The following is a 56,858-nucleotide window of genomic DNA, read 5'->3' as shown; positions in this document are numbered from 1 at the left end:
GTAAAACCGTGTCCGCTGCATCATGATGCCCGGCCTGTTCCAGCCATCGCGGTGACTCAGGAATGAAAAAACGAATCGCCAGGACGAACACCGCCGGCACCGCCAACACCAGAAAGATGTCGCGCCAGCCAATCACCGGCAACAGGAAGTACGACAGCACCCCGGCCGCGACGAAACCGAGCGGCCAAAAGCCGTCCATCAATGCGATGTAACGCCCACGACGCTTGGCCGGAATCAGCTCCGACAGCATCGACTGCGCAATTGGAAACTCCATGCCCATGCCGATCCCCAAGAGGATTCGGAACAGCGTCAGCATTTCGACATTCTGCGCCGTGGAACACAGGTAGCTGGCGATGCCCCACAACACAATGCTCCACTGAAACACCGGTTTGCGCCCGAAGCGGTCGGCCAGCATGCCGGACAGCGAGGCACCCACCACCATGCCGAAGAAACTCGAACTGGCCAGCAACCCGGCCTGCGCCGTGCTCAGGCCGAACTCGGTTTTGATCGAGCCGAGCAGGAAGGTCATCATCGCCAGGTCCATGGAGTCGAAGAAAAACGCCAAGGCAATGATGATGAAAATGATGCGGTGATAACCACTGATGGGCAGCCGTTCCAGTCGTTCCGCCGCGCTGAAGCTTCGTGTTTCCATGCCACCTTCCCCCAATCCGAAAGTCCCCGGATCGAGTGTGCGCGATAGTGACTGGGGGTTATTGCTGGATACGACCTGCCCACAGCTCTGAACGACGCCTGAAGCCCAGAATCCCGAACATCGCCCCCCAATGGCTCTAAAGCGCCATTTCCAGCTCGGTTTCCTTGGCGAAATGATGGATTTCACGTTGCCCCGTGGCCGTGATTTGCAAGGCTCGCGAATCGCTGGGCAGGCTCAACCAGCCGGACTGCATGAACAGTTGCAACAAGGCCGCCCCCAAGGAACCACCCATGTGCGGGCGTCTTTCGCTCCAGTCCGGGCACGCGCAGGCGACTCTGCCGTTGCGGTGGGCCAGCGCCTGGATGAACACACCGCGTGCTGCCAATTGCGTGGAACCCTTGTGAGTGATCATGACCCGCTGATCGAGCTGCTCGATCCAGCCGGCATCCAGCAGACGCTGGTAAAGATCGGCGGCCAGGGTACCGCCCAGATGGTCGTCACAAAGCCTGGCCCGTAGCAGTGACGAAGGCGCCGCCTGAGGTTTGGCGATAGGACTCGTACGTTTGAACACCTCTGGAATATCCCGAGGCGCGCTGGCCAGGGTAGCACTGGCCAGGGCTTCTATCGCGGCGCCGACTTCGGGCGCGGCAAGCCGGAAAAACCGTTTGCGCCCACGGGTTTCGACTTTCAACAGACCGCCGGTGGACAAGCGCCCCAGATGCGCACTGGCCGAAGACGGCGACAGGCCCGCCAGCAACGCCAGCTCCTCAGTGTGCCGTGCCGTGCCGTCCATCAAGGCCCACATCATTGCGCTGCGCTTTGGGTCAGCCAGCAACGTGGCAATCTGGCTGATGCAAGGTGCATGTTCCATGTATTCACTCCCTGTTGAATCGTTTCGTCTACTGCTCAGAGACATCTTGACCAGTAATGTGTCCTCGGCCAAGACGCGAAAACCGCCATAAGCCGGGCAAAGCCACCCGCTCACCCAGGCCATTGCTTCGCGGGTGCAGCGAAGGTCCGGTGATGACCGTAGGGTCTGACCGACTCGAACGTGGACTCGCCATTGCGAGATCGACGGCGCGTACATGAGGCGGGCGCTAGTATAAGCGGGTTAACCGCCGGTTCCTGCCCTCGGGAATCCATTGGTGGTGATAGTTCCTGACAGAAATTTCGCTATTTGCCTGCGACTAATGATCGACACCCGATATCGTCGGAAATTGACTGCTTATCCGAGCGCATCGGCTGGCAAGCATTTCCCGCAAAAGGTTCACCGGCTTACTCAATTGTGCGCGATGGGCGCACAGTAAATTCAGCGGTGCGCGCTCACAGAGCAATTCAGGCATCAGCACTTTCAAGCGACCGGCGAGCACATCGGTGGCGACATCGAGCCAGGACTTATACGCAATCCCCGTTCCCGCCACGGCCCACAGCCGCACCACATCGGCATCGTCACTGAAGCGATCGCTGCTGACGGTCAGGCTCACCTCGCGTTTGCCGTCGTGAAAACTCCAGTGATCGTGGACCCGGCTACCGAGCATAAACAGCAGGCAATTGTGCTGCGCCAATTGCTCCAGCTGCCGTGGTTCGCCATGTCGGGCCAGATAACTCGGCGCAGCACACAGCACGCGGCGGTTCTGCGGTGCGATGGGTAAGGCCACCAGGCTCGAGTCTTCCGGCTCGCCGTAACGCAAGGCGATGTCCACCGGTTGGCGGAACAGGTCGGCGATGCGGTCGCCCAGCAGCAACCGTACGGTGAGTTTCGGATGCTCGCGCTGAAACTCGTCGAGCCATGGCAACAGCAGGTTGCGCCCGAAATCCGAAGGCGCCGACAGCTGCAAAATCCCACTGACCTGATCCTGCCCACTGGCCAGCAAACGGCGGCCCTCATCGAGATTGCTCAAGGCGGCCCGGGCGTACTCCAGAAAGCCCTCGCCTTCGGCCGTCAGGCGCAGGCTACGGGTAGAGCGGGTGAGCAAGCGTGCGCCAAGTTGTTGTTCGATGCGCTTCAACGCCGCGCTGGCCACCGCCGCCGACATATCCATCCCCCGTGCCGCCGCCGACAGACTGCCCAGGTCCGCCGCCCGAACGAACAACTGCAAGTCATCGAAACGCAACATCTTCAGCCCCGATTATCAAAAAAATGTTGAAAGAGACTGCTCTTTTAGCGGGTTTTATCTTGCAGAGAAATAACCAATCATCTGTGCCATCGAAATCATCTCTCTCCCAGGATCCCACTATGAAAGCCATTGCCTACTTCGCCTCCCTGCCGATCAGCGACGAAAAATCCCTGCAAGATATCGAACTGCCAGAACCGGTCGCCGGCCCGCGCGACCTGTTGGTGGAGGTCAAAGCCATTTCGGTCAACCCGGTGGACACCAAGATTCGCCAGAACGTGCAGCCTGAAGGTGGCGCGGCCAAAGTGCTGGGCTGGGACGTGGCGGGAGTGGTCAAGGCTGTTGGCAGCGAAGTGACCTTGTTCAAGGCCGGCGACAAGGTGTTCTACGCCGGCTCCATCGTCCGTGCCGGCGGCAACAGCGAGCTTCATGTGGTGGATGAGCGCATCGTCGGCCATATGCCCAAGACCCTTGGTTTCGCCGAAGCCGCCGCCCTGCCGCTGACCGCCATCACCGCGTGGGAACTGTTGTTCGAACGCCTGCAAATACGCGAAGGCAAAACCGATGAGGGTCAGAGCCTGCTGATCGTCGGTGCCGCCGGGGGCGTTGGTTCAATCCTCACGCAATTGGCCAGCCAGCTCACCGGGTTGAAAGTCATCGGCACCGCGTCCCGTGCCCAAACCCAGAGTTGGGTGCGTGACATGGGCGCCGATCAGGTGATCGATCACAGTCAGCCGCTGAGTGAAGCACTCAAACGTGCAGGGTTCGAGCATGTGACCCACGTTGCCAGCCTGACCCAGACTGACCAACACCTGGATCAATTGGTGGAGGCATTGGCGCCGCAAGGCAAACTGGCACTGATCGATGATCCGAAGGCGCTGGACGTGACCAAGCTCAAACGCAAGAGCCTGTCGCTGCACTGGGAGTTCATGTACACCCGCTCGCTGTTCGAAACCGCCGACATGATCGAGCAACACAAACTGCTCAACCGCGTCGCCGGGCTGATCGATGCCGGCACACTGAAAACCACGGTCGGTGAGCACTTCGGAACCATCAACGCCGCCAACCTGCGTCGCGCCCATGAACGGCTGGAAAGCGGCAAGTCCAAGGGCAAGATTGTGCTTGAAGGGTTCTGACCCGAAGATCAAAAGATCGCTGCGCCAGCGATCTTTTGCCGTCAGTCAGAGAGTTGATCGTTGTCACAATTGCGATCGTATTCAGGTCTACAATCGAAAACTCTGCGAACAATCTTTTACGTGATGTCTTTTGCGAGACGTCTTTCACAAGAGGAACTCAGCAATGAAGATCCTGATAAAAGAATTGGCAACATCCCGCTGGCAGGTTCGCCTGGATCAACACGCTGTGACGTTCCGCAGTGAAGCCGAAGCCCTGGCCTTCACTAAAACCCTTGAAGCGCGCTTGCTCGCGCCCCATCAGATTCCCGGCCGTCAGCAGCGCACTGCTGGCTGAGTCCGTCCTCAGGCCTGGGCTTGTTCCAACGCCCGGGCATTCTGCAAACGCCGGGTGAGCATCGCCACGCTCACCACCACAATTGCGCACAGGCTGATGACCATGGCCATCGGCATGGCACTGCCATCGTGCAAAACACCCACCAGCGCCGCGGCCCCGGCGGCGACGCTGAATTGCAGGCAACCGAGCATCGCCGAGGCACTGCCCGCCCGTGCGCCCTGGCCGCTCATCGCGCAGGCCGAGGCGTTGGGCACGATACAACCCAGGCTGGCGATGCAGACAAAAAGCGGAATCAGCAACGGCCACAAGTGCGCAGGGTGCAGCGAGCTGACCGCCAACAGGGCCAGGCCGCCCGCCAGGTAGAGCCAGACAGTGCGCGCCAGCAAGAAGGCCGGACCGCGTCTCGCCAGCAACCGGGCATTGACCTGGGCCACCAGGATGAACCCCGCCGCGTTGATCCCGAACAGCCAGCCGAAATGCTCGGCCGGCACACCATAGAGTTTGATGAAGACGAACGGCGAGCCCGCGATGTAGGCAAACATCCCGGCGATGGCGACACCACCGGTCAGGGCATGACCGAGGAATATCGGGTCCGCCAGCAACCGACCGTACTGGCGTAGCGCGCCCGACAACGGTTGGCGCGGCACATGGGCCGGTAGACTTTCCGGTAGCCCGAGAGCCACCGCCAACCCGGCCAGCGCACTGAAACCGGTCAGCACAAGAAAGATCGACTGCCAACCCGTCGTGTTGACCAACAACCCGCCCAGCATCGGCGCAAGAATCGGCGCCAGGCCCATCACCAGCATCAACTGCGAAAAGACCTTCGCCGAACCCACCGCATCGCATTTATCGCTGACCACTGCCCGGGCGATCACCATGCCCGCGCAACCACCCAGCGCCTGGACAAAGCGGGCACCGATCAGCCACTCAAGACTCGGCGCGTAAGCACAGGCCAATGAGGCCACGGTGAATAAACCGACACCGGTCAGCAAGGGAAGCCGTCGCCCAAAGCGATCCGCCACCGGGCCGTACGCCAGTTGGCCGATGGACAGCCCCAGGAAATAGGCTGCCAGGGTCAGTTGAACGTGTTTTTCGTCGGTGCCGAAAGCGAGCGCCATCGCCGGGAAGGCCGGCAGGTAGAAATCGATCGCCAGCGGACCGAAAGCGCTCAAGGCGCCGAGAATCAGGATTGTGCGCAGGTTCATCAGGCGTCCAGGTTGGGCAGACAGGTTAGCCATGGATCGGCAGGCTGACAGTCTAGCCGGGCGTGGACGCCTTGAACATTCCGATAGGTCGCTAACTATTAAAAATAGCTCAGGCCTGTTTTACCCCGTAACCCTCTTCAGTGATGGCGGCGATTACCTGATCGGCTGTCAGCACACTTTCTACGCCGACTTCTTTTGCCGCCAGATCGATGCGTACGCTGGCTGCCGGATCCTTGGCTTGCAGCGCCTCAGTGATAGCCTTGACGCAGTGACCGCAGGACATGCCTTCAACGTTGAACACTTGCATGGGACGTCTCCTTTAATGAAGCCCTTACATGAGGGTTGCGCGCAGTCTCGAGCTTGCCACCATGGCAAGGTCAAGTTCTGAATCAAGCTGCCGGGCTGGCAATCGGCGTCGCGCTCGGCCAAGCTGCGTCCATCTATGACTCGACATCAGGAGATTCAGCCATGCGCTGGTCAGCTCTCAGCCTGTTTGGCTTCCTCAGCCTCTTTGCCGCGACACCTTCGGTTCAAGCCGCCGGGGAGGACTACGGCGTGCTGATCATTTCCCGCGAGCGTCTGGAAGTGTCGACTTCCTGCGAGATCGGTGTGTACATCCAGGATCAGTTGGCCGGGCGGCTGTTCCAGGAACAGAGCACCTCGTTCAACCTGCCGCCGGGCAATGTGTCCCTGCGCCTCAAACTGCTGCCGGGTCAGGCGCCGGGCTGCAACCCGGGCATGCTCGCGCCGGGGTCGCAGGACATCAAACTCAAGGCTGGGGATGTGTTGAAGTTCCGGATTGCGATGACGCAGGAAGGGATGTACCTCAAGCCTGCGGCTTTGGAATACTGAGTCGGCTGCGATCTTTTGATCTGAGACATGGCACTTGACCTTGCCAGCATGGCAAGGTTGATCCTGTAGGCAATTTCTACAGGGAGCGTGACCGATGTCCGAATCCACCACTTTCGATCTGCCGATTGCCGGCATGACCTGCGCCAGTTGCGCCGGGCGTGTCGAGCGTGCCTTGAGCAAAGTCATCGGCGCCACGGCCGTCAGCGTCAACCTGGCCACCGAACAGGCCCGGGTGCAAGCGCCCAGTGACAGCCTGCCGGCCTTGATGGACGCCGTGCAGCAGGCTGGTTACAGCGTGCCGCAGCAGACCCTTGAATTGAGTATCGACGGCATGACCTGTGCGTCTTGCGTAGGCCGCGTCGAACGGGCGCTGACCAAGGTGCCGGGGGTGAAAAGTGTCAGCGTCAACCTGGCCAACGAACGGGCGCACCTTGAGCTGCTCGGCCAGGTCGATCCGCAGACCTTGATCGGCGCCGTGACCAAGGCCGGTTATTCCGCCCGCGTCTGGGAAGTCGAACACCCGCAAACCGATAATCAGCAACAACGCCTGCAGCGCGAACGCTGGGCCTTGCTGGCGGCCATCGCCCTCGCCTTGCCGCTGGTGCTGCCGATGCTGCTGCAACCTTTCGGTGTGCACTGGATGCTCCCGGCGTGGGTGCAGTTCGCGCTGGCAACGCCGGTGCAATTCGTCTTCGGCGCCCGCTTCTATGTCGCTGCGTGGAAAGCCGTGCGCGCCGGTGCCGGCAACATGGATTTGCTGGTGGCTCTGGGCACCAGCGCCGGCTACGGCTTGAGCGTTTACGAGTGGGCCACCGCTGCCGGTCGCATGCCACACCTGTATTTCGAAGCCTCGGCGGTGGTGATTGCCTTGGTGTTGCTGGGCAAATACCTGGAAAGCCGCGCCAAGCGCCAGACCGCCAGCGCCATCCGCGCCCTCGAAGCCTTGCGTCCGGAGCGAGCCATTCAAGTGATCGACGGCCGCGAGCAGGAGGTTGCGATCAGCGCTTTGCGCCTCAACGATCTGGTTCTGGTCAAACCCGGCGAGCGCTTCCCGGTGGATGGCGAAGTGGTGGAAGGCCAGAGCCACGCCGATGAAGCATTGATCAGCGGCGAAAGCCTGCCGGTGCCCAAAGCTCCGGGCGACAAGGTCACCGGCGGTGCGATCAACGGTGAAGGTCGGCTGCTGGTGCGGACCATGGCGCTCGGCGCAGAAACCGTGCTGGCGCGGATCATCCGCCTGGTCGAAGACGCGCAGGCGGCGAAAGCGCCGATCCAGAAACTGGTGGATAAAGTCAGCCAGGTGTTCGTGCCCGTGGTGCTGCTGATTGCACTGGCGACCCTGGTTGGTTGGTGGCTGTATGGCGCGCCGCTGGAAACTGCATTGATCAACGCCGTCGCGGTGTTGGTGATCGCCTGTCCTTGCGCGCTCGGGTTGGCCACTCCGACCGCAATCATGGCAGGCACCGGTGTGGCGGCGCACCACGGAATTCTGATCAAGGACGCCGAAGCCCTGGAGCGCGCCCACGAAGTCAGCGCCGTGGTGTTCGACAAGACCGGCACACTGACCTCGGGCACGCCGCGCATCGCACATTTGAGTGCCATCGAGGGTGACGAAGCCGCCTTGCTGCAAATGGCCGGCGCGCTGCAACGCGGCAGTGAGCACCCGCTGGCCAAGGCGGTGCTGGATGCCTGCGCCGAACGCGGCTTGACCGTGGCCGATGTCAGCGACAGTCAATCGCTGACCGGGCGCGGCATTGCCGGCAGCCTCGCTGGTCGGCGATTGGCCCTGGGCAATCGGCGTTTGCTGGAAGAAAGTGGCTTGAATGCCGGACCATTGGCTGACTCCGCAAGCGCTTGGGAAACCGAAGGCCGGACGCTGTCCTGGTTGATCGAGCAAAGCCCCGAACCTCGGGTGCTGGGCCTGTTCGCCTTCGGTGACACGCTCAAGCCCGGCGCCCTGCAAGCGGTGCAACGCCTAAGCGCCCGCAATATCAGCAGCCACCTGCTGACCGGCGATAACCGCGGCAGCGCCAAAGTCGTCGCCCAAGCGCTGGGCATCAAGGATGTTCACGCCGAAGTACTGCCGGCGGACAAAGCCGCCACCGTCGCCGCGCTGAAAAAAACCGGCGTGGTGGCGATGGTCGGCGACGGCATCAACGACGCCCCGGCCCTGGCTGCTGCTGACATCGGCATTGCCATGGGCGGCGGCACCGATGTCGCCATGCACGCTGCCGGTATCACTCTGATGCGCGGTGACCCACGGCTGGTGCCGGCGGCGCTGGAGATCAGCCGCAAGACCTACGCGAAAATTCGCCAGAACCTGTTCTGGGCCTTCGTCTATAACCTGATCGGCCTGCCACTGGCGGCATTCGGCTTCCTCAACCCGGTGCTGGCCGGCGCGGCCATGGCGCTGTCGAGCGTCAGCGTGGTCAGCAATGCGTTACTGTTGAAAACCTGGAAGCCCAAAGACCTGGAGGACAACCGATGAACATTGGCCAAGCGGCCCGCCAGAGTGGCCTGAGCGCGAAGATGATCCGCTATTACGAATCCATCGGCCTGCTCAAGGCGGCCCATCGCACCGACAGTGGCTACCGGGTCTATGGCGACGACGACCTGCACACCCTGGCGTTCATCAAGCGCTCTCGGGACTTGGGTTTTTCACTGGAAGAAGTCGGCAAACTACTGACCCTCTGGCAGGATCGCCAGCGCGCCAGTGCCGATGTGAAGGCCTTGGCCCGTCAGCACATCGATGAGCTGAACCAGAAAATTCGCGAACTTGGTCAGTTGCGCGACACCCTGCAAGACCTCGTAGAACACTGCCACGGCGACCACCGCCCGGACTGCCCGATTCTCAAGGAGCTGGCCTCGGGTTGCTGCGTCGAACCCGCTCATTCTTGAGCGCCAACCCCTTCACCACCAGCAACAGGGTGAGGGGAATGCCGTGGAACAACAACACCACCGCGCCGGGTGTCCACCAGGAATAGAACGGCGCGGCGATCAACATGCCGACGCCGAACCCGGTCATTTGCAGCAGCGTCAGAAAACTGAAAATCGGCAGGCGCAGGCTGTCCGGTTCACGTTGCAGGCGCGACATCAGGCCAACCTCCGAGAACCCGTCGCCTATCCCGGCGGGCAACGAAAACAGCAGCAAACCGTACAGGGTCTGCTGCTGAAACGTCAGGATGAAACCGCAGGACATCAGCAACACGCCAAAGAAAAATCGCCGCTCAAGGTGCGCGTTGTCCGTGCCTTTCAGGCGACTGGCGATTCGCGCACCGATGAACTTGCCGCAGGCCCACACCGCCAGCATCAGGCCCAGGGTGGTGCTGGCCGACTCGGGTGTGAGCAGTTTTGAAATGATTGGAAGACCGACGTTGTGCGCGGCGCTGCCCAAGGTGTCGGCCATGGCGACGGCCAACATCGCCGCCAGTACCGGCGCCGTGCGCAAACCCTGGCGCAAGGCCTGCCATTCGCCCTGTTTGTGAAGAGGTTCATCACAGCTGGGGGCCGGTCCGCAAAACCGCAGTGGCACAATCAGCAGCGCTGCCAGCAGGTACGTGACCACGTTCAATGCAAATACTGTTTCAAAGCCAAATCCCGCCACCAACAACCCAGCCACCAGACTCCCGCTGACCATCGCCGCAGACGACGCTGAGGTTATCCAGGCGTTGGTCTTGAGTAATTGCGCCTCTTCGATCAGGTGCGGCAATTGGCTGTTGAGGCCGATGGCGAACATCGAATTACCAAACCCCAGGCCGAACGCGATCAGCGGCAATAGCAACGCTTGTTGGCTGACCGGCAGCACCAGCAGCAGACCCAGCAAACCGGCACGCAGCAGATCGAAGGCAATCAGCGGCAGGCGCCCGGCCCAGCGGCGATAGAACCGGGTACCGATCAGGCTGGCCAGGATACCCCCGGCGACACGGCTGGCGAGGAAGATGCCGACGCTCATGGCGCTATTGCTGAGCAGGTAGACGTAGGTAGCCAGGGCGACCATGTTGAGGAAAGCGCCGAAGTCCGAAATCAGCCGGGCGGCGATGATCAACTGAGCATTGCGGATGGAGTTCACATTCAGTCCTTGAGTGTGCGGGGTATTGCTGGTGTAAAAAACCCGGCCAAAGCCGGGTTTTGGGTCAACCGATCACTGCATCCACGGCGGAGGCGGTTCTTCGGCTTTGCTCGGTGGCGCATCGTCCGCCGCCCGAATCGCTTGGCGACGCTCTTCATCGAGACGGGCCGCCTCGATCTCGCGCATGATCCCGCCGACGTCCGCCAGTTCTTCCGGCTCGTCGAACTCGCCGGTCAACACGCTGGCCGGGTGCAAGGTACCGGCTTCGTACAATGCCCACATTTCCTTGGCGTACTTGGTGCGTTTCAACTCCGGTGCAAAACGACCGAAGTACGACGCCATGTTGCCCACGTCCCGCTCCAGCATGCTGAACGCGTGGTTGTTACCCGCCGCATCCACTGCTTGCGGGAGGTCGATGATGACCGGGCCGGTCGGCGTCAGCAGCACGTTGAACTCGGACAGGTCACCGTGCACCAGACCGGTACACAACATCAGCACGATTTGCGAAATCAGATAGGCGTGATATTCGCGTGCCTGATCCGGCTCCAGCACCACATCGTTCAGACGCGGCGCGGCATCGCCGTACTCGTCGGCCACCAGCTCCATCAGCAGCACGCCTTCGAGGAAGTCGTACGGCTTGGGCACCCGCACCCCGGCACTGGCCAGGCGGAACAGCGCCGCCACTTCGGCGTTCTGCCAGGCGTCTTCGGTTTCCTTGCGGCCAAACTTGGAGCCCTTGGCCATTGCGCGAGCCTGCCGGCTGTTGCGCACCTTGCGACCTTCCTGATACTCGGCCGCCTGACGAAAACTGCGTTTGTTCGCCTCCTTGTAGACCTTGGCACAACGCAGCTCGTTGCCGCAGCGCACCACATAAACAGCTGCTTCTTTACCACTCATGAGTGGGCGCAGCACCTCGTCGACCAGACCGTCCTCGATCAGGGGTTCAATGCGTTTTGGAGTCTTCATCAGCTTTTATTGTGGGTCCTTTATTACCAAACACGCGAAAGTCATTCGTTATACGGCAATCCTCTCATTCGGGGGAGGGGTTGCCGACCTATGAACGTTCCCATGAACATCAAGAAGCACACAATGTGCCGGATTAATCAGGCAAAACTCATCGACCGCCCCGGATCATAGCTGAGCGAGAACCACTTGTTGACGACGGAGTGCCAAGGTATTTGCGACAGAATCTAACCTCGATCCCTGGCGTTCGCAGGAATTTTCTCAAAAGACCTCAATTTCCCCGCGCTTCAGCCGAAGTCATTAGAGAAAAGGAATTGTCTGACAATCGCCTCAACAACAATCAAGAAGGCGCGCTCAAGGATCGGGGCGTATCAAACGTTTTCGGCTGCCAATAATCCGCGAGTCATCAGTACTGCGTGGGCCTACAAGAAAAACTGGAGCGCGGATGAACATCAAACAGAAGTTGACCTGGGCGTTTGCAATCATCGCCTGCTTGCCCGTGGTGCTGGTCGCCACCCTCGTCGTGCTGAACTTGCGCAGTGATGCCAAGGACAATTTTGTCGACGGCAGTGGCCGCGAGATTCGTCAGGTCAGCAATGCCATGCAACTGTTCTTTGATGGCATCAGCCAGAACGTTGACTACCTGGCCACCCAACCGCTGATCAAGAACTCCGACGACAGCCTCAAGACCTACATGAGTGCCAACGCCGAGAGCATTCCCCAAGGCGAAATGGACAAGAAGGTCTTCGCCCTCCTCCAGGACCTGGGCAACAGCCACCCGGCCTACGCCTACGCGATTCTCGGGACGGCGGCGGGCGGTTACGTGTCCTGGCCGGACGATGCGAAGCTGAGCAATTACGACCCGCGCCAGCGCCCTTGGTACAAGGCGGCCCAGGCCAAGCCGGGCAAGCCGCTTCGCACCGAGGCCTATTACTGGGCCCAGGATGACGCGACCTACGTCAGCACCGTGCGCACCATCGATAACAAACTGGGCAGCAATGGCGGCGTGGTCAGCATCGACGTGACGCTCAAGCAGCTCACCGAAATCGTCAAACAGATCAAACTCGGCGAAACCGGCTACCTGATGCTGGTGGAAAACACCGGCACCATACTGGTCGATCCCAAGCAGCCGGAACACAATTTCAAAGCACTGAGCAGCCTCGGCGACGGTTACGCGCAACTCGGCAAGGCCGGCAAAGGGCTGGTAGAGGTTGAGCTCAATGGCGAGCGCTACATGGCCAACGTCTGGCCGTCGGAGCAACTGGGCTGGACCTTTATCGGCCTGATCAAGCAGACCGACGTGATGAGCTCGGCCACTCAACTGACCTGGCTGATCGCGATCATCGCAGCAGTACTGGCGGTGTTCTTCGCCATCGTCGGCGCCAGTTTCGCCAGCCTGATCGTGCGGCCGATCCGCAGCGTGGCCAGCGGTCTGGAAGGCATCGCCCAGGGCGAAGGCGACCTGACCAAGAACCTGCACATCCGTGGCAGCGATGAAACCGCGCAACTGGCCAACTGGTTCAACCAGTTTCTGGCGGCGATCCGCAACCTGATTCAAAGCATCGGCGGCGCCGCGACCAAGATCCTCGCCACCTCCCAGAGCTCGACCCAAGTGTCCAGCGACATGGCCGAAGCCGCCGGGCGTCAGCGTGAAGCGGTGGACATGGTGTCCACGGCGTTCCACGAAATGGTCGCCACCGCCAACGAAGTCGCGCGCTCTTGCAGCCAGGCCGCCGAGTCGGCCGACAGCGGTCAGCGCCAGGCCCGTGAAGGCCAGCAGCAGATCGATGCCGCGGTGAGCAGTGTCGATCGCTTGAGCCAGGAAATCGAACAGTCGGCGCAATCGATGCAACAGCTTGAGCGCGACAGCAACGACATTCAGTCGATCCTCGGGACCATCCGTTCCATCGCCGAACAGACCAACTTGTTGGCCCTGAACGCGGCCATCGAAGCAGCCCGGGCCGGTGAACAGGGTCGTGGCTTTGCGGTGGTGGCGGATGAAGTTCGCGCCCTGGCCAAACGAACTGCCGATTCCACGGCGGAAATCGACGGCCTGCTGGGCAACCTGGCCAAGCGCACCAGTCAGGTAACACAGCAGATGCATGCGAGCCTGGAGGTGTCTCAGCAATCGGTGACCCGCATCGGTGAAGCGCGCAGCAGCTTTGGGCAGATCCGTGAGTCGGTGGATGTGATTCGTGACATGAATACTCAAATCGCCACGGCGGCTGAGGAACAGCATCAGGTGGCCGAGGACATCAATCGGCATATCAGCCAGATTCATGGCGATGCGCAGTTGGTGGCGGAATTGGCAAACTCGGCGCGGCTGGATTCTCAGAGCCTGGCAGGGTTGTCGAATGAGCTGGACGGGTTGGTTCGCCGCTTCAGGACCTGAAGTCACTGATCCAACTGGTCGAAACCGATACCTGTGGCGAGGGAGCTTGTCGGATCGCCGCACCGTCCCGCTCGGCTGCGAAGCAGTCGTAAACCGGCAAACGCGGAATATCTAATGCACCGCGTTGGCTGAATTGGGACCGCTTCGCGCTCCAGCGGGAGCAAGCTCCCTCGCCACAATTACTGCTTGAACAACTCCCCGGGGGTAAACCCGAACAACCCCTTGAACGCCGCAATAAACGCCGACGTCGAGTCATACCCGCAAGACAGCGCGGCATTGGTCACGCTGTCCCCCTCCTCCAGCAAACTCAACGACGACAGCAGCCGCATGCGCTGCCGCCAACTGCGGAAGCTCAACCCGGTCTCGCGCTGAAACAGCCGCATCAGGGTTTTCTCCGACATGCCCAAACGCTCGGCCCATTCCTGCAAGGTCACCGAGCACTCGGGACTTTCGATCAGTTCGTTGCACAAACCCAGCAGTCGCTCATGCCGGGGCAGCGGCAAGGAAAACCCCACCTCCGGCAGACTCGCCAACTGATCGAGCAGCACGCCCACCAATCGCGCCTCCTGACTGTCGCCCTGTGGATACTCCACCGGCAACTGGCAAAAGCGCTTGATCAGCTCCCGCGCCAAAGGCGTGACTTCCAGTACCCGGCAACGCCCGTCCGCCCATTGGCAGTCCTCGCGGCGCACATACAGGCTGCGCATTTCGGCACGCATCGAGGTCACGACCTGATGCTCGAGATCCGCCGGAATCCAGATGCCCCACTGCGGCGGCGCAAAGAAACTGCCCTCGGCGGTGTGCACGCCGAGAACACCGCTGATGGCGTAGGAAAACTGCACCCAATCATGACGATGAGGCGGCGTCCACGAACCGGCGTTCAGGCTTTCCGCCCGCGCATACAACGGACGCGGCAACACCGTCAGCGCCGGGATGGTCCGCTCGAGGGTAAGTTGTCCGTTAGTCGGCATTGATTGGCCTTATGTCGCAAGACGGCTGACAGGGCCGACGTTAGGCTAAGTCATCAATTCTTACAAATGGATTCGGTGCCGGTTATGCATGCCTTCAAACACCTTAAACGCGTGGTCACCGACTGGTTCTTGTGCGGCATGCTGATCGCCACGCTGCTGGCGTATTTCTTCCCGACCTTCGGCGCTACCGGCGGCGGGATGCACGCTGAGTATGTAATCAACATCGGCGTGTTCCTGGTGTTCTTCCTGCACGGGGTCAACCTCTCCAGCGAGCAGATCCGCCACGGGCTGAAAAACTGGAAGCTGCACGTGATGGTTCAAGTCTTCACCTTTGCGGTGTTTCCGTTGATCTGGCTGCTGAGCGACACACTGCTGGGCTCACACATTCCATCGTTGTTGATGCTTGGTTTCCTCTACCTCTGCGCCCTGCCCTCGACCATTTCCTCATCCGTGGCCCTCACCGGCAGCGCGGGCGGCAACGTACCGGCGGCGATTCTCAACGCGAGCCTGTCCAGTGTGCTGGGGATTTTCCTGACACCGTTGCTGGTGAGTTTCGTGGTCGGCAGCGGCGCTGGCGGCATCGACCTGGGTTCAACCCTGCTCGACCTGTGCGCGATGCTGTTGTTGCCGCTGGTACTCGGGCAATTGCTGCGGCCATGGCTGGGCAGGTTTTTCGCTCGGCACAAGCGCTACACCAACATCGCCGACAAGCTGGTGATCCTGCTGCTGGTGTACTCGGCGTTCTGCAACTCGATGGTCTCGGGGATGTGGCAGCAACAGGGCAACAGCGTGATTCTCACGGCGTTGATTGGCAGCGCGATTCTGCTGGCGATCATCCTGTGGATGACCACCCGCACCGCCCACGCGCTGAAGTTCAGCCCCGCCGACGAGATCGCCGCGGTGTTCTGCGCCAGCAAAAAATCCCTGGCGGCCGGAGCACCGATGGCGGCGTTGATCTTTGGTGCCAACCCCGGCCTTGGGTTGATCCTGCTGCCAATCATGATCTACCACCCGTTGCAACTGATCGTGTGCTCGGTGATGGCCGAGGGTTACGCCAACCGCAACCGGCAACTGGCCGCGCAGCAAAACGCCGCAGTGCTCAGCCCTCAATAATCAGCGCTCGATAATCGCCGTCACGCCCTGACCGCCGGCGGCGCAGATCGAGATCAACCCTCGGCCCTTGCCCGCCGCGTCCAGCAGCTTCGCCAGGTTGGCGACAATGCGTGCACCGGTAGCGGCAAACGGATGCCCGACGGCCAGCGAACTGCCTTTGACGTTGAGGCGACTGCGGTCGATGGAACCCAGCGGCGCGTCGAGGCCGAGACGGGTTTTGCAGTACTCCGGATCTTCCCAGGCCTTCAACGTGCACAGCACCTGCGCGGCAAACGCTTCGTGGATTTCGTAGTAATCGAAATCCTGCAAGGTCAGGCCGTTGCGCGCCAGCAATCGCGGCACCGCATACACCGGCGCCATCAGCAGCCCTTCGGCACCGTTGACGAAATCCACCGCCGCCGCCTCGCCATCGCGCCAATAGGCAAGCACCGGCAAACCGCGCTCCTTCGCCCATTCCTCGCCGCCCAACAGCACCACCGACGCACCATCGGTGAGTGGCGTGGAGTTGCCCGCGGTCAGGGTGCCCTTGGCACTTTTCTCGAAGGCCGGTTTCAGTGAGGCGAGTTTTTCCAGGGTCAGCTCCGGGCGCAGGTTGTTGTCCCGGGTCAGGCCGAGGAACGGCGTCATCAAATCGTTGTGCCAGCCTTCGGCGTAGGACGCCGCCAGTTTCTGATGGCTTTCGAGGGTCAGCCGATCCTGCTCGTCACGCGGGATGCCCCAGGTCTGGGCCATCAATTCACAGTGTTCGCCCATCGACCGGCCGGTGCGCGGCTCGCCGATACTTGGAAAGTCCGGGATCAGGTGTCGGGGACGCAATTGCAGGAAGGTTTTCAGTTTGTCAGCGGTGCTTTTGGCGCGGTTGGCTTGCAAGAGAATCTTGCGCAAGTCTTCGTTGACACCGATCGGCACGTCCGAGGCCGTGTCGACGCCGCCGGCAATGCCACATTCGATTTGCCCCAGGGCGATTTTGTTCGCCACCAGCAATGTTGCCTCCAGCCCCGTACCGCAGGCTTGCTGGATGTCGTAGGCCGGCGTTGTCGGCGACAACCGCGAGCCCAATACGCATTCACGGGTCAGGCCGTAGTCGCGCAAATACTTGAGCAAGGCCCCGGCGGCCACTTCGCCCATGCGCACACCGTGCAGGTTATAGCGCTCGATCAGGCCTTCCAGCGCTGCGGTGAACATCGCCTGGTTACTGGCAGTGGCGTACGGCCCGTTGGACCGGGCAAAAGGAATACGGTTACCACCGATAATCGCGACGCGACGCAGCTGAGTCATGAAAAAAGCTCCTTCTGATAGTCAATGGTGAACACACATCCCTGTGGGAGCGGGCTGCAATTCCTGAAAGACCTGCTAAACCCAAGCTCAAACCAACCTGCAATGTTCAAGCGTAGGCCTTATCTCGTGGATCGAACGACTAATTGCCATTCCTGGTCCACACTTTTAACCCCGGCTTCTGGAGCGTGATTCATGTCTGACCGCTATATCGACTTCGCCAATTCGTCCATCGGCCATCGTGTGGTCGGTGCCCTGGGTCTGCCGTCGCCGGTACGGCTGGAACGCTGGCAAGCAGGCCGATTGCGGCCTGTCGAGGGGGCGCTGTTGATTGGCGGTGGCCCGCTGACGGAAAAAATCAGCACCCTCGCCAACCGCTTGACCGACACGATTTACAGCTACGGCACCGATCCGACCCTGGCCACCGCGTGGATTCCCGGCCACGGCCAGAAACTCAAAGCCGTGGTGTTCGACGCCAGTGACCTGGTGCAGGTCGATCAGTTGAAACAGCTGCGCGAATTCTTCCAGCCACTGATGAAAAATCTCGATCACCATGCGCACCTGGTGATTCTCGGTCGCGCGCCAGAGACCTTGAGCGACCCATTCGCCGCCAGCACCCAACGGGCGCTGGAAGGGTTCAGCCGTTCGCTGGCCAAGGAACTGCGCAACGGCGGCACCTTGCAGCTGATCTATGTCGGCGAAGGGGCCGAAGATCAACTCGAAGGCCCGTTGCGGTTTTTCCTCTCGCCCAAAAGTGCGTTCATTTCCGGACAAGTCATACGTTTGAAGGCGTGTGCGACGCAGGTGATGGACTGGACACGCCCCTTGTCAGGGCGCAAGGCACTGGTAACCGGGGCAGCCCGGGGCATCGGCGCCTCGATCGCCGAAACCCTGGCCCGGGACGGCGCCGAGGTGATCCTGCTCGACGTGGCGCCGGCCAAAACCGACCTCGACGCCTTGGCCGCGCGCCTCGGCGGGCGCAGCATCACCCTGGACATCTGTGCCGAAGACGCCGCCACGCAACTGATCGAACACTTGCCCGACGGCGTCGACATCGTGGTGCACAACGCGGGCATCACCCGCGACAAAACCCTGGCCAACATGACCCCGGAGTTCTGGGACGCGGTGCTGGCGGTCAACCTCAACGCGCCGCAAGTGCTGACCAAGGCGCTGCTCGACAGCGGCACCTTGCGCGACCACGGTCGAGTGATCCTGCTGGCGTCCATCAGCGGCATCGCCGGCAATCGCGGGCAAACCAATTACGCCGCGAGCAAGGCCGGGCTGATTGGCCTGGCCCAGGCCTGGGCGCCACTGCTGGCAGGGCGCGGCATCAGCATCAACGCGGTGGCGCCAGGGTTTATCGAAACCCAGATGACCGCGCACCTGCCCTTCGGCGTGCGTGAAGCCGGGCGGCGCTTGAGTTCGTTGGGCCAGGGCGGCCTGCCGCAAGACGTCGCCGAAGCCGTGGCCTGGATGGCACAACCGGGCACCGGAGCGTTTACCGGGCAAGCACTGCGCGTGTGCGGGCAAAGCGTGTTGGGAGCCTGACCATGACCACCGACTGGCACACACTCAATAGCGAACCGGGCTTGCAGACGCTGTATTTAAGAGCGGCAACGCGACGCAAAATCACCGGCACCGCACTGCCTGAGCTGGGTTATCACTGTTGGGTCAACGTCGATCCGAAACGCCTGGAGGCTTATCGCAAAGTGTGTGGTTTCGCCGACAACGGCCTGCTGCCACCGACGTATCCGCACATCCTGGCGTTTGCCTTGCAGATGCAACTGCTCACCGCCAAGGCGTTTCCCTTCCCGCTGCTGGGGCTGATTCACTTGAGCAATCGCATTCGAGTCATGCGCCCCATGGGCGGCGTGAGTCGCGTGCGGGTCAGCGTGAAGGTGCAGAACCTGCAACCCCATGCCAAGGGCGCGACCTTCGAGTTAGTGACGACGCTCGACGACCAATTGGGGCTGCTGTGGGAAGCCGAAAGCCAGATGCTCTGTCGCGGGGTCAAACTGGCAGGCGAGCCTGTCGAGCAAGCGTTTGCATCGACGTTGGTGCTGACCGAAGTGGCCCACTGGAAAGCACCGGCGGACATTGGTCGCCGGTACGCCAAAGTGTCTGGAGACTACAACCCGATTCACCTGAGCGCGATCAGCGCCAGACTCTTCGGCTTTCCCAGCGCCATCGCCCATGGTCTGTGGAACAAGGCACGCACCCTGGCAGCCCTGAGTGATCATTTGCCGACGGCCAACGTCGAGATTGCGGTGCAGTTCAGAAAACCGGTGCGTTTACCCAGCGAGGTGACGCTGATGTCCAGCGCGGCGGGGTCCAGTGGGGACTTCCAGTTGATGGGGGCCGGGGAGATCGAGCATATGGCGGGGCAGTGGCGGCCGGTTGCCTGATGGATTGTGGTGAGGGGGGCTTTCCCCCTCGCCACAGTACGCTCAGGAACTCAGCAAACCCCGAGGCTGCGGAAACAAATTATTCAACGTATCCAACAAACGCACGTGATAGATCGGCTTGCGAAACAGATCCAGCACCTGCAAGCGCAACATGTCACTCACATCCTCCATATCCGCATGCCCCGACGTCACAATCACCGGCAAATGCTGACGAGCCGTGTGCTCACGCAGACGCTTGATCAACGATATGCCGCTTTCCTCCGGCATCCGCAAATCAGTAATCACCAGCGCAATATCAGGATGACGAGTCAAATGATGCAGGGCGAGCTTGACCGACGTTGCCGTAAAACACGTAAAACCCTCGCCCTCCAGCAACTCCGCCAGTTCCAGTAACGCATCCTCCTCATCATCGACCAGAAGAAGCTGTTGCCGAGGGAGGGCTGGAGCGTTCATGGGGCAACACCTGCAATGGACTAAGCCTTGACGTTAGAAGCCCTTTGCAGGATTGGCAAATGACTGCCCATTGCCAGTCTTCAAATCAAAGCGCGGCTGAAATCGTGTTGAACATTGCGGTGACCGCCGTGGAGATGGGTGCCACAAACGTTGCCAGCACCACGGCCACCATGCCTGCAATGATTGCGTACTCGATGCCCGAAGCGCCTTCGGTGTCTTTGGCAAGGTCTTTGTAAAAAGCGATGTGGGATTTGATCTTCTGAACCGTTTTAGAGAAGGACATGACGCGTCTCCTGAATGACAGCGGTTGTTGCACTGCCGCAACATGATTCCCATATGCCAGCATCAGCATTGTCGGCAAACCCATGCCCAACAACTGTAAGAACGCATTAATACTTAAGCAGTAACCGGTTGATTAACGTCACAAAACAGTACTTTGGGCATCAGCCCGTTACTTTTGTCAGATATTTACCGCTCAGTGATGGCATTTTGCTTTACCTGCGCTACCGTCAAATAGCGAAACAGTCCCACGCTCATAACTGCCTGATTGCGAAGTCATCTCGTTAGAGCTCTTGGGGGCGTTACGCGCAGGAAAGGGGGAAAGCCTTCATGAACAGCCGCGTCACCCTGGGCCTGGCCGGGCTGTTTCTGGCAGGCGCCATCATTGCCGGTTACTGGGGGCTGGCGCTGAGTCGTCAACCGGCTCCCGAGCCTGTCGCACAAACCGGCACATCAACGCCCTCGATACTGGCCTCGGTGGACGACCCGACCCGCCAACCGGTGGTGGTGCTGCTGCGTGATATCGCACCGTTCGAGCAGATCACCGCCGCCGACGTGACCCTGGAAAAACTGCGTACCGTCCCGGTGGGCTGCCTGACCCGTCTCGATCAAGCCATTGGCCGTACACCCTGGCGCGCGCTCACCGCCGGCAGTTGGCTCAATGATCAGAGTTTCGAAGCCGGCGGTACGCTGGCGCGGATGATCCGCGCCGATGAACGCGCCCTCGCCGTGGCGGCGGATGATGTAATCAATGTCGGCGGCCAATTGAGCCCCGGCGATTATGTCGATGTGCTGCTGTTTCTGCGCATGGACACCAACAACCTCCAGCAGTCGGCCCAGGTCGTGGTCCCGGCGTTGCGCGTACTCGGGGTCGGCGAGCAGTTGGGGCTGACGAATGATGGCAAGCCTGCCAACCCGGCACTCAGCCATGAAGAGAAACTCAAGCAGGAACAACTGCGCACCAGCGCCCGCACCGTGTTGCTCGCCGTCCCTGAATCCCTCTTGAGCCGCCTGATGCTCGCGGCGCAGGTCGGGGTTTTGCGTCTGGCTGTGCGCAGCGCCGAGGAACAACGCCTGAGCCAATACTGGGCCGGCCGTGGTGACTCATCGGCGAGCCTGGCCAACGCCAACCGCGAGCTGGTGCAGTTCAGTCAACTGGCCCTGGCCGGCACTCCACAATCCCCCGCCCCCAGAGGCGCAGCACCTCGCAAGCCGAGCGTGGAAGTCATTCGCGGCAATGCCGTCACCCAACAAACGCCCTGAATCGAGCGAGGACTCTCCATGCGCAGATGTTTCACGCCGCACTTCCTCGAAAACGGCCACGTCGATAAACACGGCGGATTATCGCAATGAGCCAAAGCCAGAACCTGAGCCAGACCTTCCTCGCGATCACACGCAACAACACCGACTTGGAGTGGCTGCAAGGGGCGCTCGCCCCTTTGGGTCGAGTGATCAGCGCCGGGGGCGGCAACCTCGACGAGCTCCTGACACTGGTGGACGTGACCTTCGCCAGCCTGGTGTTCGTGGGCCTGGACCATGAGCATGTGGTGGCCCAGAGCGCGTTGATCGAGGGAGCCCTGGAAGCCAAACCGATGCTGGCGATCGTGGCCCTGGGCGATGGCATGGACAACCAACTGGTGCTCAATGCCATGCGCGCCGGAGCACGGGATTTTGTCTCTTACGGCTCGCGGTCCAGCGAAGTCGCCGGCCTGGTGCGACGCCTGAGTAAACGCCTGCCGACCGTGGCGCCGAACACCCAACAGATTCCACAAGGTGGCCTGACCGTACTTTACGGCGCGCAGGGCAATGGCGACGGCGCGTTGCTCGCCAACCACCTGGCGCACGTGGTGCAAAAAAGCGGCCAGCAAACGTTGTTGCTGGATCTGGGGCTGCCCCGTGGCGACAGCCTGGCCTTGCTGGGGTTGGAGAGTTCGTTTCATTTCGGCGATGCATTGCGTCACCTCAGGCGCCTCGACGCAACGCTGATCGACAGCGCCTTCACCACCTGCGACGCCGGGCTGCGAATCCTCGCCTACGCCAGCAACGATGAACCGCTCGAACAGACCAGCGCCGCCGAGCTGTACATGCTGCTCAGTGCCTTGCGCCAACATTTCCAGCACATCGTGGTGAACCTCACCGGCCAGTCGGACAGTGAAGCATTGCGCACCTTCGTCAGCCATTGCGACAAGTTGCTGTGGTACACCGATCAAAACGTGCTCGACTGCCGACGCAACCTTGAGGTGCTCAGCCGCTGGCGCGAAAAAGGCCTGAAGCTCGACCACGCCAGGTTGCTGGTGGACCGCTACCTGCGCAGCGTCCCGCCGGACTCCGACACCTTGGGCAAAACTTTCGGCATGGAGGTGATCGCGGTGTTTGCCTACAGCCCGGAAGTGCGACTCAACGCCAAGAATCAAGGGCTGAGCCTGTTCGAGCTGGCCCCGCGCGAGGGCCTGACCCAAAGCCTGCGCGCCCTCGGCGAGCAGCTGGCCAAACGCTCCGAAAGCCCGGATAAGCCCAAGGCCGGCTGGTTCAACCGGTTGAGGGGCGTGCAATGAGCGGGGAAAAACTCTTCGGCGCGCCTTCGCACGGGCCGACCGGCAATACCGACCACGAAGGCCTGAAACTGGTGCTGCACCGCTACATCATCGACGCCATCGAAGAGTCCGGAAAAAACCTGCTGGAAGGGTCGCGGCCCATGCTGTCGCAGTTCGTCACCGACAAAGTCGCCGAATACATCGCCCGTCTGCACCTGGCGATTTCCCGCTACGAGATGGAACGGCTGGCGGAAGAAATCGTCGACGAACTCACCGGTTTCGGTCCGCTGGAAGTGCTGCTGCGCGACTCGGCGGTGACCGAGATATTGGTCAACGGCCCGCACCGGGTGTTCGTCGAACGTGAGGGAGTGTTGCACCTCAGTGACCTGCGGTTCATCGACGACCACCACGTCGAACGAGTCATGCAACGGATTCTCGCGCCCCTGGGCCGACGGCTCGATGAGTCTTCGCCGATGGTCGATGCACGCCTGCCCGATGGCAGTCGGGTCAACGCGATCATTCCACCGATCGCCCTCGACGGCCCATGCCTGTCGATTCGGAAGTTCCGCAAGGACATGCTCAAAAGCACCGACCTGATGGCGATGCAAACCATCGACCAGGCGATCTTCGAGTTCATTCAGGAGGCTGTGGGCAAGCGTTGCAACATCCTGGTCAGCGGCGGTACCGGCACCGGCAAGACCACACTGCTGAACATTCTCAGCCAATTGATCGCCCCTCACGAACGGCTGGTCACCATCGAAGACGTCGCCGAACTGCAACTCGGCCATCCTCACGTGGTACGCCTGGAAACCCGACCGCCGAATGCCGAAGGCCACGGCGAAGTGAAGGCCAGCGACCTGATTCGCAACGCGCTGCGGATGCGCCCGGACCGGATCATCCTCGGCGAGATTCGCGGCGTCGAAGTGGTCGACGTGCTCACCGCCATGAACACCGGGCACGACGGCTCCATGAGCACCGTGCACGCCAACAATGCCCAGGATGCGCTGTTGCGCCTGGAGACGCTGGTGGGCCTGACCGGGCGGCTCATCGCCGAACGCACCCTGCGGCAAATGATTTGCGCGGCGCTGGACGTAGTGATCCAACTCACGCGCCTGCCCGATGGCCGCCGCTGCGTCAGCGAAGTGGTGGAGGTCGTCGGTATTCGTGACGACGTCTACGTGACCAACACCCTGTTCCGCTTCGACCGACACACCGGCCGCGGTTTTCTGCGCGAGGCGGCCAACCCCGCCGGCGACAAACTGCGTCGCGAGTCGGCACTCTCTCCCTTGGCGTATTGAGGGTCACGGCATGCTCAAACCGGCGCTGCTCATCCTGCTTTGCCTGACGCTGTTGGGGGTGTCGATCCGTTTGTTCTACAACAGTCTGCGCCAGGCCGGCATCGACCGAACCCTCGGCCGCCTGACCCAAGGGCAACCGCAACTGACCGTGGCGAAATCATCCTGGTCTGGCCTGGAACGGACCTTTCTACGCGCCGGCCTCGGGCGCCCCACCGAGCGCATCGGGTCGTGGCTGCTGCTCTGGGCCTTGGGCGCCCTGCTGGGGTTTGCCCTCGCGGGCTGGATCGGTTTGTTGATGTTGCTACTGGTGCCGCCCCTGGCTCTGCGGCTGTACATCAGCTGGCGTTATCAGCGCCGACTCAAACGCATGATCGAACAACTGCCGACGCTGCTCGACCACACCGTGCGCAGCCTGAAGTCCGGACGCACCCTGGCCGATGCAGTGCTGGGCGCCATCAACGCCGCCGAAGCGCCACTGAAAGACGCCATGGCTCGGGTTCAACGCAACGTGCACTTGGGCGTCAGCCTGCCGGACGCCATCTCGGACCTCGCCGAGCTGTATGAGAAAGACGAGTTTCGCCTGTTCGCCCTGGGCCTGAAGGTCAATCACCGCTACGGCGGCAATGCCAGTGAGCTGTTTGAAAACCTGATCAAAATGATCCGCGAACGAGACCAGGCTGCGCGCCAACTGCGCGCCATGACCGGCGAAACCCGCGTCACGGCCGTGGTGCTGGGGCTGATGCCTGTGGGGCTTGCCGGTTACTTTTTGGTGTCCAATCCGAAATACCTGTTGGCCATGTGGAACAGCGGCTCGGGGCAAATGATGCTGGCGACCGCGTTCGGCTTGCAGGTCGTGGGCTGCCTGGCGCTGTGGCGCATGTTGCGAAGCGTATGAAAATCGCCCTGCTGCTGAGCGCACTGCTGTTTCTGGCGGCCACGCTGTTGCTGCTCAGTGGCCTGCTGGACCAGCACCGGCGTGCGCGCCAGGTAGCCCAACGGCTGGACGGCAAACCGCTGAGCGACCATCGCGTCAGTCACTGGCTACAACTGCTGGGCGACAGCCGCATCGGTCAGCGTTCGATCCAACTGGACAACGAAACCCAGACCCTGCTCAACCGCCTCGGCTGGCGCAGCGCCCGACAACGCTCGCTGTTCGCCGCCTGCCAGATCGGCACTCCGGTGCTGGCGTTGGCCCTGTGCCTGTTGATCCAGGGCCTGTTCTTCCCGCAGGTGAACAACCACTGGATCACTCCAACCCTCGCCACAGCCCTCGGTTACCTGCTGCCCAAACGCTTGCTGGCCGCCGCCGCGCAGCAGCGGCAAAAACAACTGGCGATCGAGGTATCAACCTTCATTCCACTGCTGCGCATCCTGTTCGAATCCGGCATGGCGGTGGAACAGTCACTGCGAGTGTTGAGCGTCGAAGGCAAACAACTGCTACCGACCCTGACCCACGAATTGCGCCTGATACTGGCGCGGGTCGATTCCGGTCTGGAACTGGGCGAAGAACTGAACAAGGCCACCCAATTGCTCGCGGTGGACGAATTCACCGACACCTGCGTGATCCTTCAACAACTGATTCACCAAGGCGGCGGCGCGATGAAATCACTGCTGGCGCTCAAGCTGCTGCTCGATGACCGACGCCTGACACGCTTGCAGGAATACATCTCCAAGATGTCCGCAAAAATGTCCGTGGTGATGATGTTGTTCCTCTTCCCGGCATTGCTGATCGTGCTGGCCGGACCAAGCTTCACCGCGCTGGCGCGGGCTTTTGGTTCTTGAAAGACCGCTGATCCTGCAGGAGCGAGCCTGTGGTGAGGGGCCCGCTCCTGCAAGGGGTCAGCTGTGTGGCGCGGCTTTTGGTACGTCGACGTTATCCAGCACCCGATTCACCGCCAGCTCGGCCAGCATGATCACCTGCTGAATCGCCAGGAGCGTATGCCGCTGCGGGGCGTCGACATAGGCTGCAATGTCGCTGGTCATGACGCTGGCCGAGGCCAGGGATTCGCAGACATGGGCCAGCAGGCTTTCGTTGTCCATGTCCGGGGCGACCTGAAACATCCTGCTTGGCTTGCGGCCTTCGGGTTGTTTGGGTGGTGGTTTTAGGTAGTGGTCGAGCGCGCGTTCGGCGGCTTCGTTGAGTTTTTTCGAATCGAGGGATTCGTAGGGCGAAACGTCGTCAGTTTCAGGGGGATTTGGTGTGGCTTTGAACATGATTACACCTCCGGGATGAAATGGAGCCACTTCCAAATTGCCGCGACGCAATTTGGGGTGGCAGCTGTACGCGGGTTCGCGGACCGACCCCTGAGGCTTGCTCGGCATACCCGAAGGTATCCCGCGCACAGTCGCCATGACACGAAACGACAGACACCAAAAAGTGTTGTTGTTCGGTGGAGCGATTATGCCTCAAGAATCGAGCCGCGACGCCCGGTCGCTGAATTGTCAGCGACGGACAAAGGCTAGAGACGCCGCTTCCGACGGGCAACCTGAAAAACATGTGGGAAGGTTCTGACGTTTTTACCGACCAATAAACATCGTTGCCTGTAAGGCCGTCTTCGCGGGCAAGTCGGATCGCCGCACCGCTCGCTCCTACAAGTGGGTCGGTGTATGTCTGGGAGAGATTGGTCGGCTGTCAGGCCGCCAGGATCAAAAGATCGCAGCCTTCGGCAGCTCACAGGGGAGCGGCATACACCCGCCAAACTACAGGCCGAGCGTTAGCTCGCCTGCCGCTTTTGATCTTGATTCACCCGCCCCTTCGGGAGGCTGAGTGGAGGTGTTCATCTGGGGATTGGCGCGCAGCGCCGTTCGACGCAGTCGAACACATCGCATGTAGGTTGAAGCGAAGCCAACCGTAGGGCGATGCCCCCAGATGGATACCGGAGCGAAGGAACGCCGAGCCTTAGCGAGGGGCCGTACGTTCGGGGCGAGACCTTTTGGTTCCTTTTGGGGCGTTTGCCAAAAGGGACTCGCTGTAAGAGCGAAACCATAGGTGGTCGTTACCGCAGAAATGGATATGTACCCGATCAACAAGAACCTGGTCGGCTACCAGGCCGCCAAGATCAAGAGACAGAAACTCAGTGCGCAGAAACCCGCCGCCCCCCGGCATTCCCGGGCGACAACGCCAACGCCACCTGCGTACGATTATGCATATGCGTCAACCGCAACACCTGCGACACATAAAGCTTCACCGTGTTCTCGGTAATCCCCAACTCACAGGCAATCTGATAATTGGTCTGCCCCTTGCCCACCAACTGCGCCACCTCCAACTGACGCGGCGACAACTGATTGAACACCGCCGGCATCCCCACCACCCGCTCCGGTTCACCGACCACACCGTCAACTGAACCTGACACAGGTTCCGGAGACGCCCCCCGACGAACCTTGTCCAGATCCTGATAAAGCTCATCGATCGATTCACAAAGATACTGCAGCTTCTGACTCAAATGCCCCAACTGCAGATTTCTCTGCCGCTCCTGCAAGGCCACCTCCTGACGCTGCAAACCTTCGAGCAACTCAGCCAGATCAATCGGCTTCTGATAGTAATCGGCGAACCCGATACGCAAAGCCTTGATCACATCCTGCTTGTTCGCATGCCCGGTGAGCATGATCGCCTCGAACGCCCGATGCTTGCCGGACAACCGCTGCAGCGCCTGGACAAGCTGGATGCCATCCATGTCAGGCATCTGCAAATCACACAGCACCAAGCCGATATTCACGTCTTCGCTGAAACGCTCGATCGCCTGATGGCCGGAGACACAAGGCACACAGCGATAACCATTGAGCTCGATGAACTCGCAAAGTTCTTCGACAATCAACGGCTCATCATCAACCACAAGAACTTTTACTGCCGAGGTAAGCTTGTTCACGGGCCACTCCATGCCAAGTCTGGCTTGGCTGCTCCTGCACCGACACCACAGCTGTACAACAACAGTTTTGAAAGTAGACGCACTTTCCAACTATGTACATAGAACAGGGGACGCCTGCGATTAATGCATCCAGGCCAGTGTGAGCAGCACACCCACCAGCACGAACGGCGCAAAGGGCTGCTTTTTTGACGCGCCAGGCTCCAGGTAACGAAGACGCGCTCTAAGCCTCTGCCCCATATGCAGCCAGAGTCTTGGCGCCAGCAGCAACCAGAGCACACCGGCCACCCCGGCGCCGATGAAACCGCCGAGCAGGTGCGTACCGTCCGTCGCAAGACCCAGCGTCGCCATCAGCTTCACGTCGCCTGCCCCCATGCGTCGCACTGCATAACCGGGCAAGGTGAAGGCCAGTGCCAACAACAAAGCCCAGCCGCCCTGCACCGCCTCGGCCCCCAGCCACGTAGTCCCTGTCCACAACAGATAGATAAGCGCCAGCACACCTGCACCAACGGTCAGGCCATTGGCGATGTGGCGTTCTCGGGCATCCTGTGCTGCGCAAAGCGTCAGCCAGATGAGTAGGACAAGGCTCTGCATCCGGTAAAAAACGTCCGTTTTGGCTGAATGATTCTATGCTGACACTACGCAGTAATTGTCAGGGTAGACGCACTCATGAAAACAGGCCTCCCCCGCAAGCAAAAAGGTGCCGTGGCGATTGAGTTTGCCTTGGTGTTCGTGATTTTTTTCGCCGTGTTTTATGGGTTGGTCAGTTACAGCCTGCCGCTGTTGCTGATGCAATCGTTCAATAAATCCACGGCCGAAGCGGTGCGTCGCAGTGTGGCGCTGGACCCGAGCACCGCCAATTACGACACCGCCGTGCGAACCGTTGCCACCACCGAACTGACCCGGCAGCTGGCCTGGATTCCCGCCGCGCTGAACTTCAACGTGGCCACCGACGCCAGCGCCACCTACACCGGCGGCGTGCTGACGGTCAGCATCAACTACCCCACCAGTAAACTGAATCAAGTGCTGCCGTTTCTGGTACTGCCGGGAATAGGTTCGGTGCCCAATCTGCCGCCGACCCTCACGGCCCAATCGAGCCTGCAGTTTTGAGCTCCGGGGACAAACTCTTCGGGCGTCTGCTCAATCGTCACCCGCCACAGACCCCGAACACGCCAGACCCTGCGAGCGTGCAGCGTGTCGGCTTGCAGCTGCATCTGAATGATGAAGGTCGAGTGATTCAGCTGAGCGGTCCATTGCGGCATCTGCTGGCGCAACAGATACCCGACGCGCAGTCACCGCACCTGCTCGATTACCTCATGCCCCATAGCGCCCTGTCGGTCGAAGGCAGGCCGGCCGAGTGGCAGGGACAAAACCTGGACCTGGACTTTTTTAGTCTCGCCGGGCAACCGCTGCACTTGCGCGGCTGGGTGCAGCCGTTGGGCGAAGGATGGTTATTGCAGTTGATCGACATCGGCGATCTGTTGCTCGAACGTCGACAAGCGCGCAGTCGTGAACAGTGCCAGTTGCTCGCGGCGCAGGTCAGCGAGCAGTTGCGCCTGTGCAGCCTGACGCGCCTGCCCGAGGTACTGGCCGAACAACTGCAAGGCCTGGCCCAGCGTTTTCAGATCCCGTGCATGGCCATGGCCTTGCTCGATGAACAGGCCGAGGGTTGGTTGATTCACCAGCAGTACACGGCCTTCGATGCACCAAGGTTGTGGGAAACCCATCAACGCCTGGGCACCGGCCTCGACAGTTTGAATGGCTCAGTCCCCCAACAGCTGACACCCAGCGAGCACCCACGCCTGCAAAGCATCTTCGGTAATGCCGAAGGGTTCGCGGTGCCCTATCGCAATGCCCAGGGCGTGGTCGCGTGGTTGCTCTGTGGTTTCTACCCGGTGCAAGAACGTGCCCCCGACTTGAGCGAGCGCGACTGGTTGCAACTCACCGCCGCCCTGGCCGGCCCGCTGCTTGAGCGCTTGCGCGAGCATCAGCACCACCTGCAACTGGAGCGGCTGGAATCTCTACAAGCCTTGCTCGGTACCGGTTGGTGGGAGGTCTTCAGCGACCATGCCGAAGTGCAATTGGCGCCGTCGCTCGCCAGTACGCTGAACCTTGCGAGCACTCGTTTTCCGCTGCACGACTGGCTCGAACAGATTCATCCCGCCGACCGTGAAGAGCTGACGATTCGCCTGCAATCCTTGCAAGACGAAGGCGCGCCGTTGCTATTGTGCGTACGTCTGCATCGCCCCGACACGACACAAACGCCGATATGGTACCGACTGCAAGGCCAGGCGTTGGGCATCGGTAAAAACCGCCGGCTGGTGGGTTTCATGCTCGACATCAGCGACATCAAAAACCAACAGCAGAACGCCGCTGCCGCCCATGCCCGGCTGGACAACCTGATCGCCAGTTCACCGGCGGTGATCTACGTGCAGCGCTATGTCGAAGGTGCGCTGCAACCGACGTTTTTCAGCGACAGCCTATTGCCGCTGCTCGGTTGGTCGCTCGCCGATTGCGCCGCAGGCTCGCTGGTGGAGCGGGTCCATCCCGAAGACCGCGACGGCTATTTCGAGCGTACCCGGCAACTGCTGCGCGAGGGTTCGGTGAGCGCCCGTTATCGACTGCGCGACAGTCACGGCGATTACCACTGGCTGCTCGACGAAGCCAAACTGCTGCGCGATGACCTCGGGTTGCCGGTGGAAGCCGTGGGCCTGTGGCTGGATGTCACCGAGGCGACCCTGGCCACCGAGAAAGTCAAACAGAGTGAAGAGCGCTACCGGATCCTGGTGGAAGATTCCCCGGCGATGATCTGCCGCTACCGCCCCGACCTGACGCTGACCTTCGGCAACCGGCCTCTGGCGACCTATCTGGAATGCCAGCCCGAGCAGCTGCCGGGGGTGAATCTGGGCAGCTGGATGTCGCCGGAGCAGCGCGAAGCGTTCCTCCAGCGCCTCAGTAGACTGAGCCCGGAGTTCCCGGTCAGCACTGCGGAGATCAACCTGCAACTGCCGGGACGGGAACATGCCTGGTGGGTCTGGTCGGATCGCGGCGTGTTCGACGACCAGGGTCGTTTGCTGGAAATTCAGGCCGTGGGCCGCGACAACACTGAGGTCAGGCGCGCCCAGCAGCAGCTTACCCAGAGCGCGAAAATGGCCACCCTCGGCGAAATGGCCACCGGGCTTGCCCATGAAATCAATCAGCCGCTGAACGTGATGCGCATGGCCATCGTCAATGTGCTCAAGCGTCTGAGCAATGGCGATGCGCAAATCGATTACCTGACTGACAAGCTCAATCGCATCGACGCACAAGTCCAGCGCGCCGCGAAGGTGGTGGATCACATGCGGGTGTTCGGCCGGCGTTCGGAGGTCGAGCAGCAGCCGTTCAATCCGGTTCAAGCCATCGAGGGCACGCTGGCGCTGCTGTCCGAAGGCTTGCGCGGCAAAGGCATTGAGCTGCGGGTCAGCGAGAGCGGTTTTGATGTGCAGGTGCGCGGTTACGTCGATCAGCTGGAACAGGTGCTGATCAACCTGATGGTCAATGCACGGGATGCGTTGCTGAGCAAACGCGAGGCCGACCCGGCGTTCAAACCGTGGATTTCGCTGTACGCCGAACGTGATGAGCATTCAGTGCGGCTGTGGGTCGAGGACAACGGCGGCGGCATCGACCCACGGTTGCTGGAGCGGATTTTCGAGCCATTCTTCACCACCAAACCGGTGGGCGTCGGCACCGGGCTCGGGTTGTCGGTGAGTTACGGCATCGTCGAGAACATGGGCGGACGGTTGAGCGTAAGAAACTCGGCCGAAGGCGCGCGTTTCTGCATTGAGTTGCCGATTGTCACGGGCGATCAGATCACCAGCGACGCGCGCCCTGAGTGACAACTGAGGTTGGCGCCGACGTCGACCTTGTTCAAGTCGACCCCAAGGCTTATCAGCAATGTGTTGATCAGACTGTCGAGCAACGGGTTGAGCACGCCGTTGATTGCGCTGACCAGCAAACTGGTCACGCTGCTCAGGATCGCCCCCAGACCGCCGACGAGACTGCCTGACGGGCCATACATATCGACGTGAAGGTTGACCGGGGTGTTGAGCAAGTTGCTGACAATGCTGCTGGTGGAAAATGAGTAGTAAAACGGCGGCTGGTTGATGTCCGGCAGGCTGTTGGCCGGTGGTGCGGAGTAGACATGGGGCATGTTGGTGTTCGCCGCCACACTGGTGTCGGCAACGACATCGATGCCACCACCGACGCCTGGCACACGCGGATCGCAGGTTATGGGCACGAACAAAAACCTGCGGCAGGTTTTGATCCCGATATCGATCAGCTTCAACGGCTGCACCGTGACCGTCGGTGGTACGGTGTTGCTGCCGAACATACTGGCGGCATCGATCCGGCCGATTTTCAGGTTCACCAGCGATGTTCTGGTGTTGGTGGTCAGGGTTTTGTTGGTGTTGCTGATGCAGCTATAAGCCGTGACGTAACTATCGGCACTGGCGACGTCCACCGCCACGTCGAGCCGTATCGGCCCCGGTAGCACGATGACGTCGGGCGTCTGACAGGGCACGCCGATGGCACAGGTCAGTGAATTGAGCACCGCCACCAGGTCGAGATTGAGCAAGGCGTTGAGGGTGTTGGTCAGCGGTCCTGCCAGATCCGCCGCGGCATTGACCAGCGCCGCGATGGCGTCCAGCGCCGGCAAGTCGATCGACAACAACGTGCGAAGCTGTGCGGTTCTCACGTAGATCCGATTGGGCCCCAGCGGATCCAGCGCGGCGTTTTTCGGATTGCCGATCGCGGAGAGTTGCGGCGGCTCCAACACCTGCACCCGAGCGGTGATTTGCGCCAGCCCTGCCAGATTGATCGGCACTGTCGCCACCACACCGTTTTTCTTGTTGGCCAGTTGCACGACGCCTTCGATCAGGTTGAACACACTCACAGTCGTCGCGAACGTTGAGACGTCGCTGCCGTTCTCGACGTGCAGCAGATTGCCCAACACCACGGTCGTGGAGCCCGCGGCCACCTTGAGGGCTTGCAGACCGACAATGGTCGCCGTCGCGCCGAGGGTGCCGCCGGGGTCCAGCACATTGACGGCGGTCTGGATCAACTGGCTGACGGCCACCGAAGCGCCCAATACCTGGTTATACCCGGCGGCGTTGAGGCCGAGGTCGACCTTCAGTCGATCAAGGTAACCCAGCAGGCTGATGTTGGTGTTCACCAACCCATCCCACCCTGCCACGGACAGGTTCAGACTGCCGCCGAGAAAACCGCCGAACAGCGCATTGAGGGTGGCCGACTTGCTGCTATCGATGCTCAGCGCCGTGGTGCGCAGGGCCAGCGATGCCAGTGGTGGCGGCAGCCCCGCAACGGCGGTCGCCGTCAGGTTGAGGGTGGCCCCGGCCGGTGCACCGCCGAACAGGGCGCCAACGCCACCGGCGAAACTCTGCGGCACCGAATGACTGACGATCACCCGAATGGCTTCGCTGCTGCTTGGGTTAGCCACAAAAACCCGAAGACTGTTGGCGTCCAGGCTCAAGGTGCCACAGGCTACCGCCAGGCTGCGCGTGGGGTCAGGAAGGGTGAAGCCGTTGCGGTTTACGCTGGCGGTGGCATAGGCGGTAGCGCTGGCACCCACGGCGCAATCACCGTTGCGCGTGGCAGCCTCCAGTGCGGCCATGTCGGCTATCCGCTGCAAGCTGCGTTTCTCCAGGTACAAGCGGCCACTGTCGACCACGATCAGCAGGAACGCCAGGGCCATGCCGAGGGTCAGCACTGCCATCAAACCGATCGCTCCCCGTTGCCGGGCCGGGCTACGAAACTGCAAGCAGGGAGACATGGCGCACTCCTTTGCCGGCGCACCGCCGAGGGCTACCTCCATTGATGAACAGCAGTGTAGACAAGGGTTTGCCGGATTGCTGGCAACTAGCCACCCCACGAACTTATTGTGGGCTTGTGTGACGACGAAGATCCTGTAGGAGCGAGGCTTGCCCGCGAAGAACGATAACGCGTAATGACTGAAAAACCGCGGTGTCTTCTTCGCGGGCAAGCCTCGCTCCTACAGGGGCTGTAGTGTTAGAGGGTTAAGCCATTTAGCGCGGTGGATAGTTAGCCAATATGCGCCCGACCGTCTGGCGTATCGTACTGCTGCGGTCCTCTGGCTTCGGTGTGCGGCTGAGGGTTTGCTCGTCGCTGCCACGCCACACCAGTTTGCCGTCCTTGCCATCGAGCAGGTCGATCTGGATGGTCGCCACCTTGTAGCTGACGTTGCGGGTTTCGTTGTACATCGGCCCGCCCCAATAACCGTTCCATGGGCCACCATAACCGCCACCATAGGAGGTGGTCACTTGTTGCTGGCGATCTTCAACGATCAGGTAGGTCTGCACCTTAAGGTCTGCCTTGGCGCCGGCGGCGGCCGGACGCAAGCCACGCTGATCCAGTTGATCGGCAACGGCCTGGCGGATGCGTTGCTCGGTCAGGTCACTCTTGATCCTTGGGTCGTCGGGACGGTATTGCACGGCGGGCTCTTTCCAGCTCCAACTGCGATAGGCGGCAAAGTCGCGGCTGGCATCGAAGTCATGATTGACCTCGTTGGCGGCGCAGGCAGTGAGCAGCGCGGCGATGGCCAGTAAAACGAGACGGCGGAACATGATTTTTCTCCGATTGAAGACATGCACCTGCGGGAGGCTTCCTGAACAGGAAGCTAACTAGGAGGATACGCCGACATGGCCTTTTCGACAGCTTCGCGCAGGGCATCGGCACGTTCGCTCTGGTTGCCCTGACTGCTGGTTTCGGCACTGACACTCCACACCGGTTGTCCGGTGCTCGCATCGAATAGATCGACCCGTACCACCACAACCTGTACCTGATAAGTACGGACGACCGGCACGCTGTTGTACATGCCGTAACCCGTGCCGTAGCGGTTGTAACCACCGCCGTAATACCCGCCGCCATAGCCGCCACCGTAACCAGAGCCGTCCTGCACCTGACGCAAGCGGGTTTCCAGATGCAGGTCGGCGCTGACCAACAGGTCCGCCGGGCGGTTGTCGTGCAGTGGGCGCAAGCCGCGCTGGTCAAGGGCATTGCTGACGACTTCGGCCACCTGCTCCGAATCGGCCCAGGCCGTGCCCGCAGGCAGGCGCCCGTTGAGCCAGGCCCAGCTGCGGTAGCGACCGTAATCCCGTGGCGCCGCCGGGTAGGCGCTGCGGTCGAAAGTGCCGGCGGCCTGGGGCGGTGCCGGTGGCAAGGGATTGGACGTCGCGATGTAAGGGTTGCTGCCCTGACAGGCCGCCAACCCGAGACAGATCACCAGTAAACCTGAACGACTATTCATTGCGCACTCCGGTCAGATCGGCCGACAGATCCAGTGCAAGTAGCGCCCAAGCCCGGCGAAGCTTGGGTGACGGCGGTGAGCCAGTTCCATTTCGAGCAAGTCGAGCAGTTCGGCGCGGGCCTGGAATTCCACCGGCATGTAGTCATGAAAAACCCGCACTCCACTCTGGGTTTCGACCCGCCACAGCCCCTCAAGTTGCGCTGCCAGATCCCGTGGATCTAGCGGCTGTTGTGGCGTCAGGCTCTGCTTCTCGCCGGCCATGTCGTTCTTGCGCATCTTGCGGAAATGGCCCTTGAGCAGGTTGCGGTAGATCAGCGCATCGCGGTTATAGAACGCCAGGGACAACCAGCCGTCCGGCTTCGTCAGTTGATGCAACACCGGCAAAATCGCATGGGGTTCGGCCAGCCATTCCAGCACGGCGTGGCACAGCACCAGGTCGTAGGGTTCGGTGAGCTGACCAAGCAACTCCTGCCACGGCGCCTGAATGAATGTCGCGGTCTGCCCGGCTTCGGCAAAACGCTGGCGAGCGCCTTCAAGCATCGGCTCGGCGGGTTCGGCCAGGGTCACCTGGTGACCGCGCTGGGCCAGCCACAACGACATGTGGCCCAGGCCGGCACCGATGTCCAGTACGCGCAACGGGCGGTCCGGCAGGGTTTCGGCCAGGTCGGCCTGCAGCACCGCGAGGCGGATCGCCCCTTTGGCGCCACCGTAGATTTTTTCAGCGAAGCGGGTCGCCAACTGATCGAAATGACGGTCGCTCATCAGCTGAACCGCCGTTCGCTGTCCGCGAGCTTGTTACGTACCACTTCATTCATGTCCAGTCCCAACTCGCTGCACAGCAGCAGTAAATACAGCACGATGTCGCCGATTTCCTGCCCGGCATGGGCCAGTTTGTCCGCCGGCAACTGGCGCGACTGGTCTTCGGTCAGCCACTGGAAGATTTCCACCAGCTCGGACATTTCCACGCTCGCGGCCATGGCCAGGTTTTTCGGGCTGTGAAATTGCCGCCAGTCATTGCGGTCACGAATGGCGTGCAGGCGTTCGGTCAGTTCAACAAGGTTCATCGGGCTCTCCTGAAGGCGTATAGCTTCAGGGGGATGACGGGTGAAGGCAAGTGGCAGCGTTGTGCCTGCGTACTTGCGCCATACTCAAAAAAATCGCAGCCTTCGGCAGCTTCCACGGGAACCCGGGAGCACGATCAATAGCCCAAGGCTCGGATCCGGCAACCATGCCACCACTCCATCAGGACGTACACATGCAGGTAGACAGCTTTTTCGAATGGCTCGGCCAGGCAATCGGTTCGGTCATCCGTTTTATCATCGACACCCTCAGTGGCCTGTTCAACCTGTTGAGCAACGCCGGCAGCAATTTTGTCGAAGGGCTGGCCCAGGCATTGGGCATGGAAACCTCGATCATCAGCATCATCACCTTGATCCTCGGGCTGATGCTGCTGTGGTCGGCGATCCGCGCCTTCATGAACGCGTCGATCATCATGGGGATTATCTGGTTGCTGCTGGGGTTGTGGTTACTGAGCTGGATCATTCACTAAGGCAGCCACACAGGCTCGCTTCCACAACGGATCGATGCAGATTCCGAGTTCGTCGCTACAATGCAGGCGCCCCCAAGGAGCCTGCATGTCCAACCTGATTGCCGACTGGCGCGACCGTCCGACCCATCGTCGTGTCTGGGCGCTCGCCGCCCCGATGATTCTCTCGAACATTTCCGTACCACTGGTGGCGCTGGTCGACAGTACCGTCATCGGTCACCTGCCCTATGCTCATCAGCTCGGCGCCGTCGCGGTGGGCGCCAGTCTGTATACCTTTCTTGCCTGGGCCATGGGCTTTCTGCGCATGGGCTCCACCGGATTTGCCGCCCAGGCGGCCGGGCGTGAGGATGGCGCTGCGTTGCGGCAGATTTTGCTGCAAGGTCTGTTGTTGGCCATGGGCCTGGCCATTCTGTTGGGAGCGTTGGGCGTGCCGTTGAGCGGGGTCGCGTTGCACTTCATGCAACCGTCGGCGGAGCTGGATCAACTGACCCGCGAGTTTTTCCACACACGGCTGTTCGGGCTGCCGGCGGCGCTGGCCAGTTATGCGCTGGTCGGCTGGTTTCTCGGCACCCAGAATGCCCGGGCTCCGCTGGCGATTCTGCTGAGCACCAACCTGGTCAACATCGCACTCAACCTGTGGTTTGTGCTTGGCCTGGAGTGGGGAGTGGTCGGCGCGGCACGGGCCTCGGTGATCGCCGAGTGGACCGGCGCATTGATAGGCCTGTTCATGACCCGCAAAGCCCTGCGCGCCTATCCCGGCCATATCGCCTGGGCCGCATTGGCGTTGTGGCAGAGCTGGCGCCCATTGTTGGCGGTCAACCGCGATATTTTCATCCGCAGCCTGGCGTTGCAGTCGGTGTTCTTCCTGATCACCGTGCAGGGTGCACGACTGGGAGATGCCACGGTAGCCGCCAATGCGCTGCTGCTCAACGGCCTGCTGCTGACCGCCCATGCGCTGGACGGTCTGGCCCACGCCGTGGAAGCCCTGTGCGGACACGCCATCGGCGCTCGCGACCGTGATGCCCTGCGCCGCTCACTGGTGGTGGCGTGCGGTTGGTCGCTGCTGGCAAGCCTGGGGTTCGCCTTGCTGTTTCTGTACGCCGGGCACCTGTTCATCCAGATGCAGACCAACATCCAGAGCGTGCGCGACACCGCCTTCATCTACCTGCCGTACCTCGCCGCGCTGCCGCTGATTGCGGTCTGGAGTTATCTGCTCGACGGCCTGTTCATCGGCGCCACCCGCGCCCGGGAAATGCGCAACGGCATGCTGTTGACCGTGATCCTGCTACTGCCCTTCGCCTGGATACTGCAAGGCTTGGGCAACCATGGACTGTGGATAACCTTCCTGCTGTTCATGGTGCTGCGCAGCCTGACCCTTGGCACATTCGCCTGGTACTTGCGCAAGAACGACGGCTGGTTAAAAGGATGACGAGCGACATACCTTCAACCCGCTCAGGGTTGATCGTTCTGCCACAGGTTGCGCAGGCTATCGAGACGCTCCTGCTGGGTGGTTCCCGATAACGACTGCCCTGGCACGGCGTCAGGGTGCTGCAAGCGCAGCCATAACCAGCCATCGAGCACCGGGCGCTCACTGAAACCCAGCGCCAGCCCTTCCTGCAGGTGAGCCCACAAGCTGTTGTAGTCGGTGCCGGTGGATCGGCTCCAGCGCCAGGCATGCTGCTCCAGCAGGCAGGTCTGCAAGCTGTCTCGCTGACGCGAGCTGAGGTTTTCTTCGATGGCCAGCGGCCTGACGGCAAGCCGTGGATTGAACAACTGTTGCCAGCCCAGACAGCCAATGGCCCGATCGGCCCAAGTGCCGCCGAACCAGCGTAACTGATCGATCGGACCGAGCCAGCGACTCAGCTCCTGCGCATCGCAGGCATCGAAAAAGTAACTCGCCGTTTGAGGGTTGTAGTAACTCAACAAGGCCCGGTGATGCAGGCTGAAGGTGACGGTGAGCATGCGGCGCAAATGCTCCAGCAGTTGTGATGAAGAGGCTTCACTGACCAGCAGCAACCCGCCCCATGTATGCGGCTCACTTGAGTACAGCTCGGCGAGTGCCGGGCATTCGCAAAGGTCGACCAACACTGGCCCGTGCTCACGCAACGGATGAAACTCGGTGCCTTCGAACAGCCAGAACCATCGGACATGAGCAAACTGTTGCCGCAACATCGCACCGGCCTGAGGCACGCCCGGCACATCGAGCAACAGCCATTGCGGGGTCGAGTCGGGCGCCTGAACGGCAATCATGCCGCACCGCTCTGGCCAAGCTGCGTCGCTGCCCGGCAAGTGCATAAGGATTGCGCGCAATGACTGAAACTGCCCCCACCTGGCAGCAAACACAGGAGTACCAAGGGTTCGCTGGATTGCAGCAAGCCCAATAAACCATCAACCGCGCGGCTGGCTTCAGTGGTCGAGGCGGATAGCAGCTCGACCATGCCCGGCTCTGCGCTGGACGGTGCTCCGGGAAGAAATCCGCTGATCAAGGGTTGATCAGGATCACCTTCGATAAAGCTCACCAGCACTTGCGTGCCCTCACTCAAGGGCATGACACCCGCGCTTTCCAGCTCGCCAGACAACGGCAACCAACAGTGGCTGGGGGCTGCGCCTTCGCCCTGATATAGCCAGTCAAACTGCACGGCGACCGATCTGCCGGGATCGGGGCGAGATTCACCGACGTCGACTACCCATCCCCTTTGCAGGCTGTGCATCCTGGGTTTCACAACGGGATGAGCCGCGATGAAAGGCACCTCCTGCGCAACGACGCGCAGCTGGTTGCGATACAAAAAATCTGGCTGTTGTCCTCCCTGATGCTCGACATGGGTCACTCGCCAGAGACGATTCCAGTCCGCATACGGATGACCGGACAACGGCATCAGTTGACCGCTGCGCAGCGTTGGCAGGTTCGTCTGCCCCTCGGCAATCTGCCCGCAGCCATGAAGCTTGAACTGATGCACTCCCGGTCGCTCGCTCACATCCTCGAAGACCCTCTCTTCGCCACGGCGAAACTGCCCCGGACCGTCGCCCAAGACCAGACAATGCCCGCGCGTACGGTGCTCGAAGTAGTAATGAAGCCGCTCCTGGGCGCATAGACGCTGGAAAAACTGCAGGTCCGACTCCCGGTACTGCGTGCAGAAATCACGGGACGGGTAATCGCCGTTCAGGTCGAAACGACGATCCTTGCCGGCAATGCCGTGCTCCTTGAGAACCTGGGCGAGAATGTCCGGCACCGAGCGATCGCTGAAAATTCGCTGATTGAAGCGCTGGGCCAGGCAAGCAAGCCTGGGGCCCAGACGCACACGACAAAGCCTGGGCTCATTGCCATGGCCGGGTTGAACGAGGCCAAGCAACTGTCCGTGAATACCCTCCCCCTGCGGCCCGAAGTGTAAAAAGGCCGAGCGGTACAGCAGGCTTGCAAGGTCCAGTGTCGGGTCATCGTTCAGTAGATCCACGTCGAACGCAAAAGGCTCGCTGATCGCTTCACTACCGGTAAAGGTCAAGACCTCAAAGGGGTCGGCAAGACCCGCTATATCCAGACGAAATGACGGCTCGTTGACTGAATCGAACATCGGCGATTCTCTACAGGAGGGGCGGCCGGGGATTCTCGCTGAGAGACATGGCCGAGTAGAGTGCCGAAGTACAACTTAGGAAATGACCTACGTGAAAAGAAGACCACATCGCTTGGATTGCTCGGTATGTGGGCTATTTCACGTGACAAAAGAGAAGCCCCGCACCAGGTCATCTGAAATTTCCGCAACCTACGGAGAAATTTCAGACAACCTGATGGGCGCGGTGCCTTACCTCAAGAAGACAGGTAAGACGAACGGGTCAGGCCCAGACGCAAGGCATCAAGGAACTGGGTGCGCTCGCTGGCGCTGATGCGGGCACTGGCGCACTTGTCGCGGTAGTGAGTCATCAGCTCTTCCGGCGACAAGTGCACGTAACGCAGCATGTCTTCGATGGTGTCGTGGGTTTCGATACCAGCGTGGTACACGCTGCCGTCAGCATTCTGATAGATGTTCACCGAGTCGGTGTCACCGAACAGGTTGTGCATGTCGCCAAGAATTTCCTGGTAGGCACCGACCAGGAAGATCCCCAGCAGGTAGTCTTCACCCTCGTTCAGACCGTGCACCGGCAGGCTGGTCTCGATGCTCTGCTCGTCGACGTACTGCTTGATCTTGCCGTCGGAGTCGCAGGTCAGGTCTTGCAGCACGGCACGGCGCAGTGGCTCTTCGTCGAGGCGGTGCAGCGGCAGGATCGGCAGGACCTGGCCGATGGCCCAGGTGTCCGGCAGGCTCTGGAAGACCGAGAAGTTGCAGATGTACTTGTCGGCCAGCTTGTCATTGAGTTCGTCGAGCACCTGACGGTGGGAACGCTGACGGGCCTTCAACGAGTTGTGCAGGCGGCGGCAAACGGCGAAGTAGCATTGCTCGGCCAGGGCTTTTTGCGCCAGGGTCAGCTTGCCATCGGCGTATTGGGTGGCCACGTCGCTCATGTAGTGCGTGGCGCGCCAGTAAGTCTCGGTGACCATTTCGATGTCGGTCGGGCCGAGCAGGTCAACCAGCCACTGCACGGTTTCCGGCAGTTCTTCCTTGTTGTCGATCTTCGGCACGTCGTCGTTGTGTTTCTCGACGTCGGTCACCTGCACCACCAGCATCGCGTGGTGGGCGGTCAGGGAGCGGCCGCTTTCAGAGAAGATGTTCGGGTGCGGCAGGCTCTGCGCGTCGCAGAATTCCTTGAGCATCCCGACCACGACACCGGCGTAATCGTCCATGTCGTAGTTGATCGAACTGGCGTTACGCGAGTGAGTACCGTCGTAGTCCACGCCCAAACCGCCGCCGACGTCGATGTGATCGACCGGCAGGCCAAGGTTGCGCAGTTCGCCGTAGTAACGAATCGCTTCCTTGAAGCCGTGCTGGTAGTCCGCCAGGTTGGCGATCTGCGAACCCATGTGGAAGTGCAGCAGGCGAATGCCCTGGTCCAGGCCAGCGGCACGGAAACGCTCGACCACCGACAGCAGTTGCGCCGCCGACAGGCCGAACTTGGATTTTTCGCCGCCGGTGTCTGCCCACTTGCTCGACGCCAGGGACGACAGACGCACACGCAGGCCGACCTGAGGCTTGACCTTGAGCGACGCCGCTTCTTCGATCACCAGACCGACTTCGGATTCTTTCTCGATAACGATGAACACGTTGTGGCCCAGCTTCTGGCCCATCAGCGCCAGACGGATGAACTCACGGTCCTTGTAACCGTTGCAGACAATGGTGCCGCCCTTCGGCGCCAGCGCCAGTACCGCCAGCAGCTCAGGCTTGGAGCCGGCTTCCAGGCCGATCGATACGTTCTGGGTGGCGATGATGTTTTCGATCACCGCTTCCTGCTGGTTGACCTTGATCGGGTACAGCGCGGTGTACTTGCTCTGGTATTCCAGGCGCTCGATGTTGGCGTCGAACGCACCGGTCAGCTGACGCACGCGGTCTTGCAGGATGTCTGGGAAACGCACCAGCAGCGGCAAGGACAAACCGCTTTTGCGCAGTTGGTCGACTTGCTCGAACAGGTCGATAGGCGAACTGGTCGGGCCGTTCGGACGAACTTCGACGCGACCGGCGTCATTGATCGCGAAATACCCGGCCCCCCAATGGCGAATCCCGTAAACACTGCGGCTGTCCGCAACTGTCCATTGGCTGCCATCGTCTTTGCGTGTGCGTCTTACGGACATCGAAGTCCCCTATAAAGAAGTCATAGAGCGTCGCCTTGAGTTCAGGCCGGCGCAGTCTAAAGAATGAAAATGACGTTTCGTCAACGAGGGGGTAGACCTCGCTGACCGCAGTGAGTTTAGAAACCGGTCATGAACAGGCTCTGTGAAAACCATGGAGACGACGCCAGACCAGAATGAAATCAGGACTGGATCAAGCCGCGGGTGGTTTTCACAGAGGCTGCTAGCCGCCGGACTTCTTCGCTTTGAAACCGTGTTTGATCAGCTCAGCCAAGAGTAGCTCGACATGATCGCCCTGGATTTCGATGATCCCGTCTTTCAACGCCCCACCGGTCCCACAACGTTTCTTCAACGTGGTGGCCAGTTCCTTGAGCGCGTCTTCGGCCAGCGGCACGCCGGTGATGGTCGTCACCGTCTTGCCGCCACGGCCCTTGCTTTCGCGTCGCACGCGAGCGATGCCGTCGCCGGCCGGGATAACGGTTTGTTTGCAGATGCAGGCATCCACCGGTTTACTGCATTCCGGGCAATGACGACCTGCGTCGGTGGAAAATACCAGGCCACCAAGGGCGGCGAAGGATGCGGCTTTTTTGGCCACCGGCAATCCTCTTGGGAGGACAAAGACTGATCGCAACCTTGGGCAAGGTTATCGACCGCGAAGCCCCACTCAGGCAGGGGCAGCGCTACTGAGCCGGGCACTGCCGGTTCAGCTTGAAAAGGTCGCGCAGTGTAACGGCAAAAAGCCGACTTGCTAAGAGCCAATCGGCGCCAATTTACAGCTCTTTTGCGACGTCATCCCCTTGGGCGCGAAGATAGCGCTTCAGGGCTGCCAAAGAGTCCGGGCAGTACGGCTTTTGCTGGATTTCCAGCAGGACCTGATCAATCGGGATAAAGCGCGCTTCCAGCACCTCTTCCGGCTGCAGGATCAATGGGCCGTCCCACACCGCCGAAAACGCCGAACACCAGAGCCGGTTGCCGGTGTCCTCGAAGAAAAAGTGATCGTGGGCGGTCAGTTCCACACCGCTCACCCCCAGCTCTTCTTCCAGCTCACGGGCCGCCGATTCGGCGTAGGTCTCGGTGGCCAGCACCATGCCGCCGGCCGCCACGTCCCAATAACCGGGATAAATCGCCTTGCTCAGGGTGCGCCGGTGAACGCACAGCTCACCGGCAGAATTGAACAGCATGATGTAGGTGCCGCGCCCGATCAGCCCACGCTCACGCAGGTCGGAGCGCACCAGGGCGCCGAGCAGGTTGTCCCGCTCGTCGACCCAGGCGATCTGTTCGGCATCGGAGGCCGCGCGGTGGGCGGCCTCTTTAGCGCTATCTACCATGACTCAGCCCTGATTGAGCAGTTGACGCAAGTCGATCACCGCGGCGTTGGCCCGGGAGATGTAATTGGCCATGACCAGCGAGTGGTTGGCCAGCACACCGAAGCCGCTGCCGTTGAGGATCATCGGGCTCCAGACCGGCTCTTGCGAAGCCTCCAGCTCACGGATGATCTGGCGCACGCTGACCGTAGCGTTCTTCTTCGCCAGCACATCGGCGAAGTCGACTTCGATGGCGCGCAGCAGATGGGACAATGCCCAGGCCTGACCACGGGCTTCGTAGAACACGTTATCGATCTGCATCCACGGGGTTTCAACGACTTCTTCGTCAACCTGCGGCACCTGGCCGAGCGCCGGGATTTCGGTTTTCAGCGCAGTGTTGAGCTTGACCCGGCCAACGCTGGCCGACAGCCGTTGCGACAGCGAGCCCAGACGGGTCCCTACATCACCCAGCCAGTTGTTCAGGTTGTCGGCGCGGGCGTAGAACAGCGCGCTCTTCTGGTCAGGCCCCGACAGGCGTGCCTGATAGCGGCTCAGGGAGTTGATGCCTTCCTGATACTCGGACTCACTGGATGGCAACACCCAGCTCTTGTTGTCGAAGTTGAAGCGCGGCTCGGCCTTGGCCAAATCGGCGTCTTCGGCGGACTGCGACTGGGAACGGGCGAAGTCTTTACGCAGCGCACGGCTCAGGTCGCGGACCTGGACCAGCACGCCATATTCCCAGCTCGGCATGTTGTCCATCCACAGGCCCGGCGGGAAACGGTCGTTGGAAATATAGCCACCCGGTTTGGTCAGCAAGGTACCGGCGACGGTCTTGAGGGTTTCCACCGTGGTGTACCCGACCACCATCTGCTTACCTTCTTTCTCAGCTGCCATCTGGGCATTCTGCTGAACCGGGAACAGCGCGGGTTCCTGGCTCCAGTACCAGCCCAGCGCGATAGCCACCAACAAGTAAAGGCAAATCAGAGTGGCCAGCGCCCGGCTGAACAACAGGCCACCAAAATAACTGCGGGTGGCCGATTTCGGTTCAGCGGCACGCTCAGGCGCGCTGCCCGTGCGGTTCTTCCAGTCCAGCATGGCGATATCCTTTCAATCACTTGAGTTCATCGGTTCGACTACAACCCTACGCCATCGTGCCTTATTTGCCGCGCATTAAATCCTGCGGGACACAGCGAGCCATACAATGACTGCAATCGAAGCCATCACTATAAATGAAGCACAGCGTTGAGCCTATGCGACCAGTCGGTCGGGAACTGAATGATGTCGCTTTGCAGATTATTGACATAGGACACTCATGCCATCGAAAAGAGGTGCTAGCATAGAGCCACCAGTCGATCTCAGCATGCACCCTAACTAGTAGTCAGGATATGACCGAGCCAGAAGACCCCAGCCGTGAGCGCCTCAAGCACCACTTTGCCCAGCGGGTAATTCATCAGGCACGTCAGATTCTTGAGATATGGCAACGTCTGCAACGCAATGAATGGTCCATCACCGACCTGTCGGAGCTGAGCGAGGCCAATCTGCGCCTGCTGCGCTTTGCCGAACGTTTCGAACAACCGGAACACACCCTGCTGGCCCGTCATATCGGCCAGTCGCTGGAGGCCGTCGACGCCAATCGCGGACGCCTGAGCAGCGGATTGATCACTGACCTCAACCGCCTGATGCAGCGCTTGTCCCGCACCGGCCTGCGCCATGGCGATCAGCTCGAACACACCTTTCTGCCACCGCTGCGCAAGCCGATCTACGTGATGCTGCAGGATCACGACCGGGCCGAACGGCTGGCCAAGCAACTTGAATTCTTCGGGCTCAGCGCCCAATCCCTGGGCAGTATTGCCGCGTTCCGCGCCTCGATGGTCGAGCGCTTACCGGCGGCGATTGTCATGGACGTCGACTTCAGCGGCGCCGGCATCGGCCTGAAACTGGCGGCCGAAGCCCAGCAAGGCTTGGAGCAGCCCTTGCCGCTGTTGTTTTTCAGCCTGCACGAAACCGACACCCCGACCCGCCTCGCCGCCGTGCGCGCCGGCGGCCAGGAGTTTCTCACCGGCACCCTCGAAGCCTCGAGCCTGCTGGAAAAGATCGAAGTGCTGACCTGCGTCGCCCAGTACGAACCTTATAAAGTGCTGATCATCGACGACTCCCGCGCACAGGCCTTGCACACCGAACGCCTGCTCAACAGCGCCGGGATCGTCACGCGGACCTTGATCGAACCGATCCAGGCCATGGCCGAGCTGGCGGATTTCCAGCCGGACCTGATCATCCTCGACATGTACATGCCGGCCTGCACCGGTACGGAACTGGCCAAGGTAATCCGCCATAACGACCGCTATGTCAGCGTGCCGATCATTTATCTGTCGGCCGAAGACGATCTGGACAAGCAGCTCGACGCCATGAGTGAGGGCGGCGACGACTTCCTGACCAAACCGATCAAGCCGCGACACCTGATCACCACCGTGCGCAACCGCGCGGCGCGGGCGCGCAATCTGAAAGCGCGGATGGTGCGCGACAGCCTGACCGGTTTGTACAACCACACCCATATTCTGCAGCTGCTCGAAGACTGTTCATTCCGTGCCCGTCGCGAAAACAAGCCGCTGAGCTTTGCGATGCTCGACATCGACCACTTCAAACGGGTCAACGACAGCCACGGCCATCCCATGGGCGACCGGGTGATCAAGAGCCTGGCGCTGTTCCTCAAGCAACGGTTGCGCAAGAGCGACTTTATCGGCCGTTACGGCGGTGAAGAGTTCGCCATCGTCATGCCGGACACCGATATTGAATCGGCCTACAAGGTGCTCGATGAAATCCGTCAGCGCTTTGCCGAAATTCACTACCCCGCGCAGCCCCAGGACCTCTGGTGCACCTTCAGTGCCGGCGTCGTCGAACTGCACGAAGGCTCCGACAGCCTGATGATGGCCACACAGGCAGACGAGGCGCTGTACCGCGCCAAGGACGCCGGACGCAACCGCGTGCAAGCCGCGCGGGAGTCAAAGCAAAGTGCCACTTTTTCATCGGAATCGACCGATTCGGTCATAACGCTGTAACAGAAACGCAATAACTTCAGGCACTTACCATTCTGCCGTTGGTAGTCCGCAATGCGCCTGAAGCTGTTGACCAATCTCAATACCCTCCTTCTGGTCGCCGTGTGCGTGGCCCTCGGCGCAACCCTCTGGTGGTCGCAAAAAGCCCTGGAACGCCCCTATCTGTTGATGGAGCGTTACCTGGGCCTGTCCCAGCAGTTTCAAAATGAAGTGGCGCGCAACGTCGAGGATTACCTGGCCAGCGGCGATGCCCTGCGTCTGAGCAGCGCCAGCCAGGCCATCGACAGCCTGCAAAAGGAGCTCGGCGAATTACCTCCGCCCCTGGCCGATACCTTGCACCCCAGCCTGTCGAATCTGGAGGAGTTCAGCAAGACGGACCTGCTGGCCGCCGGCAAACTTGCCGGCGATCCACAAGCCCTGCTGTTGCAAGCTGAACGCGAGCTCGGTGCCAGCCTCGATCAGCTCAGCCAGTACGCCAACGGCAACGCGGCGTACCTGACGCCTTTGCTCGCAGCTTCCCAGCATCTGGGCAAGTTGTCTTTGGCCCGGGACAAACTGGTCAGCAGCGGGCGCAGTGAACTGGCCGCCGATGTCGAGCGCGAAGTCGCCAGCATCCGCGTTCAGGCTGAACAATTGAACAGCTTGCCGCTGCTGGGGGTGACTGCCAGCAGTGAATCGAACACCGATGACTTCTCCGCCATGATGGGCCTGGAGAACACCGAGAAAGCCGTCGCCGAAGACGCCGGCGTCAGCCTCAAGCGTGAACTCAACAGCCTGCTCACCCGCTACCCGACTGAACTGGCACGCACGCGCGGACAGATCCAGAAACGCGCCGACCTCGGCGCCGCGACTCACTTGAAAATCACCGCCGTGCAGCAGGCCATCGCCGGGCTGGAACCGGTAGTGCGCGCCCAGCACGGGCAAATCCAGGGCGAAGTGCGGCTGATGCAGGGCGTGATGATCGGGCTGATTCTGCTGATCGCCTTGCTCATCGATACCTTACAGCGACGCCTGGCCCGAACCCTGACCAATCTGGCGCCAGCCCTTTCGATCTGGGCCGAGGGCGACTTCAGTCGCGACATTCAACTGGGTGCGACCAACCGCGAACTGCATGACATTCAAGCTTCGCTCAATCGCTTGCGTGCCTATCTGGTCGACCTGGTGGGGACCATTCGCCTCAATGCCGAGCAAGTCGCCGGCAGCAGCCGGACGCTGGCCGAATTGAGCAATGACCTGCACAGCGGCGCCGAGCATCAGGCCGGCGACACCGCGCTGATCCGCGACTCTCTCGGTGAACTCGAAGCAACGATTCAACAAGTCGCCGGTGATGCCAGCCAGGCCGCGGACGCCAGTCGTCATGCAGGGCTGGCGGTGGAGCATGGTCAGAAGGTCATCGGCCTGAGCCTCACCGGGCTGCATGCGCTGGTGGGTGAAGTGCAAGGCAACGCGCAGATGATCGAACATCTGGCCGAAGAGTCGGCGACTATCGGCGGCGTGCTGACGGTGATTCGCTCGATTGCCGATCAGACCAACCTGCTGGCGCTGAATGCCGCCATCGAGGCGGCCCGCGCCGGGGAGATGGGCCGGGGATTTGCGGTGGTGGCCGAAGAGGTTCGTTCACTGGCGCAGCGCACCGCCGGTGCCACCGCCGAGATTCAGACACTGATCGCCGGCCTGCAAACCGCCGCGCGACAATCGGTCGAAGGCATGCGCGCCCAGGTCGAACACGCCGAAGCCACGGCCAACCAGGCCCAGGCCGCCGACGGTGCGCTGGATAAAATCGTCGGAGCGATCCAGACCATTTCCGACACCGCCGTGCGCATCGCCGATGTCACTGCCCAGCAGAGCGGCGCTGTCAGCGAAATCCGCGATCACAGTGAGCGGATTCATCAATTGGGTGGGGATAACTTGCTGCGCATCGGCGAGGGGCGGGAGCAAGGAGAGAATTTGCTGGTGCTGGGCGGACGGTTGCATACCGCCGTTCAAGCCTTCCGCGTCTGATAAATCGCCATCGCGGGCATGTTCACCACCCATTCCCCATTCTGCACACCAGCCCATCGTCCGCTATCATGCCCGCACCTCCAATACGCGAGATTGTCATGCGCCGTTTGCTCTGCCTGCTGTTTTTAGTGCTCGCCCTCCCGGCCTCCGCCGCCGGGTTGCTGGACAGTCGCCCCAGTTCCACCCTGGGTTCGATCAACAACAGCGCCGACTTCCTGCCGGTGCGCGAAGCCTTTCAGTTGAGCCTGGTAGAAAGTACGCCGCAATCGATCAAGCTGCGTTTCGTCGCCACCGAGGGTTACTACCTCTACCGCCATCGCTTCCAGTTTCGCGCAGATCCGGCCGACGTTGGCCTCGGTGCGGCTCAACTGCCCAAGGGCGAACAAAAGCACGATGAATACTTCGGCGATGTCGAGGTTTACCACGGCATTCTCGATGTAGAGCTGCCACGCACCGATTCCCGCGCCTTTACACTGGCCGTGACCTATCAGGGCTGCGCCGACAAAGGCCTGTGCTACCCGCCCGAGACCGAGCGCCTGAGTATTGATGGCAGCGGTGCCACGACCACAGCCTGGGGCTGGCGCGAACTGGCGCTGTTCTTCCTCGCAGGCCTCGGCCTGACCTTCACCCCCTGTGTGCTGCCGATGCTGCCGATCCTCTCCGGGGTAGTCCTGCGCGGGCAGATCGGCGGTTTACGTGGCTTCAACCTGTCGCTGGCTTATGTGCTGCCGATGGCCATCTGCTTCGCCCTGTTGGGTGCATTGATGGGCATGTTCGGCGCACAGCTTAATCTTCAGGCGCGCTTGCAATCGGCCTGGGTGCTGGTGCCGTTCGCGATGTTTTTCGCAGTGTTTGCCTTGGCGATGTTCGGGGTGTTCGAACTGAAACTTCCCTACGCCATCAGCAGCCGCCTGGACCGGATCGCCGGGCGCACCGAAGGTGGCTCACTGTGGGGCGCGGCGGTGCTGGGCGTGGTGTCGAGCCTGCTGGTTTCGCCCTGCGTCTCGGCTCCCCTGGCCGGTGCGCTGCTGTACATCAGCGCCAGCGGCGATGCCTTGGGCGGCGGATTGAAACTGTTCATGCTTGGCCTGGGCATGGGCGCTCCGCTGTTGCTGGTGGCGACTGGCGGCGCGGCCTGGTTGCCGAAAAGCGGGCCGTGGCTGATCTACGTGAAAAACGCGATTGGTGTGCTCTTGCTGGGGCTGGCGATCGGTTTGCTCAGCCGAGTATTGCCAGGCCAGATCACTTTACTGTTGATCGGCTTGCTCGCCGGTGGCGTCGGTTTGTTCATGGGCGCGCTGGAGTTTGTCTATAAGCCGCCGAGAAAACGCCTGGGGCAATTGCTGGGGATGTTTCTGCTGTTTTATGCACTGGCCTGTTGGTACGGCGCGTTCAGCGGTCAGTCCGATCCATTCAACCCCATTGGCCAGCCGCGCCTCGTCGCCAGCAACGAGCAGCAAGCGCCAATCGCCAGCACCTGGCAAACCATCAGCACTCCAGCCGAACTGGATCGCGTCCTCGCCGAAGCCAAATCCTCCGGCACGCCGCTGCTGCTCGACTGGTACGCCGACTGGTGCATCAGTTGCAAAGTCATCGAACACGAAGTGCTCAACGATGCCAACGTCGTCGAACGTCTCAAAGGCTATCGACTGATCCGTTTCGACATCACCGCCAGCAACACCGAACAGCGCGCCCTGCTCGACCGCTACAAGCTGTTCGGCCCTCCGGCGCTGATGTTTTTCGGCAGGGACGGCGTCGAACGCACCGATGTGCGAGTGATCGGCGAGATAAACGCCACGGACTTCGCCGAACGTGTTGCGAAAGCAAATGACCGGATTTAATCACCCGGTCACATATTTCGCGCAAACATCGGCCATCGTGCTGCCTATTGCATAGAACTGGACAGTCACAAAGTCTTTGCGGCATAGTCGCCTGGTTCTGACAATTGCACACGGATCACAAAGGAGCAGCAGATGGCGACCCTATTGGTTTTGCACGGCCCTAACCTGAACCTGCTCGGCACCCGGGAACCGGGGGTCTATGGTGCAACCACCCTGGCACAAATCAACCAGGACCTGGAACAGCGGGCGCGCAATGCCGGCCACCATTTGCTTTACCTGCAAAGCAACGCCGAGTACGAATTGATTGACCGCATCCACGCTGCTCGCGGCGAAGGTGTGGACTTCATTCTGATCAATCCAGCAGCTTTTACGCATACAAGTGTCGCGTTACGTGACGCGCTGCTGGCGGTGAGCATCCCATTCATCGAAGTGCATTTGTCTAACGTGCATAAACGCGAACCTTTCCGCCATCACTCTTACTTCTCCGATGTAGCGGTGGGAGTGATCTGCGGCCTTGGCGCCAGCGGTTATCGACTGGCCCTGGAGGCCGCACTAGAGCAGCTTGAAAGACAGGCAACGGCTTGAACAACAAGCGTTAAACGCCCCTGACCGACCCTTGGGAGTTGATGATTCATGGATATCCGTAAAGTTAAGAAATTGATCGAATTGCTGGAAGAGTCCGGCATCGACGAGCTTGAGATCAAGGAAGGCGAAGAGTCCGTACGCATCAGCCGTCACAGCAAGACGCCGGCTCAGCAGTACTACGCACCGGCTCCGATGCATGCGCCGGCACCGGCTCCAGTTGCTGCCGCCGCTCCGGTTGCTGCCGCTGCGCCTGCGGCTCCAGCGGCTCCAACGCTGAACGGCAATGTTGCCCGTTCGCCGATGGTCGGCACGTTCTATCGCAAATCTTCGCCGTCCTCGCCATCCTTCGTTGAAGTTGGCCAGACCGTGAAGAAAGGCGACACCCTGTGCATCGTCGAAGCCATGAAGATGATGAACCACATTGAGGCTGACCACAGCGGTGTGATCGAATCCATCCTCGTCGAAGACGGCCAGCCGGTTGAGTTCGACCAACCGCTGTTCACCATCGTTTGAATCGCGGAGAGCCTTTGATGACTGCGAAGTTGGAAAAAGTTCTGATCGCCAACCGCGGTGAGATCGCCCTGCGGATTCTGCGTGCCTGCAAGGAAATGGGCATCAAGACCGTCGCCGTTTACTCCAAGGCCGACAAAGAGCTGATGCACCTGGGCCTGGCAGACGAATCCGTCTGCATCGGTCCGGCCTCCGCCGCTCACTCCTACCTGCACATTCCGGCCATCATCGCCGCTGCTGAAGTGACCGGCGCTACCGCCATTCACCCAGGCTACGGCTTCCTTGCGGAAAACGCCGACTTTGCCGAACAGGTCGAGAACTCCGGTTTCGCGTTCATTGGCCCGAAAGCCGATACCATCCGCCTGATGGGCGACAAGGTATCGGCCAAGCACGCCATGATCGCCGCTGGCGTTCCAACCGTTCCGGGCTCCGACGGCCCACTGCCTGAAGACGAAGAAACCGCTCTGCGCATTGGTCGCGAAGTCGGTTATCCGGTGATCATCAAAGCCGCTGGCGGCGGTGGTGGTCGTGGCATGCGCGTGGTGCACAAAGAAGAAGACCTGATCTCCTCGGCGAAACTGACCCGCTCCGAAGCGGGCGCAGCGTTCGGCAACCCGATGGTCTATCTGGAAAAATTCCTGACCAACCCACGTCACGTGGAAGTTCAGGTGCTTTCCGACGGTCAGGGCCACGCCATCCATCTGGGCGACCGCGACTGCTCGCTGCAACGTCGTCACCAGAAGGTTCTCGAAGAAGCGCCGGCACCGGGTATCGACGAGAACGCGCGCGAGGAAGTCCTCGCCCGTTGCGTCAAGGCTTGCATCGACATCAGCTACCGTGGCGCCGGCACTTTCGAGTTCCTGTACGAGAACGGCCGCTTCTACTTCATCGAGATGAACACTCGTGTCCAGGTAGAGCACCCGGTATCGGAAATGGTCACCGGCATCGACATCGTCAAGGAGATGCTCAGCATCGCCGCCGGCAACAAGCTGTCGTTCACCCAGGATGACGTGGTCATCCGCGGTCACGCGCTGGAATGCCGGATCAACGCCGAAGACCCGAAAACGTTCATGCCGAGCCCAGGCACGGTCAAGCATTTCCACGCACCAGGCGGCAACGGCGTTCGCGTCGATTCGCACCTGTACAGTGGCTATGCCGTTCCGCCGAACTACGACTCGTTGATCGGCAAGCTGATCACCTACGGCGCAACCCGTGACGAAGCCATGGCGCGCATGCGTAATGCGCTGGACGAGATCGTTGTCGACGGGATCAAGACCAACATCCCGCTGCACCGTGATCTGACCCGTGACGAAGGCTTCTGCAAAGGGGGGGTGAACATTCACTACCTCGAGCACAAGCTGGCTGGCGAGAAGCACTAAGCTTCAGCCGGAACATGACAAGGCCGCCTTCGGGCGGCTTTGTTGTTTCTGGAGATGCCGCCCGGAAACCTTGTGGCGAGGGAGCTTGCTCCCGCTCGGTTGCGCAGCAGCCGCAAGACCATTCATCCGAGTTGTGTCAGACAGAGCCGTATCTGCCATTTTGGGACCGCTTCGCGCTCCAGCGGGAGCAAGCTCCCTCGCCACAGAGACCGACGTCTCCGCTATTGGATGGCAACCCGGTCGTCTTCTGCCGCGCGCTCGCGTAAACTTGCGCGCTTCTCGCAGCCCGCTAGGCTGCAATCTATATTTTTCAAAGGTGCCCGCCATGCCTTGGCTGCAAGTCCGTCTCGCCATCAGCCCAGAACAAGCCGAAACCTACGAAGACGCTTTCCTTGAAGTGGGCGCCGTATCGGTGACCTTCATGGACGCCGAAGATCAGCCGATCTTCGAGCCGGAACTCAACACCACCCCGCTGTGGTCGCACACACACCTGCTGGCCTTGTTCGAAGGCGGCACTGACGCCGCCAGCGTGCTGGCCCACCTGGAGTTGCTGACCGGCAGCCCGCTGCCCGAGCATCACAGCGAAGTGATCGAAGACCAGGACTGGGAACGCAGCTGGATGGATGGCTTCCAGCCGATGCGCTTCGGCCAGCGCCTGTGGATTGTCCCGAGCTGGCACGCCGCCCCTGAGCCTGACGCGGTGAACCTGCTGCTGGACCCGGGCCTGGCGTTCGGCACCGGCACTCACCCGACCACCGCGCTGTGCCTGGAATGGCTCGATGGCCAGGACCTGAAAGACTGCAACGTGCTGGATTTCGGCTGCGGCTCGGGGATTCTGGCGATTGCCGCCCTGTTGCTGGGCGCCAAACAAGCCGTCGGCACCGATATCGATGTGCAAGCCCTGGAGGCCTCCCGCGACAACGCCGGACGCAACAACATTGCCGACGAGCTGTTCCCGCTCTATCTGCCGGAAGATTTGCCGCAGGTTCAAGCCGACGTACTGGTCGCCAATATCCTCGCCGGCCCGCTGGTTTCCCTGGCGCCGCAACTGTCCAGCCTGGTCAAGCCCGGCGGTCGCCTGGCACTGTCGGGCATCCTCGCCGAACAGGGCGAAGAGGTTGCCGCTGCCTATGCCCGGGACTTCGATCTGGATCCGATCGCCAATCGCGACGGCTGGGTACGCATCACTGGCCGTCGGCGCTAGAATGAGCGCCTGCATAAACCGGATTGCCGCATGACCGATAGCTTCGTCACCCAATGCCCGCATTGCCAAACCAGCTTCCGCGTCAGCCACGCTCAGTTGAGCGTGGCCCGTGGGGTGGTTCGTTGCGGCTCGTGCTTGCAGGTGTTCAACGCCGCCAGGCAGTTGCTTGAGCAACGGGCCGGCAAGGAAGCGGTAAAACCGGCTGCATCGGCGCCCGTAGAACCGCCCGTGCAGCGGGCCATCAGCCAAAAGCAATGGACCGCGGCCGAGATGGACCTGGACAGCCTGGACCTGGACGAAGAGCTCGCCCGGCTCGAACAGCGGGAAATCCAGCCGACGACGGAGTTCGGTCACCCCCGCGAAGACAGCCTCAGTGCTCGTCGCGACAGCACCGAACACGACGAAGCCCCTTGGCCCGACAGCCTCTTCAGTGAGTCGGCCGCCGATCGTGCGCAAGCCGCCGACGTGCAGACGCCATCACCGATGGTCGAACCGACGATCGAGCCAGGCAAACACTCGCGCACCGAGCCTTCGCTGTCCATGGAGCCCGTGCCGCTGGACGATGAGCCCGAGATACAGCAGCTGCGCCTGCACGACCCGCTCGACGCCCCGATCCCTTTTGGCAGCCTGTCGGCGAAAACCGATGACGACGAGATCGACGATGACCTGCCCTCCGTCGAGCCCCTGCGCAAGCGACGCGAACGCAGCGAACCGGCCATGCGCGCTGAAGTGCTGCAGGACCTGACCGACGACCCGCTGCAACTGGATTGGCAAAAACGCCGCTCCCCCTGGGGTCGGCGCTTTTTCTGGCTGCTGCTGATCCTGCTCGGCGCCGCCGGCCTCGTTGGCCAGTACGTCGCCTACCACTTCGACGAACTGGCGCGCCAGGACCAGTATCGTCCGTGGTTCCAGCAACTCTGCCCGCACATCGGTTGCACAGTGCCGTCCAAGGTCGACATCGCGAAAGTCAAAAGCAGCAATCTGGTGGTCCGCAGCCACCCGGACTTCAACGGGGCGCTGGTGGTCGATGCCATCATTTATAACCGTGCGCCCTTCTCCCAGCCGTTCCCGCTGCTGGAGCTGCGCTTTGCCGACCTCAACGGCCACCTGATCGCCAGTCGTCGCTTCAAGCCCGGCGAGTACCTCAACGGCGATCTCGAAGGCCTGGCCGAAATGCCGCCGCAAACGCCGATCCACATCGCGCTGGACATTCTCGACCCAGGCCCCAAAGCGGTGAACTACAGCCTGAGCTTCCATTCGCCCGAGTAAAACACTCAAGCGTTGCAGGCTTGACGGCGGTTTCCTGACTTTGACCGTTCAAACCAAACCGCTGGCGATAACGAATTAGTTGTTCAGATTTTGTTCAATTCAGCCTTTATCCAGTCATCGAGAGCGGGTATCATGCCAACCCTTTTTCGAACTCTCATGATCCGGCCCCACAACAGGGAAGTCCTATGTCGGCGGTACGCATCGGTCCATATACATTGCACAACGGCTTGATCCTCGCCCCCATGGCGGGCGTCACCGACCAGCCCTTTCGTCAGCTGTGCAAACGATTGGGCGCAGGACTTGTAGTCTCGGAAATGGTCACCAGCGACATGAGCTTGTGGAACACCCGCAAATCGCGGATGCGCATGATCCACGAAGGCGATCCCGAGCCCCGCTCGGTACAGATCGCCGGCGGAGATGCGCAGATGCTGGCGGATGCGGCCCGAGCCAACGTCGAGCTGGGTGCACAGATTATTGACATCAACATGGGCTGTCCGGCGAAGAAGGTCTGCAACAAGGCCGCCGGTTCCGCACTGTTGAAAGATGAAGCATTGGTGACCGAGATCCTGCAGGCCGTGGTGGCTGCGGTCGATGTGCCGGTCACCCTGAAGATCCGCACCGGCTGGGACCGGGCGAACAAGAACGGTCTGACGGTGGCGAAGATCGCCGAACAGGCAGGCATCACGGCGTTGGCCGTACATGGCCGCACGCGTGCCGACCTGTACACCGGGGAAGCTGAGTACGACACCATTGCCGCGATCAAGCAGGCGGTGTCGATTCCGGTCTTCGCCAATGGCGATATCGATTCGCCCGAGAAAGCCCGGTACGTGCTCGACGCGACCGGTGCCGATGGCCTGTTGGTGGGCCGGGCTGCCCAGGGGCAGCCATGGATTTTTCGTGAAATCGACCATTATCTGCGTACCGGCGAAAAACTCCCGGCACCGGAACTGATCGAGGTGGAATGTATTCTGCTTGAGCATCTGGCCGCGCTGCATGCCTTCTATGGCGACGTCATGGGCGTGCGCATAGCTCGCAAGCATGTGGGCTGGTATCTCGCAACCTTGCCGGGCGCCAGGGAGTTTCGCGCCCACTTCAATCGTTTGGAAGATACGGAAGCACAATGCGCCTACGTTCGAGGCTTCTTCGCCGAACGTTACAAGAGCCTGACAGGGGACGGAGAAGGGGTGGCCGCATGACGATGATGACCGAGACTTTAGTGAGTGG

At 61.1% G+C, this 56,858-nt stretch carries 53 protein-coding genes and 1 pseudogene (2 of these 54 running past the window's edge); 29 read left to right on the top strand and 25 right to left on the bottom strand.

From position 1 onward, the window contains the following. The 3 genes from FFH90_RS04395 to FFH90_RS04385 form a co-directional block, all read right to left on the bottom strand. Positions 1–652: the 5' portion of an MFS transporter gene (locus FFH90_RS04395; protein WP_028940369.1), read on the bottom strand. Its footprint begins 731 nt before the window's first position; 652 of the gene's 1,383 nt are visible here — the first part of the coding sequence; the start codon lies at positions 650–652; the stop codon falls past the left edge of the window. Positions 653–788: 136 nt separating this feature from the next. Further along, positions 789–1,523, bottom strand: coding sequence for a helix-turn-helix transcriptional regulator (locus FFH90_RS04390; RefSeq protein ID WP_064616086.1), 735 nt, complete (start codon positions 1,521–1,523; stop codon positions 789–791). A 316-nt stretch (positions 1,524–1,839) separates the two neighbouring features. Beyond that, positions 1,840–2,769, bottom strand: a complete 930-nt coding sequence (locus FFH90_RS04385) for a LysR family transcriptional regulator (RefSeq protein ID WP_138866732.1) — start codon at positions 2,767–2,769, stop codon at positions 1,840–1,842. A gap of 119 nt (positions 2,770–2,888) precedes the next feature. On the opposite strand from FFH90_RS04385, the gene FFH90_RS04380 reads away from it, so the two are divergent. Further along, a complete protein-coding gene (locus FFH90_RS04380) occupies positions 2,889–3,902 on the top strand; it encodes a zinc-binding alcohol dehydrogenase family protein (protein WP_018928381.1) in 1,014 nt (337 codons plus the stop codon). Between the two features lie 163 nt (positions 3,903–4,065). Beyond that, complete coding sequence (locus FFH90_RS29915) at positions 4,066–4,236, top strand: hypothetical protein (protein WP_018928382.1); 171 nt, start codon at positions 4,066–4,068, stop codon at positions 4,234–4,236. Positions 4,237–4,244: 8 nt separating this feature from the next. Here the strand turns inward: FFH90_RS29915 and FFH90_RS04375 are convergent, their stop codons facing one another. Together FFH90_RS04375 and FFH90_RS04370 are read right to left on the bottom strand one after the other, a co-directional pair. Next, positions 4,245–5,441: a multidrug effflux MFS transporter gene (locus FFH90_RS04375; protein WP_019582302.1), complete on the bottom strand. Its 1,197-nt coding sequence runs from the start codon at positions 5,439–5,441 to the stop codon at positions 4,245–4,247. A 109-nt stretch (positions 5,442–5,550) separates the two neighbouring features. Next, positions 5,551–5,748: a heavy-metal-associated domain-containing protein gene (locus FFH90_RS04370; RefSeq protein ID WP_018928384.1), complete on the bottom strand. Its 198-nt coding sequence runs from the start codon at positions 5,746–5,748 to the stop codon at positions 5,551–5,553. 161 nt (positions 5,749–5,909) lie between these two features. Between FFH90_RS04370 and FFH90_RS04365 the strand changes: the two genes are divergently transcribed. From FFH90_RS04365 to cueR, 3 genes are all read left to right on the top strand, one after another. Next, positions 5,910–6,293 (top strand): hypothetical protein, encoded by a 384-nt coding sequence (locus tag FFH90_RS04365; RefSeq protein WP_018928385.1) that lies wholly within the window; start codon positions 5,910–5,912, stop codon positions 6,291–6,293. Positions 6,294–6,387: 94 nt separating this feature from the next. After that, complete coding sequence (locus tag FFH90_RS04360) at positions 6,388–8,781, top strand: heavy metal translocating P-type ATPase (RefSeq protein WP_138866731.1); 2,394 nt, start codon at positions 6,388–6,390, stop codon at positions 8,779–8,781. Beyond that, positions 8,778–9,191: a Cu(I)-responsive transcriptional regulator gene (gene cueR / locus FFH90_RS04355; protein ID WP_007940146.1), complete on the top strand. Its 414-nt coding sequence runs from the start codon at positions 8,778–8,780 to the stop codon at positions 9,189–9,191. Before FFH90_RS04360 ends, cueR begins: the two co-directional genes overlap by 4 nt. Here cueR and FFH90_RS04350 read toward each other — a convergent pair. Continuing rightward, positions 9,145–10,362: an MFS transporter gene (locus FFH90_RS04350; RefSeq protein ID WP_096481218.1), complete on the bottom strand. Its 1,218-nt coding sequence runs from the start codon at positions 10,360–10,362 to the stop codon at positions 9,145–9,147. The genes cueR and FFH90_RS04350 overlap by 47 nt on opposite strands. A gap of 72 nt (positions 10,363–10,434) precedes the next feature. Further along, positions 10,435–11,328: a PA4780 family RIO1-like protein kinase gene (locus FFH90_RS04345; protein WP_018928388.1), complete on the bottom strand. Its 894-nt coding sequence runs from the start codon at positions 11,326–11,328 to the stop codon at positions 10,435–10,437. 442 nt (positions 11,329–11,770) lie between these two features. On the opposite strand from FFH90_RS04345, the pseudogene FFH90_RS30590 reads away from it, so the two are divergent. After that, positions 11,771–12,859, top strand: a pseudogene (locus FFH90_RS30590) (cache domain-containing protein); the annotation flags it as partial. Positions 12,860–12,949: 90 nt separating this feature from the next. Beyond that, positions 12,950–13,717 (top strand): methyl-accepting chemotaxis protein, encoded by a 768-nt coding sequence (locus FFH90_RS30585; RefSeq protein WP_370694472.1) that lies wholly within the window; start codon positions 12,950–12,952, stop codon positions 13,715–13,717. A gap of 179 nt (positions 13,718–13,896) precedes the next feature. On the opposite strand, the gene FFH90_RS04335 is transcribed toward FFH90_RS30585, so the two are convergent. Further along, a complete protein-coding gene (locus FFH90_RS04335) occupies positions 13,897–14,688 on the bottom strand; it encodes a helix-turn-helix transcriptional regulator (RefSeq protein WP_064616082.1) in 792 nt (263 codons plus the stop codon). 84 nt (positions 14,689–14,772) lie between these two features. Between FFH90_RS04335 and FFH90_RS04330 the strand changes: the two genes are divergently transcribed. Further along, positions 14,773–15,801, top strand: a complete 1,029-nt coding sequence (locus FFH90_RS04330) for a bile acid:sodium symporter family protein (RefSeq protein ID WP_018928391.1) — start codon at positions 14,773–14,775, stop codon at positions 15,799–15,801. Here FFH90_RS04330 and FFH90_RS04325 read toward each other — a convergent pair whose 3' ends face one another. Next, positions 15,802–17,079: an acetyl-CoA C-acetyltransferase gene (locus tag FFH90_RS04325; RefSeq protein WP_138866729.1), complete on the bottom strand. Its 1,278-nt coding sequence runs from the start codon at positions 17,077–17,079 to the stop codon at positions 15,802–15,804. A 192-nt stretch (positions 17,080–17,271) separates the two neighbouring features. On the opposite strand from FFH90_RS04325, the gene FFH90_RS04320 reads away from it, so the two are divergent. Then, positions 17,272–18,624, top strand: a complete 1,353-nt coding sequence (locus FFH90_RS04320) for a 3-oxoacyl-ACP reductase (RefSeq protein WP_138866728.1) — start codon at positions 17,272–17,274, stop codon at positions 18,622–18,624. A 2-nt stretch (positions 18,625–18,626) separates the two neighbouring features. Then, the gene (locus FFH90_RS04315; RefSeq protein WP_138866727.1) at positions 18,627–19,481 is read left to right on the top strand and encodes a MaoC/PaaZ C-terminal domain-containing protein; all 855 of its coding nucleotides are present in this window, start codon (positions 18,627–18,629) and stop codon (positions 19,479–19,481) included. 42 nt (positions 19,482–19,523) lie between these two features. On the opposite strand, the gene FFH90_RS04310 is transcribed toward FFH90_RS04315, so the two are convergent. Together FFH90_RS04310 and FFH90_RS04305 are read right to left on the bottom strand one after the other, a co-directional pair. After that, positions 19,524–19,934, bottom strand: coding sequence for a response regulator (locus tag FFH90_RS04310; protein ID WP_018928395.1), 411 nt, complete (start codon positions 19,932–19,934; stop codon positions 19,524–19,526). 85 nt (positions 19,935–20,019) lie between these two features. Continuing rightward, entirely contained in the window at positions 20,020–20,217 is a 198-nt protein-coding gene (locus tag FFH90_RS04305; protein WP_138866726.1) for a Flp family type IVb pilin, read from the bottom strand. Between the two features lie 326 nt (positions 20,218–20,543). Here FFH90_RS04305 and cpaB point away from each other — a divergent pair, with 326 nt between their 5' ends. The 5 genes from cpaB to FFH90_RS04280 all read left to right on the top strand — a co-directional run bounded on the left by cpaB (position 20,544) and on the right by FFH90_RS04280 (position 25,827). Next, complete coding sequence (gene cpaB, locus FFH90_RS04300) at positions 20,544–21,476, top strand: Flp pilus assembly protein CpaB (RefSeq protein ID WP_138866725.1); 933 nt, start codon at positions 20,544–20,546, stop codon at positions 21,474–21,476. Positions 21,477–21,562: 86 nt separating this feature from the next. Next, complete coding sequence (locus tag FFH90_RS04295; RefSeq protein ID WP_086944031.1) at positions 21,563–22,768, top strand: pilus assembly protein; 1,206 nt, start codon at positions 21,563–21,565, stop codon at positions 22,766–22,768. Continuing rightward, entirely contained in the window at positions 22,765–24,045 is a 1,281-nt protein-coding gene (locus FFH90_RS04290) for a CpaF family protein (protein ID WP_018928399.1), read from the top strand. The genes FFH90_RS04295 and FFH90_RS04290 overlap by 4 nt, the downstream gene beginning before the upstream one ends. A gap of 10 nt (positions 24,046–24,055) precedes the next feature. Continuing rightward, the gene (locus FFH90_RS04285) at positions 24,056–24,940 is read left to right on the top strand and encodes a type II secretion system F family protein (RefSeq protein ID WP_018928400.1); all 885 of its coding nucleotides are present in this window, start codon (positions 24,056–24,058) and stop codon (positions 24,938–24,940) included. Continuing rightward, positions 24,937–25,827 carry a type II secretion system F family protein gene (locus FFH90_RS04280; protein WP_064616076.1) on the top strand — a complete coding sequence of 297 codons (891 nt, stop codon included), beginning with the start codon at positions 24,937–24,939 and terminating at the stop codon, positions 25,825–25,827. The genes FFH90_RS04285 and FFH90_RS04280 overlap by 4 nt, the downstream gene beginning before the upstream one ends. 57 nt (positions 25,828–25,884) lie before the next feature. Here the strand turns inward: FFH90_RS04280 and FFH90_RS04275 are convergent, their stop codons facing one another. The 3 genes from FFH90_RS04275 to FFH90_RS04265 all read right to left on the bottom strand — a co-directional run bounded on the left by FFH90_RS04275 (position 25,885) and on the right by FFH90_RS04265 (position 28,502). Further along, on the bottom strand, positions 25,885–26,259 hold the full coding sequence (locus FFH90_RS04275) for a DUF6124 family protein (RefSeq protein ID WP_086944033.1): 375 nt from the start codon (positions 26,257–26,259) through the stop codon (positions 25,885–25,887). Positions 26,260–27,119: 860 nt separating this feature from the next. Further along, positions 27,120–27,923, bottom strand: a complete 804-nt coding sequence (locus FFH90_RS04270) for a response regulator transcription factor (RefSeq protein ID WP_138866830.1) — start codon at positions 27,921–27,923, stop codon at positions 27,120–27,122. 108 nt (positions 27,924–28,031) lie between these two features. After that, entirely contained in the window at positions 28,032–28,502 is a 471-nt protein-coding gene (locus FFH90_RS04265; RefSeq protein WP_111455260.1) for a prepilin peptidase, read from the bottom strand. A gap of 75 nt (positions 28,503–28,577) precedes the next feature. Here FFH90_RS04265 and FFH90_RS04260 point away from each other — a divergent pair, with 75 nt between their 5' ends. Then, positions 28,578–29,018: a TadE/TadG family type IV pilus assembly protein gene (locus FFH90_RS04260; protein ID WP_138866724.1), complete on the top strand. Its 441-nt coding sequence runs from the start codon at positions 28,578–28,580 to the stop codon at positions 29,016–29,018. After that, positions 29,015–31,783 (top strand): ATP-binding protein, encoded by a 2,769-nt coding sequence (locus tag FFH90_RS04255; RefSeq protein WP_138866723.1) that lies wholly within the window; start codon positions 29,015–29,017, stop codon positions 31,781–31,783. The genes FFH90_RS04260 and FFH90_RS04255 overlap by 4 nt, the downstream gene beginning before the upstream one ends. Here the strand turns inward: FFH90_RS04255 and FFH90_RS04250 are convergent. The 5 genes from FFH90_RS04250 to FFH90_RS04225 form a co-directional block, all read right to left on the bottom strand. After that, positions 31,753–33,735 (bottom strand): pilus assembly protein TadG-related protein, encoded by a 1,983-nt coding sequence (locus FFH90_RS04250; protein WP_138866722.1) that lies wholly within the window; start codon positions 33,733–33,735, stop codon positions 31,753–31,755. The two genes, FFH90_RS04255 and FFH90_RS04250, sit on opposite strands and share 31 nt — an antisense overlap. 253 nt (positions 33,736–33,988) lie before the next feature. After that, positions 33,989–34,546 carry a DUF4136 domain-containing protein gene (locus tag FFH90_RS04240; RefSeq protein WP_018928408.1) on the bottom strand — a complete coding sequence of 186 codons (558 nt, stop codon included), beginning with the start codon at positions 34,544–34,546 and terminating at the stop codon, positions 33,989–33,991. A 53-nt stretch (positions 34,547–34,599) separates the two neighbouring features. Beyond that, complete coding sequence (locus FFH90_RS04235; protein WP_138866721.1) at positions 34,600–35,229, bottom strand: DUF4136 domain-containing protein; 630 nt, start codon at positions 35,227–35,229, stop codon at positions 34,600–34,602. A 12-nt stretch (positions 35,230–35,241) separates the two neighbouring features. Continuing rightward, on the bottom strand, positions 35,242–35,991 hold the full coding sequence (locus FFH90_RS04230; protein WP_018928410.1) for a methyltransferase domain-containing protein: 750 nt from the start codon (positions 35,989–35,991) through the stop codon (positions 35,242–35,244). Then, a complete protein-coding gene (locus FFH90_RS04225) occupies positions 35,991–36,293 on the bottom strand; it encodes a MazG-like family protein (RefSeq protein ID WP_007937232.1) in 303 nt (100 codons plus the stop codon). Before FFH90_RS04225 ends, FFH90_RS04230 begins: the two co-directional genes overlap by 1 nt. A 191-nt stretch (positions 36,294–36,484) precedes the next feature. Between FFH90_RS04225 and FFH90_RS04220 the strand changes: the two genes are divergently transcribed. Both FFH90_RS04220 and FFH90_RS04215 read left to right on the top strand, forming a co-directional pair. Further along, a complete protein-coding gene (locus FFH90_RS04220; RefSeq protein ID WP_018928411.1) occupies positions 36,485–36,778 on the top strand; it encodes a hypothetical protein in 294 nt (97 codons plus the stop codon). A gap of 85 nt (positions 36,779–36,863) precedes the next feature. After that, positions 36,864–38,204 (top strand): MATE family efflux transporter, encoded by a 1,341-nt coding sequence (locus FFH90_RS04215; protein WP_138866720.1) that lies wholly within the window; start codon positions 36,864–36,866, stop codon positions 38,202–38,204. Positions 38,205–38,227: 23 nt separating this feature from the next. On the opposite strand, the gene FFH90_RS04210 is transcribed toward FFH90_RS04215, so the two are convergent. The 6 genes from FFH90_RS04210 to FFH90_RS04185 form a co-directional block, all read right to left on the bottom strand. Continuing rightward, positions 38,228–39,025 (bottom strand): DUF4123 domain-containing protein, encoded by a 798-nt coding sequence (locus FFH90_RS04210; RefSeq protein WP_138866719.1) that lies wholly within the window; start codon positions 39,023–39,025, stop codon positions 38,228–38,230. Then, entirely contained in the window at positions 39,022–40,344 is a 1,323-nt protein-coding gene (locus tag FFH90_RS04205) for a contractile injection system protein, VgrG/Pvc8 family (RefSeq protein ID WP_064616068.1), read from the bottom strand. Before FFH90_RS04205 ends, FFH90_RS04210 begins: the two co-directional genes overlap by 4 nt. A 233-nt stretch (positions 40,345–40,577) precedes the next feature. After that, complete coding sequence (gene speA / locus FFH90_RS04200; protein WP_018928415.1) at positions 40,578–42,491, bottom strand: arginine decarboxylase; 1,914 nt, start codon at positions 42,489–42,491, stop codon at positions 40,578–40,580. Positions 42,492–42,711: 220 nt separating this feature from the next. Next, positions 42,712–43,083 (bottom strand): translation initiation factor Sui1, encoded by a 372-nt coding sequence (locus tag FFH90_RS04195; protein WP_007914613.1) that lies wholly within the window; start codon positions 43,081–43,083, stop codon positions 42,712–42,714. A 175-nt stretch (positions 43,084–43,258) separates the two neighbouring features. Then, the gene (locus FFH90_RS04190; RefSeq protein ID WP_018928416.1) at positions 43,259–43,816 is read right to left on the bottom strand and encodes an NUDIX hydrolase; all 558 of its coding nucleotides are present in this window, start codon (positions 43,814–43,816) and stop codon (positions 43,259–43,261) included. 3 nt (positions 43,817–43,819) lie between these two features. Further along, positions 43,820–44,887: a DUF2333 family protein gene (locus FFH90_RS04185; RefSeq protein WP_064616066.1), complete on the bottom strand. Its 1,068-nt coding sequence runs from the start codon at positions 44,885–44,887 to the stop codon at positions 43,820–43,822. 290 nt (positions 44,888–45,177) lie between these two features. On the opposite strand from FFH90_RS04185, the gene gcbA reads away from it, so the two are divergent. The 10 genes from gcbA to fis form a co-directional block, all read left to right on the top strand. Further along, positions 45,178–46,848 carry a diguanylate cyclase GcbA gene (gene gcbA / locus FFH90_RS04180; protein ID WP_138866718.1) on the top strand — a complete coding sequence of 557 codons (1,671 nt, stop codon included), beginning with the start codon at positions 45,178–45,180 and terminating at the stop codon, positions 46,846–46,848. 51 nt (positions 46,849–46,899) lie between these two features. Then, the gene (locus FFH90_RS04175) at positions 46,900–48,846 is read left to right on the top strand and encodes a methyl-accepting chemotaxis protein (protein ID WP_138866717.1); all 1,947 of its coding nucleotides are present in this window, start codon (positions 46,900–46,902) and stop codon (positions 48,844–48,846) included. Between the two features lie 98 nt (positions 48,847–48,944). Beyond that, entirely contained in the window at positions 48,945–50,687 is a 1,743-nt protein-coding gene (locus tag FFH90_RS04170; RefSeq protein WP_018928420.1) for a protein-disulfide reductase DsbD, read from the top strand. A gap of 132 nt (positions 50,688–50,819) precedes the next feature. Beyond that, complete coding sequence (gene aroQ / locus FFH90_RS04165) at positions 50,820–51,272, top strand: type II 3-dehydroquinate dehydratase (RefSeq protein WP_007937215.1); 453 nt, start codon at positions 50,820–50,822, stop codon at positions 51,270–51,272. A 48-nt stretch (positions 51,273–51,320) separates the two neighbouring features. Beyond that, complete coding sequence (accB, locus tag FFH90_RS04160; protein ID WP_111455267.1) at positions 51,321–51,785, top strand: acetyl-CoA carboxylase biotin carboxyl carrier protein; 465 nt, start codon at positions 51,321–51,323, stop codon at positions 51,783–51,785. 17 nt (positions 51,786–51,802) lie between these two features. Then, complete coding sequence (gene accC / locus FFH90_RS04155; protein ID WP_138866716.1) at positions 51,803–53,161, top strand: acetyl-CoA carboxylase biotin carboxylase subunit; 1,359 nt, start codon at positions 51,803–51,805, stop codon at positions 53,159–53,161. 325 nt (positions 53,162–53,486) lie between these two features. Beyond that, on the top strand, positions 53,487–54,365 hold the full coding sequence (prmA, locus tag FFH90_RS04145; RefSeq protein ID WP_019582270.1) for a 50S ribosomal protein L11 methyltransferase: 879 nt from the start codon (positions 53,487–53,489) through the stop codon (positions 54,363–54,365). A 30-nt stretch (positions 54,366–54,395) separates the two neighbouring features. Continuing rightward, positions 54,396–55,634, top strand: coding sequence for a DUF3426 domain-containing protein (locus FFH90_RS04140; protein WP_138866715.1), 1,239 nt, complete (start codon positions 54,396–54,398; stop codon positions 55,632–55,634). Between the two features lie 185 nt (positions 55,635–55,819). Then, positions 55,820–56,830, top strand: coding sequence for a tRNA dihydrouridine synthase DusB (gene dusB, locus FFH90_RS04135; RefSeq protein WP_018928425.1), 1,011 nt, complete (start codon positions 55,820–55,822; stop codon positions 56,828–56,830). Continuing rightward, positions 56,827–56,858, top strand: partial view of a DNA-binding transcriptional regulator Fis gene (gene fis / locus FFH90_RS04130; protein WP_007907419.1) — the 5' end (the start) only. It continues 289 nt past the right edge of the window; 32 of the gene's 321 nt are visible here — the first part of the coding sequence; the start codon lies at positions 56,827–56,829; the stop codon falls past the right edge of the window. The genes dusB and fis overlap by 4 nt, the downstream gene beginning before the upstream one ends.

It is taken from the genome of Pseudomonas sp. ATCC 43928 (genome assembly GCF_005938665.2).
GTDB lineage: Bacteria > Pseudomonadota > Gammaproteobacteria > Pseudomonadales > Pseudomonadaceae > Aquipseudomonas.
Note: the sequence above shows the minus strand (reverse complement) of the source record. Positions and strands in the feature narration are given on the sequence as shown.

Excerpts from the sequence above, each read along its gene's own strand:
- FFH90_RS04170 (WP_018928420.1), top strand. The coding sequence starts at position 48,945 with ATGCGCCGTTTGCTCTGCCTGCTGTTTTTAGTGCTCGCCCTCCCGGCC.
- FFH90_RS04365 (WP_018928385.1), top strand. The coding sequence starts at position 5,910 with ATGCGCTGGTCAGCTCTCAGCCTGTTTGGCTTCCTCAGCCTCTTTGCC.
- FFH90_RS04325 (WP_138866729.1), bottom strand. The coding sequence starts at position 17,079 with ATGACTCAGCTGCGTCGCGTCGCGATTATCGGTGGTAACCGTATTCCT.
- FFH90_RS04220 (WP_018928411.1), top strand. The coding sequence starts at position 36,485 with ATGCAGGTAGACAGCTTTTTCGAATGGCTCGGCCAGGCAATCGGTTCG.
- FFH90_RS04290 (WP_018928399.1), top strand. The coding sequence starts at position 22,765 with ATGAGCGGGGAAAAACTCTTCGGCGCGCCTTCGCACGGGCCGACCGGC.
- dusB (WP_018928425.1), top strand. The coding sequence starts at position 55,820 with ATGTCGGCGGTACGCATCGGTCCATATACATTGCACAACGGCTTGATC.
- FFH90_RS29915 (WP_018928382.1), top strand. The coding sequence starts at position 4,066 with ATGAAGATCCTGATAAAAGAATTGGCAACATCCCGCTGGCAGGTTCGC.
- FFH90_RS04270 (WP_138866830.1), bottom strand. The coding sequence starts at position 27,923 with ATGGAGTGGCCCGTGAACAAGCTTACCTCGGCAGTAAAAGTTCTTGTG.
- FFH90_RS04305 (WP_138866726.1), bottom strand. The coding sequence starts at position 20,217 with ATGTCCTTCTCTAAAACGGTTCAGAAGATCAAATCCCACATCGCTTTT.
- prmA (WP_019582270.1), top strand. The coding sequence starts at position 53,487 with ATGCCTTGGCTGCAAGTCCGTCTCGCCATCAGCCCAGAACAAGCCGAA.
- FFH90_RS04250 (WP_138866722.1), bottom strand. The coding sequence starts at position 33,735 with ATGTCTCCCTGCTTGCAGTTTCGTAGCCCGGCCCGGCAACGGGGAGCG.
- FFH90_RS04360 (WP_138866731.1), top strand. The coding sequence starts at position 6,388 with ATGTCCGAATCCACCACTTTCGATCTGCCGATTGCCGGCATGACCTGC.
- FFH90_RS04345 (WP_018928388.1), bottom strand. The coding sequence starts at position 11,328 with ATGAAGACTCCAAAACGCATTGAACCCCTGATCGAGGACGGTCTGGTC.
- FFH90_RS04190 (WP_018928416.1), bottom strand. The coding sequence starts at position 43,816 with ATGGTAGATAGCGCTAAAGAGGCCGCCCACCGCGCGGCCTCCGATGCC.
- FFH90_RS04210 (WP_138866719.1), bottom strand. The coding sequence starts at position 39,025 with ATGATTGCCGTTCAGGCGCCCGACTCGACCCCGCAATGGCTGTTGCTC.
- FFH90_RS04375 (WP_019582302.1), bottom strand. The coding sequence starts at position 5,441 with ATGAACCTGCGCACAATCCTGATTCTCGGCGCCTTGAGCGCTTTCGGT.
- FFH90_RS04385 (WP_138866732.1), bottom strand. The coding sequence starts at position 2,769 with ATGTTGCGTTTCGATGACTTGCAGTTGTTCGTTCGGGCGGCGGACCTG.
- FFH90_RS04335 (WP_064616082.1), bottom strand. The coding sequence starts at position 14,688 with ATGCCGACTAACGGACAACTTACCCTCGAGCGGACCATCCCGGCGCTG.
- FFH90_RS04370 (WP_018928384.1), bottom strand. The coding sequence starts at position 5,748 with ATGCAAGTGTTCAACGTTGAAGGCATGTCCTGCGGTCACTGCGTCAAG.
- aroQ (WP_007937215.1), top strand. The coding sequence starts at position 50,820 with ATGGCGACCCTATTGGTTTTGCACGGCCCTAACCTGAACCTGCTCGGC.
- FFH90_RS04240 (WP_018928408.1), bottom strand. The coding sequence starts at position 34,546 with ATGTTCCGCCGTCTCGTTTTACTGGCCATCGCCGCGCTGCTCACTGCC.
- FFH90_RS04280 (WP_064616076.1), top strand. The coding sequence starts at position 24,937 with ATGAAAATCGCCCTGCTGCTGAGCGCACTGCTGTTTCTGGCGGCCACG.
- FFH90_RS04310 (WP_018928395.1), bottom strand. The coding sequence starts at position 19,934 with ATGAACGCTCCAGCCCTCCCTCGGCAACAGCTTCTTCTGGTCGATGAT.
- FFH90_RS04295 (WP_086944031.1), top strand. The coding sequence starts at position 21,563 with ATGAGCCAAAGCCAGAACCTGAGCCAGACCTTCCTCGCGATCACACGC.
- FFH90_RS04320 (WP_138866728.1), top strand. The coding sequence starts at position 17,272 with ATGTCTGACCGCTATATCGACTTCGCCAATTCGTCCATCGGCCATCGT.
- FFH90_RS04260 (WP_138866724.1), top strand. The coding sequence starts at position 28,578 with ATGAAAACAGGCCTCCCCCGCAAGCAAAAAGGTGCCGTGGCGATTGAG.
- gcbA (WP_138866718.1), top strand. The coding sequence starts at position 45,178 with ATGACCGAGCCAGAAGACCCCAGCCGTGAGCGCCTCAAGCACCACTTT.
- FFH90_RS04215 (WP_138866720.1), top strand. The coding sequence starts at position 36,864 with ATGTCCAACCTGATTGCCGACTGGCGCGACCGTCCGACCCATCGTCGT.
- accB (WP_111455267.1), top strand. The coding sequence starts at position 51,321 with ATGGATATCCGTAAAGTTAAGAAATTGATCGAATTGCTGGAAGAGTCC.
- FFH90_RS04315 (WP_138866727.1), top strand. The coding sequence starts at position 18,627 with ATGACCACCGACTGGCACACACTCAATAGCGAACCGGGCTTGCAGACG.
- FFH90_RS30585 (WP_370694472.1), top strand. The coding sequence starts at position 12,950 with ATGGCCGAAGCCGCCGGGCGTCAGCGTGAAGCGGTGGACATGGTGTCC.
- cueR (WP_007940146.1), top strand. The coding sequence starts at position 8,778 with ATGAACATTGGCCAAGCGGCCCGCCAGAGTGGCCTGAGCGCGAAGATG.
- speA (WP_018928415.1), bottom strand. The coding sequence starts at position 42,491 with ATGTCCGTAAGACGCACACGCAAAGACGATGGCAGCCAATGGACAGTT.
- FFH90_RS04390 (WP_064616086.1), bottom strand. The coding sequence starts at position 1,523 with ATGGAACATGCACCTTGCATCAGCCAGATTGCCACGTTGCTGGCTGAC.
- FFH90_RS04185 (WP_064616066.1), bottom strand. The coding sequence starts at position 44,887 with ATGCTGGACTGGAAGAACCGCACGGGCAGCGCGCCTGAGCGTGCCGCT.
- FFH90_RS04140 (WP_138866715.1), top strand. The coding sequence starts at position 54,396 with ATGACCGATAGCTTCGTCACCCAATGCCCGCATTGCCAAACCAGCTTC.
- FFH90_RS04275 (WP_086944033.1), bottom strand. The coding sequence starts at position 26,259 with ATGTTCAAAGCCACACCAAATCCCCCTGAAACTGACGACGTTTCGCCC.
- FFH90_RS04330 (WP_018928391.1), top strand. The coding sequence starts at position 14,773 with ATGCATGCCTTCAAACACCTTAAACGCGTGGTCACCGACTGGTTCTTG.
- cpaB (WP_138866725.1), top strand. The coding sequence starts at position 20,544 with ATGAACAGCCGCGTCACCCTGGGCCTGGCCGGGCTGTTTCTGGCAGGC.
- FFH90_RS04380 (WP_018928381.1), top strand. The coding sequence starts at position 2,889 with ATGAAAGCCATTGCCTACTTCGCCTCCCTGCCGATCAGCGACGAAAAA.
- FFH90_RS04175 (WP_138866717.1), top strand. The coding sequence starts at position 46,900 with ATGCGCCTGAAGCTGTTGACCAATCTCAATACCCTCCTTCTGGTCGCC.
- FFH90_RS04205 (WP_064616068.1), bottom strand. The coding sequence starts at position 40,344 with ATGTTCGATTCAGTCAACGAGCCGTCATTTCGTCTGGATATAGCGGGT.
- FFH90_RS04285 (WP_018928400.1), top strand. The coding sequence starts at position 24,056 with ATGCTCAAACCGGCGCTGCTCATCCTGCTTTGCCTGACGCTGTTGGGG.
- FFH90_RS04235 (WP_138866721.1), bottom strand. The coding sequence starts at position 35,229 with ATGAATAGTCGTTCAGGTTTACTGGTGATCTGTCTCGGGTTGGCGGCC.
- FFH90_RS04230 (WP_018928410.1), bottom strand. The coding sequence starts at position 35,991 with ATGAGCGACCGTCATTTCGATCAGTTGGCGACCCGCTTCGCTGAAAAA.
- FFH90_RS04225 (WP_007937232.1), bottom strand. The coding sequence starts at position 36,293 with ATGAACCTTGTTGAACTGACCGAACGCCTGCACGCCATTCGTGACCGC.
- accC (WP_138866716.1), top strand. The coding sequence starts at position 51,803 with ATGACTGCGAAGTTGGAAAAAGTTCTGATCGCCAACCGCGGTGAGATC.
- FFH90_RS04265 (WP_111455260.1), bottom strand. The coding sequence starts at position 28,502 with ATGCAGAGCCTTGTCCTACTCATCTGGCTGACGCTTTGCGCAGCACAG.